This window comes from Mesorhizobium kowhaii (assembly GCF_042431665.1).
GTDB lineage: Bacteria > Pseudomonadota > Alphaproteobacteria > Rhizobiales > Rhizobiaceae > Mesorhizobium > Mesorhizobium kowhaii.
In genome coordinates, this window is sequence record NZ_JBHLYT010000001.1 from 55,104 (window position 1) to 111,822 (window position 56,719).

A 56,719-nucleotide genomic window follows, 5' to 3' on the forward strand; every position below is an offset into this window, starting at 1 on the left:
TCCGGCCCGAACGCGCCCGATCCGACGGCGTGGGGGCTGCACGGCGCCATCCATCGCAATGTCCGCCACGCGCGCTGCGTCATGCATGTCCATTCGATCCATGCCACGGTACTGGCATCGCTCGCCGATTCGACCTTGCCGCCGATCGACCAGAATTCGGCGATGTTCTTCAACCGCCATGTCGTCGACGCCCATTATGGCGGGCTGGCCTTCGAGGAAGAGGGCGAACGCTGCTCGCAGCTTCTCGTCGATCCCAAGGTCAAGGTGATGGTGATGGGCAATCATGGCGTGCTGGTCATCGGCGATACGGTCGCCGATGCGTTCAACCGCATGTTCTATTTCGAGCGTGCCGCCGAGACCTACATCAAGGCGCTGTGGACCGGGCGCCCGCTGCGCACGCTGTCCGACGCGATCGCCGAGAAGGCGGCGAGCGAAATGGACGACTATCCCGGCCAGGCCGAACGCCATCTCAGCGAGCTGAAGGCGATCCTCGACGAGCAGGAACCGGTCTACCGGAATTGATTGCCTGAAAGCTAAAGCCCGAGTTGGACGCGCAATTCCTCGGCGCTGTTAATGACGATAGCACCGGGCGGGCCAGCCATCGGCACTTCCGGCCAGAAGATCGTTGTCATGCCCGCCGCCAGCCCTGCCATGGCGCCCGGCCAGCTGTCGTCGATGGCCACGGCTTGCGTGGGATTGACGCCAGCGAGATACGCGGCGCGCAGGAACGGTTCGGCGTGCGGCTTGCCTTCGCGCACGTCGTTGCGGCTGATCGTCTTCATGCCGGGATAAGTGAGGCCGACCATGCGCAGATTGGCGTCGACGATCATCCGGTCCGAATTCGACACCACGGCCTGCGCCACGCCCTTTGCCCGCAGCTCGTTGAAGATCTCGATCGCGCCGGGACGTGGCTGCAAGCGCTCGACCAGCGGCAGATAGTGCTCGTATTTGCGCATGATCCAGTCGTCGAACGGCAGGTCCAGGCCGAACTCGTCGCGCATCATCTCATAGACCGGCCAGGCAGCAACGCCGAGCACCCGCTCATGCAGGTTGGCCGGCGGGACGAGGCCGACATTGCGCATCGCCGCCACCAGGGCGGCCTCGTGCAGCGGTTCGCTGTCGACCAGCGTGCCGTCCATATCCCAGAAAACCGCTTTCAGCGTCATGCAAGGCTCCTTTTTGCGATCCCTTAAAGGGTTTACGCAGGGAGATAAACCTTCGGGATCGCAGAACGTGCCACCTGTTAGAACTGAAACCGCTTGTCTTTCTCAGGCGCATTCATTCTCGGAGAAGGAAATCCGTGCAGCATGCGGGCCAGTGCGTGCAAGCAATTGCCCTCGAAGATTGACAATTGCGCAGCGGGCCGTTCCCTGCAAGAGTAGAAGCGGACCGCGCTCATGACCGGCGGTTTCGGGAGGCAGGACGTGAATACCCGGCAGGATGGCGGCAGCAACAGGCTGGACGACGCGGCGCGCGCCGGCTGGCTTTATTATGTTGCCGGCAACACGCAGGACCAGATCGCCACCACGCTCGGCATCTCGCGGCAGACGGCGCAGCGGCTGGTGTCTCTGGCGGTGTCGGAAGGCTTGATCAAGGTGCGTGTCGACCATCCGATCGCCAACTGCCTCGATCTGGCGGCACGGTTGAGATCGCGCTTCGCGCTCGATCTGGTCGAGGTGGTGCCGAGCGATCCCAATTCATCCTCCACCACGATCGGCATCGCCGAGGCGGCCGCCGCCGAGATCGAGCGGCGGCTGCGCTCGCCGACCCCAATCGTCATGGCGATCGGCACCGGGCGTACGCTGAAAGCGGCGATCGAACAGCTGCCGCCGATGGAATGCCCGCAGCACAAGGTGGTGTCCTTGACCGGCAACATCTCGCCGGACGGCTCGGCCGCCTTCTACAACGTCATCTTCACCATGGCCGACAGGGTCAAGGCGCGATCCTTCCCGATGCCGCTGCCGGTCATCGCCTCTTCGCCGGAGGAGCGCGAGATGCTGCTCAACCAGCCGATGATCCAGCCGACGCTGGCGCTGGCCGCGGAGGCAGACGTCACCTTCATCGGCATTGGCGACCTCGGTCCCAAGGCGCCGCTCTATGAGGACGGTTTCATTTCGGAGAGCGAATTGAAGGCGCTGCAGAAGGCCGGCGGCATCGCCGAAATCGTCGGCTGGGTGTTCGATCGCGAAGGCCGCATGATCGAGGGCATCACCAACGACCGGGTGTCGTCGGCATCGCTGCCGTCGCGCGAAAAGTCACTGGTAATTGCACTGGCGATGGGCGAACGCAAACTGCCGGGCATCCTGGCGGCCGCCAACCGGCGGCTGATCAACGGCCTCATCACCGATGAGCGGACGGCCGCTGCCCTGCTGGCCAGCATCTGATCCGAACCCCTGTTGCTTGCTGGATGTAGCGGCGTCGCCACCAATTTTTGATAGAAAGTCAGCCGGGTTATTTTCCCCGCCCGAAAGGGTCGTTGCCATCGAGGAAGCCGAGATCGCGCTGCAGATGCGGCGACAGGTCCCTGATGTCGAGATGCGCCTTCCTTTTTATCGCGAACCAGCCAAATCCATCCGTGAGCCACGAAATCCAGCGATGATCTGGAGCGGGAGTGCACTTTTGCTGCGCCATGGTCATGATCGTCAACCTTCGCTATCCTGAACCCCAATGACGGGTTGACACTGAATGTCGGTCTTGCCGGCCGGCTTTGCCAATCGAACATCGATCATGGCCCATAAGGAGGCCTTATGCCTGACCTCAGCTCGCGACAGCTTTCCCAACTCCCGCCGCTGCAAGCGATCAGGGTGTTCGACGCGGTGGCGCGGCATCTTTCCTTCACCAAGGCCGCCGAGGAACTCGGCATGACACAAGCGGCGGTGAGCTATCAAATCAAGGTGCTGGAGGAGCGTGTCGGTGCCGCGCTGTTCCTGCGGCGGCCGCGACAGATCGCACTGACCGAGGCTGGACAGCGCCTGGCGCCTGCTGTCGGCGAGGCCTTCGCCATTCTTGGCCAGGCCTATGCCGCGGCGCGCGCCGGTGCCGACGGGTTGCTGTGCGTCACCACCGTGCTGACTTTTGCCTCGAACTGGCTGGCGCATCGGCTGGGCTCGTTCCAGATCGCTCATCCCGCACTTGCCGTTCGGCTCGAGACGTCGAGCCGCCTGACCGACTTCGCCCGCGAGGATGTCGATATCGCCATCCGTTCGGGCGGCGGCAAATGGCCGGGCCTGGAGGCGCACAAGCTGCTCGATGCAGATTTCACGCCGATGATGAGCCCGAAGCTCGCGGCAAGCATCGGCGGCGTCAACGAGCCGGCCGACCTGTTGCGGCTGCCGATCCTCGATCCCGGCGACATCTGGTGGACGGAGTGGTTTTCGGCTGCCGGCGTCAACTCGCACGACCTCGCCAGACGACCCGGCAGCAGCATGGGCGCGCAGGCCTATGAGGCCAATGCGGCCATCGCCGGTCATGGCGTGGCGATCCTGACCCGGGCGCTGTTCAAGGCGGAGCTCGCCGACGGCCGCCTGATCCAGCCTTTCGAGCTGGTTGGCGACGATGGCCACGCCTATTGGCTGGTCTATCCGGAAGCGCGCCGCAACGTGCCGAAAATCCGCGCCTTCCGCGACTGGCTGCTGACTGAGATCGCCTGCTGACAGGCAAGCCCTCCGGCAAGCCGATCCTGCCGACCTTCTGTCCTGTCGCCTGAATACAAGGCGGCCGGCGAAGTTGGCTTGGCAATTTTCTCGCACCCCCATTGTCCATCGGCATCACCCAGTGCTGCGCTGCAGCATCGAATCCGGCTTGACATAATTGACGCCAGGTGAGTAATTGCTCAAAGCCAAGGCAAATGCTCATCTTGGTTTATGGGAGGAATTTGATGAAACTTCGCACGCTCACCCTGGGCTTGTTGTCGGCCAGCGCTCTTGCGTTCGCCGCACATGCCGAATCCATCACCATCGCCACCGTCAACAATGGCGATATGGTCCGCATGCAGAAGCTGACCGACGACTTCACCAAGGCCAATCCGGACATCAAGCTCAACTGGGTCACGCTCGAAGAAAACGTGTTGCGCGAGCGCGTCACCACCGACATCGCCACCAAGGGCGGCCAGTATGACGTGATGACCATCGGCACCTATGAAGTTCCGATCTGGGCCAAGCAGAGCTGGCTTCTGCCGCTCGACAAGCTCGGCGACGACTATGACGCCAAGGACATCATCCCGGCCATCGCCGGCGGTCTTTCGGTTGACGGCAAGCTCTATGCCGCGCCCTTCTACGGCGAAAGCTCCTTCGTCATGTACCGCAAGGACCTGATGGACAAGGCCGGGCTGAAGATGCCCGACGCGCCGACCTGGGACTTCATCAAGCAGGCCGCCGACAAGATGACCGACCGCGCCAATGGCGTGAACGGCGTCTGCCTGCGCGGCAAGGCCGGCTGGGGCGAGAACATGGCCTTCCTGACTGCCATGTCGAACTCCTTCGGCGCACGCTGGTTCGACGAGAACTGGAAGCCGCAATTCGATCAGCCCGAATGGAAGAACACGCTGCAGTTTTATGTTGACCTGATGAAGGCCGACGGCCCCGAGGGCGCGTCCTCCAACGGCTTCAACGAAAACCTGGCGCTGTTCCAGCAGGGCAAGTGCGGCATGTGGATCGACGCCACCGTCGCCGCATCATTCGTTTCAGACCCGAAGAACTCCACTGTCGCCGACAAGGTCGGTTATGCGCTGGCGCCCGACACTGGCCTGGGCAAGCGCGGCAACTGGCTGTGGGCCTGGTCGCTGGCCATTCCCGCCGGCACGCAGAAGGCAGATGCCGCCGAGAAGTTCGTCTCCTGGGCAACCAGCAAGCACTATGCCGAACTGGTCGCCTCGAAGGAAGGCTGGGCCAATGCTCCTCCCGGCACGCGCTCCTCGCTCTACGCCAATGCCGAGTACCAGAAGGCGGCTCCGTTCGCCAAGATGACGCTGGACTCGATCAATGCCGCCGACCCGACGCATCCGACCGTCAAGCCGGTGCCCTATGTCGGCGTCCAGTTCGTCGCCATCCCTGAGTTCCAGGGCCTTGGCACCACTGTCGGCCAGCTCTTCTCGGCGGCTCTTGCCGGCCAGTCGAGCGTCGACGATGCCTTGAAGCAGGCTCAGGACGCCGCCACCGCGACAATGACCGAAGGCGGGTATATCAAGTAGGCTCCTCCCGGTGCCGAATGCCGGTCGACTCCTTGACCGGCAACGGCCGCCCGAGTCCCAGTTCGGGCGGCCGCCTTTGAAGGCTCTTGAAAATTCAGTCTGACCATTGAAGGGTGACCGTCATGGCTACTCAGCAGACCCGTTCGCTTGCCCGTTTCATGATGGCGCCATCTGTCGTCCTGCTGCTGGTCTGGATGGTTATTCCACTGGCGCTCACGCTGTGGTTCTCCTTCCAGCAGTACAACCCGCTCAATCCGATCCGCGACGGGTTCGTCGGCTTCTCGAACTACGCGCTGTTCTATTCAAACCCGGCCTTCCTGCAATCGATCCTCAACACGCTTACGCTGGTGATCAGCGTGCTGTTGATCACGGTGATCGGCGGCATCCTGCTGGCCCTGCTGATCGATCAGCCGATGTGGGGACAAGGCATTGTCCGAATCCTCGTCATCTCGCCGTTCTTCGTCATGCCGCCGGTGGCCGCATTGGTCTGGAAGAACATGATCATGCACCCGCAATACGGGGTCTTTGCCGACATCGCGCGCTTCTTCGGCGGCCAGCCGATCGACTGGTTCGGGCAGCATCCGATGACGGCGATCATCATCATCGTCGCCTGGCAGTGGCTGCCCTTCGCGACGCTGATCCTCTTGACCGCGCTGCAGTCGCTCGACGGCGAGCAGAAAGAGGCCGCCGAGATGGACGGCGCCGGCTTCATCAGCCGCTTCATCTATCTGACGCTGCCGCACATGTCGCGCGCCATCACCGTCGTCATCCTGATCCAGACGATCTTCCTTTTGTCGGTCTATGCCGAGATCCTCGTCACCACCAATGGTGGCCCTGGATACGCCTCCACCAACCTGCCCTTCCTCGTCTACCAGAAGGCCTTGCTGGAGTTCAAAATCGGCCAGGCATCCGCCGGCGGCATCATCGCTGTCATTCTCGCCAACATCGTTGCCTTCTTCGCCATGCGCGCCGTCGGCAAGAACCTGGACAAGTAAGGGAGGATACGATGGCACGCTCAGTCACCACCCAGCACAAGACAATCGCGACCGTTGCCGCCTGGATCGTCGCGCTGCTGATCTTCTTCCCGATCCTCTATACGATCATCACCTCGTTCAAGTCGGAGCAGGAAGCCATCCTGGGCTTCAACCTGATCCCGTCGGGGACGTTTGAGAGTTACACCGAGGTTCAGGCGCAGAGCGGCTACTTCAAGTTCTTCCTGAACTCGGTGTTCCTGTCGGTGGGCTCGACCATCCTGGCCTTGCTGGTCGCCATACCGGCCGCATGGTCGATGGCTTTCTCGCCGGGCAAGTGGACCAAGGACATCCTGATGTGGATGCTATCCACCAAGATGATGCCGGCGGTCGCCGTGCTGTTCCCGATCTACCTGATCTTCCGCAACCTCGGACTGCTCGACAGCCGCATCGGCCTGATGGTCATGCTGATGCTGATCAACCTGCCGATCGTGGTGTGGATGCTCTACACCTACTTCCGCGAAATCCCGGGCGAGATCCTCGAAGCGGCGCGCATGGACGGCGCTTCGCTGTGGAACGAGATCATCTATGTGCTGACACCGATGGCGGTACCGGGCATCGCCTCGACGATGCTCTTGAACATCATCCTGGCCTGGAACGAAGCGTTCTGGACGATCCGGCTGACCACCACGGAAGCCGCTCCGCTGACCGCCTTCATCAGCTCCTTCTCGAGTCCTCAAGGGTTGTTCTGGGCCAAGCTTTCGGCCGCCTCCACGCTGGCCATCGCGCCGATCCTGATCATGGGCTGGTTCAGCCAGAAGCAGCTGGTGCGCGGCCTGACATTTGGTGCGGTGAAGTAACAGAAATTGCCCGAAGCAATCGGCAGAAATAACCCCTCGGGGAGGAAACCATGGGAAACATCACGCTCAAGAACGTCTCCAAATCCTTTGGATCGACGTCCATCATCCCCGGCCTCGACCTGGTGATCGAAAATGGCGAGTTCGTCGTCTTCGTCGGTCCGTCGGGTTGCGGCAAGTCAACGCTGCTGCGGCTGATCGCCGGGCTGGAGGACACCAGCGGCGGCACCATCAACATCGATGGCCGCGACGTCACCGGTGAAGCGCCGGCCAAGCGCAAGCTGGCCATGGTGTTCCAGTCCTACGCGCTCTACCCGCATATGACGGTGGGAAAGAACATCGCCTTCCCGCTGAAGATGGCGGGCGAGGACCAGGCGACCATCGACAGGAAGGTCAAGGACGCGGCGCGCATCCTTAATCTCACCAACTATCTCGAACGCAAGCCAGGACAGCTCTCGGGCGGCCAGCGCCAGCGCGTCGCCATCGGTCGCGCCATCGTGCGCCAGCCCTCGGCCTTCCTGTTCGACGAACCGCTGTCCAACCTCGACGCCGCCCTGCGCGGCACGATGCGGCTGGAGATCAGCGAGTTGCATCATCAGCTCAAGACGACGATGGTCTACGTCACCCATGACCAGGTCGAAGCCATGACCATGGCCGACAAGATCGTCGTGCTGAACGCCGGCAACATCGAGCAGGTCGGCTCGCCGATGGAACTCTACAAGACGCCGAAGAACCTGTTCGTCGCCGGCTTCATCGGCTCGCCGAAGATGAACCTGATCGAAGGGGCGCCGTCGGCCAAATACAGCGCCAAGACCATCGGCATCCGTCCCGAGCATATGGAGATTTCGACCACGGCGGGCGAATGGAAAGCCATCGTCGGCGTTGCCGAGCATCTCGGCTCCGACACCTTCCTGCATGTCCAGGCCGATGGCGTCGGTCCGCTGACGGTGCGCGCCGACGGCGAACTCGCCGTCCGTCACGGCGACACCATCTATCTGACGCCCGACAAGGCCAAGCTGCATCGCTTCGGTGCCGACGGGAAGGCTATGTGAGCATGCGCCTGGCCGGCAAATCCGCGCTGATCACGGGTTCGGCCCGTGGCATCGGCAGAGCCTTCGCCGAAGCCTATGCCGGCGAAGGCGCCACCGTTGCCATTGCCGACATCAATCTCGAGGCTGCGCAGAAGACGGCCGCCGAGATCGGCGGCAAGGCCTATGCGGTCAAGCTCGACGTCACCGACCTCGCCTCCATCGAGGCGGCGGTGAAAGCCGTCGAGACGAAGACCGGTGGCCTCGACATCCTGATCAACAACGCCGCCCTGTTCGACCTGGCACCGATCGTCGAGATCACCAAGGCAAGCTACGACAAATTGTTTTCCGTCAATGTCGCCGGCACGCTGTTCATGCTGCAGGCCGCCGCTCGCTCGATGATCGCGCGGGGCAAGGGCGGCAGGATCATCAACATGGCGAGCCAGGCGGGGCGGCGCGGCGAGGCGCTCGTCGGCGTCTATTGCGCCACCAAGGCCGCCGTCATCTCGCTGACCCAGTCGGCGGGGCTCGACCTGATCAAGCATCGCATCAACGTCAACGCGATTGCCCCTGGTGTCGTCGACGGCGAGCACTGGGATCACGTCGATTCGCTGTTTGCCAAGTATGAAAACCGGCCGAAGGGCGAGAAGAAGAAACTGGTCGGCGAGGCGGTGCCGTATGGCCGCATGGGCACGGCGCAGGATCTTACCGGCATGGCGGTCTTTCTCGCCAGCAGCGACGCCGAATACATCGTCGCCCAGACCTACAATGTTGATGGCGGCCAGTGGATGAGTTGAGGCGGGGACGGCCTCTGCTCCTCGTCCCTCCGCGGGGAGCAGAGGCCGACATCAAAGGGCGCATCGATCTCGGAAGGGTGTGCCACCCCTAACCCTCTCCCCGTGAAAAACCGGGAGAGAGGGGAGTAACGAAGGCCGAAGCCCGGCCAAAGGGTAAATCAGATGACCGTGAAACTCTCGTCTTCAAACCTCGCCAAGCTGCCCGCCAAGGTCGCCGGTCCGAAATATGACCGCGCGGCGCTCAAGGCCGGCATCGTGCATTTCGGCGTCGGCAATTTCCACCGCTCGCACCAGGCCGTCTATCTCGACGACCTGTTCAATTCGGGCATCGGCCATGACTGGGCGCTGGTCGGCGCCGGGGTGTTCGAGGGCGAGAAGATCGGCCGCGGCAAACTGCAAGAGCAGGACTGGCTGACCACTGTGGTCGAACAGGACAGCGGCCATATGAGCGCCCGCGTCACCGGCGTCATGATCGACTTCCTGATGCCGGGCGATGCGGCCGGCATCATCGAGCGGCTCGCCGACCCGGCCATCAAGATCGTTTCGCTGACCATCACCGAAGGCGGTTACTTCATCGATCCGGCCTCCGGTGTCTTCAACCCGACCCATCCCGATATCGTCGCCGACGCGCAAGCGGGCGCGACGCCGAAGACGGTGTTCGGCATCATCCTCGCCGGGTTGGTCCGCCGGCGCGATGACGGCATCGTGCCGTTCACCGTCATGTCCTGCGACAACATTCCTCACAACGGCCATGTCACCTCCGACGGCGTCATCGGCCTTGCCCGGCTGATCGACGAGGATCTGGCAAATTGGGTCAGCGAGCATGTCGCCTTTCCAAATGGCATGGTCGATCGCATCACGCCGGCCACCACGGACCGCGAACGCGGCATTCTGGCCACCGAGTTCGGGCTGGAGGACAACTGGCCGGTGTTCTGCGAGCCGTTCCGGCAATGGGTGCTGGAAGACCATTTCACCGACGGTCGCCCGCCGCTGGAAAAGGTCGGCGTGCAGTTCGTCAAGGACGTCGCGCCCTACGAATTGATGAAGATCCGCATCCTCAATGGTGGCCATGCGACGATCGCCTATCCGGCCGGTCTGATGGACATCCACTTCGTCCATGAGGCGATGCACGAGCCGCTGGTGCGCGGCTTTCTCGACAAGCTCGAGCATGACGAAATCATTCCGACCGTGCCGCCGGTGCCGGACACGGTTCTGGAGGATTACTACCAGCTCATCGAGAGCCGCTTCTCCAATCCCAAGATCGGCGACACGGTGCGCCGGCTTTGCCTCGATGGCTCCAACCGCCAGCCCAAATTCATCATCCCGACCATCGCCGACAGGCTGAAGGCCGGAAAAGGCGTCGCCGGCCTGGCGCTGGAATCAGCCCTTTGGTGCCGCTACTGCTTCGGCACGACGGACAGCGGCGCCGTCATCGAGCCCAACGACCCGAGCTGGGACCGGCTGCAGGCGACAGCAAAGGCGGCAAAGGACGCCCCCGCCGCCTGGCTTGCCATGGAGGACATCTATGGCGATGTCGGCCGCGCCACGGCGTTTGTCGAGGCCTTCGCCCATGCGCTCAACGTGCTGTGGGCGAATGGCACGCGCGCGACGCTGACGCGCTACCTCGCCGGCGAGCTCTGAGACCATTCGACGCCATGACGCCTGAACTGGTCATCTTCGACTGCGATGGCGTGCTGGTCGACAGCGAGGCGCTCTCCGTCTCGGCGCTGCTTGGCATGATCCGGCTTGCCGGCGGCAGCATTGGCGAGGATGCCGCCTACGAGCATTTCCTCGGCAAGAGCATGAAAAGCGTGCGCGAGATCCTTGGCCGCGACTTCGGACTTCATATCACCGACAGCCATCTGACCGACATGCGCGTCGAGCTGATGCGCAGGTTTCGCGAAGAGCTGAAGCCGATCCCTGGCGTCAAGGAGATGCTGCCGAGGCTCGGGCTGCCGTTCTGTGTCGCGTCCTCGGGCACGCTCGACCGCATCCGCTACGCGCTCGACGTCACCGGATTGCTTGGGCTGATGGAGCCGCATCTGTTCAGCGCCGGGATGGTGACCAGGGGAAAGCCCGCACCGGACCTGTTCCTCCATGCCGCCGCCAGCATGCGAGCCCATCCGCGCAAATGCCTCGTCGTCGAGGACAGCCCGGCAGGCATCACTGCTGCGCGGGCGGCGGGCATGCGCGTCTTTGCCTTCACCGGCGGCTCGCATGCCGGCAACCCGACCTTGAAAGCGCTGCTTGCGTCGAGTGAACCGGACTTTATATTCGCTGACATGCTGCAATTGCCCGATCTGATTGCAGGCCTGGGAGCGAGAGTAAGAGCATCTTGACGAAACAGTTCGTTTGCGCGGTCGATGTCGGCACCGGGAGCGCTCGTGCGGGCATTCTCGACACCACGGGCACATTGCTCGGCCGCGCCGAGCGGCCGATCGCCATGAACCAGCCGAATCCCGATCACGCCGAGCATGATTCGCGCGATATCTGGTCGGCTGTCTGCACCGCCGTGCGTGCGGCGCGGGAAAAAGCCGGCGTCGCCGCCGAGGATGTCGTCGGCATCTCCTTCGACGCCACCTGTTCGCTGGTCGTGCGCGACCGGCAAGGCGGCCAGCTCAGCGTCTCGGTCACCGGCGACAGGCGCTGGGACACCATCGTCTGGCTCGACCACCGCGCCATTGCCGAGGCCGACGAATGCACGGCAAGTAGCCATGCCGTGCTCGACTATGTCGGCGGCGTCATGTCACCGGAAATGGCGACGCCGAAGCTGATGTGGCTGAAGCGGAACCTTCCTGAAACGTGGAATGAAGCCGGCTATTTATTCGACCTGACCGATTTCCTGGCTTGGCAAGCGACCGGATCGCTGGCTCGTTCGCAATGCACGCTGACCGCCAAATGGACCTATCTGGCGCATGAAGAGACTGGCTGGCGCCGCGATTTCTTCGAGATCGTCGGCCTCGACGATCTTTTCGCGCATGGGAACCTGCCCGAGAGGGCCAGTCCGGTCGGCACCGATATCGGTCCGCTGACGGCGCAGGCGGCCGCGGATCTCGGCCTGACTGAAAAGTGCCGGGTCGGCGCCGGCGTCATCGATGCCTATGCCGGCGCGCTTGGTGTGCTCGGCGGCTTTGCCGGCGACCAACAGGACATTGGCCGGCATCTGGCGCTGATCGCCGGCACGTCGAGCTGCGTCATGGCGATGTCGCCCGATCCACAGCCCTTCGCCGGGGTCTGGGGCCCCTACTATGGCGCGGCACTGCCAAAGCTGTGGCTCTCGGAAGGTGGCCAGTCCGCCACCGGCGCCCTGCTCGACCACATCATCCGCTGGCACGGCGCCGGCGGCGAGCCGGATGCCGCCATGCATGCCAAGATCGCCAGGCGTGTCGCCGAACTGCGCGCCGCCGAAGGCGAGGCGCTCGCAGCAAGGCTGCATGTGCTGCCCGACTTCCACGGCAACCGTTCGCCGCTCGCCGATCCGCACGCCGTCGGCGTGGTCAGCGGGCTGACGCTGGACTCCTCCTTCGACAGCCTGTGCAAGCTTTACTGGCGTACCGCCGTCGGCATCGCGCTCGGCGTGCGGCATGTGCTGGAGGCGCTGAACGAGAATGGCTACCTGATCGACACGCTGCATGTCACCGGCGGCCACACCAAGAACCCGCTCTTGATGGAGCTCTATGCCGACGCCACCGGCTGCACGGTGATCGAGCCGCTGGCCGACGAGGCGGTGTTGCTCGGCACCGGCATGGTCGCGGCAACCGCGGCCGGGCTTTTCCCCGACCTCAACGCCGCCTGTCTTGCCATGCAACAGGGCGGTAGGACGCGCGCGTCAAACCCGAAATCGGCCGGCCGTTTCGACCGCGATTACAAGGTTTTCCTCGAGATGCACCGGCAGCGGCAGATGCTGGACGCGATCAGGTAGGACGCTGAGGTCTATCCGCTGGCTCAATCTGTTCCGGCCCCTCCTCCCTTGCCTTCATGTCGCGTTTCGTCCAAAAGCTGGCGCAAACGCCGCGAAACCGAAGGTTTTGCCGTTTGAAATGCGGCTTCCGGCTCGATCCCGACGTGCCGCACTTGGAAAGAGCGGAACAATGTCTGCGATCGAAGCCGGCGCTCGCGCGCCGGAAAATCTTTGGCGTCAGGAAATCAGGGCGACACTGGCGCTCGCCTGGCCGATGGTGCTGACCAATCTCGGCCAGACCGCGATGACGACCACCGACGTCATGATGATGGGTCGTCTGGGGTCGGATACGCTGGCCAGCGGCGCGCTTGGCGCCAACCTCTATTTCATGCCGCTGATCTTCGGGCTCGGGCTGATGCTGGCAACCTCGCCGATGATGGCCACCGAGCTTGGCCGCCGCCGCCATTCGGTGCGCGACCTGCGCCGCACCGTGCGCCAGGGCCTGTGGCTGGCGATCTTGATCTCAATCCCGATCTGGCTGGTGCTTTGGCATGGCGAGGCCATCCTGCTGGCGATGGGCCAGGAACCCGCGCTTGCACATCAGGCCGGGATCTATCTGCGCTGGCTCGAATGGGCGGTGCTGCCGTTCTATGGCTATATCGTGCTGCGCTCGTTCATCTCGGCGCTGGAGCGGCCGGGCTGGGCGCTGGTCATCGTCTTCGTCGCCGTCGCCTGCAACGTCTTCTTCAACTGGGTGTTCATGTTCGGCAATCTCGGCGTGCCGGCGATGGGCATTGCCGGCTCGGGCCTTGCCACCTCGCTGTCCAGCACGCTGATGTTCGGCGGCATGGCGGTTGTGGTGATGCTGGAGAAGAAGTTCCGACGCTACCATCTGTTCGGGCGCTTCTGGCGCGCCGACTGGCCACGCTTCAAGGGCCTGCTGCGGCTCGGCTTGCCGATTGCCGGCATCCTGGCCTTCGAGGTGACCATCTTCAACGCCGCGGCGCTGCTGATGGGCCTGATCGATGCGGATTCATTAGCCGCGCATGCAATCGCCATCCAGATCGCCTCGATCAGCTTCATGGTGCCGCTCGGCCTCAACCAGGCGGTGACGGTCCGCGTCGGCCTGGCGCACGGCGCCGGCAATCCGGAAGGCGTTTCCCGCGCCGGCTGGACCGCCTTTGTCATCGGCGTTTCGTTCATGGCGCTGATGGGGCTGGTGATGATCCTGTGGCCGCATCTCCTGATCAGCGCCTTCATCGATCTCGCCAACCCGGCCAATGCCAGGGTGATCGCGCTTGCCGTGTCGTTCCTGGTCTTCGCAGCCCTGTTTCAGATCTTCGACGGCGCGCAGGCGGTGGCCGCCGGCATGTTGCGCGGCCTGCACGACACCAAGGTGCCTATGATCTACGCCGCGATCGGCTATTGGGGCGTCGGCCTGCCGCTCGGCGTGCTGCTCGCCTTCCATTTCGGCTTCCATGGCGTCGGCATCTGGATCGGCCTGTCGTCGGGGCTGGCCGTGGTGGCGGCGCTGCTGCTGGCGCGCTGGCTGCGCCGGGATCGCCTGGCGCCGCCGCTCGCCTTCGGCCATTGAAAGCAAGACGACCGCTGGTTCGGCGGCCGTTATGTCCCAACATTGTGGCTCAATAAACGGCGCCTTCAGAACTGCCGCGAACGTCCGCTAAGCGTCCCATTAGTCCCAAACACGGGTTCGCGCCCATTCCCCCCCTTGTTCGATCCCCAAGACCATGACGGTCTGTTTACGTCGCTCATGGCCACCCCTCCACTTGATTTGCCAAGGGGATGGTTTCTCACTCTGCCGCCACTGGCTTGGCAATTTCGGATCTGTGCACTGACAGCGACAGCAAGATGATTGCTCCAAGTACGATCGCAGCCCCGAGCGCCCCGACCGACGACAGCCGCTCATCTAGAAACATGGCCGAGCCAATCGCTCCGAACACGCTCTCTGCGCTGACGATCACGGCGGCGTGGCTGGCGGACGTGAACCGTTGGGCGATCGTCTGTATGCCGAAGGCGCCCGCGGTCGAGAAGATGCCGAGCACCGCGAGTTCTGGAGCCGCGTCGCTGATCGCTGCCATCGATAGATTGCCGTGAAGGGCGCCAAGCGGCAGGGTGATGACGGCAGCGCCGAGGAATTGAGCGGCGGCAGTGACTGGAGCGCCGTGGGTCTGCATATGGCGCCCGAGTTCGACCATCCAAAGCGCGTAGCATGCGGCCGATAGTATCGCTGCGAGATCGCCCTGACTGAAGCTGGCGGTCAATCCGCCGGACAAAAGTAGCACGCCGACCGACGTCACCCACGCCGCAAGTCCGACGGCCGCGGTCGGTCGTTCGCCGATCAGGAGCCACGCCGCAAGAGGGGTCATCACCGTTGCCGTGCTCACCAGGAAACTCGCATTGGTGACCGAAGTGCCGAGATAGGAGACCTGCTGGATGGCAATGGAAATTGAAAACAGCGCGCTGACTTTGATAAGACTCATCCAGTAGCCCGGCTCAAGCTTCCTCCCCCGTTCGAGCATCATCAGCGGCGCGGCCAAGAGTCCCGCGATCAGGCAGCGCATGCCTACGGCGCTGAACGGATCGAGATGATCCAGCACAGTCTTCTGCGCGACGTTGCCGAACCCCCAAAAGGCGGCGGCAAGCAGCAGCAGACAGTTGGCCTGCACCTTCGACATATCGATGTCCTGGCAAAGCTTGCGCCGCAAAGGGGCGGATCGGTGATCTAGCTAACCGCCGGCCAGCTTGTTCAACTGGTTGCAATATGGGCGAGCGCCGACGGGGACGATCTCATAACCGGCTTCGATCAATTGGAGGCTCATCTCCTCGAAGTGCCGCTTTGAGCCGCTGACGATCGATTCAGGCGTGTAGTTCCAGCCCTTGCGGGCAGCATTGGCCAGGATGTCGGCATATAGGCGCATGCTGGCGATTTTCACGTTTGATTCCAGCAACTGTCGGCACCCGCTTGCGAACGAAGGCGACGGTGGGGCGGAAAAACCCAAGACCGTGCATGCCAGCACTATGGATACAGAACGCATGGAATCCCCCTTGCCTGATGCTTGTTGCCGTTAGGGAAGCTTGCACCGTGTGAGCCTGCGGCGGCATCGGGCAGATGCGGTATTCGGCCTACTGCATTTGTAGTATTCTTCCGCCAGGGAAGGAGGTCTCTTCCAGAGACGGGGTCCACCATGCTGCCCAGCGATGCTTCGAAAGCTCAGGCTCTCGATGCCCTGTCGGCTCGCGAGCGGGCGGTCGCGGAAAAATTTGCAGCCGGCCTGACCTATCGGGAGATCGGCAAGGCGCTTTTCATTGCCCCGACCACTGTTCGCACCCACCTTGCGACCATCTACGAAAAACTTGGGGTGCGTAACAAGATCGGGCTCGCGGCGCACTTTACCGATGCCTCCGGCGCGCCGTCGGAGGCACGTCTGTCCGACGCCGCGCCGATGCTCGCCATATTCCCGATCGAATGCCTGAATTCCGAAGAGCGCTGGCGCCGCTTTGCCGACGGCCTGTCGTCTGACATCACCATCGACCTGGCACGATACGCGGGTTTGCCCGTCATCGCTTTCCACACGATGAAATCGCTGGGCAGCAAGCCCGCCGATTTCGCGGCCGACGGCAAGGCGCTCGGCGTCGCCTATATCGTGTCGGGTCAATTGCGCGCGGACGACCAGAGGGTTCGATTGACGATAGAGCTTGCCGACGCACGCAACGGCGTCAGCCTGTGGAGGGAGCGTTACGACCGCCCGGTCGAGGATATTTTCGCGCTCCAGGACAGCCTGACCGAAAGCATCATCAACGAACTCGTCGGTAGTTACGGAACGCTGGCCACGGTCGGCCGCAATGCGGTTCGCCGCAAGCCGCCGACCAGCCTGCGGGCCTATGACTGCTATCTGCTTGCCATCGAACAGCACACCACGGTCAGCCGCTCCGGCACTGCAGAGGCAATCCGACTGTTTTCACGCGCGCTGGAGCTCGACCCTACATTCGCCAACGCTTGGGCCGAACTCGCTTATGCCTATTCGATCGAGGCCTGCAACGGCTTCGGAGACGATCTGCCAACATCGATCGAGAACTGGCGGACCGCGGCCGAAACGGCGCTGCGGCTCGACCCGAGCGACAGCTGCGCCCATGCTTGCCTTGTCAATCTCAGGGCATGCGTCGGCGACCTCGATGGGGCGGAGCGTGCGTATCGGTGCGCTTTCGAATACGGCTCCCACCATGCCGGCATACTGCCGCTGCTGGCCGGATGCAGAGCTCTTGTCGTCGGCGATCCGTCCGAGGCGATCCCGCTCATCGAGCGTGCGATGCGCCTCAACCCACTGGCCCCGCCCTGGTATTTCGGCATGCAGGGCCGCGTCCTGTTCGCCGCCGACCGGCATGAGGAGGCCATTGCGGCGCTGCGCAGAAGCTTGCCCGAGTCGCCGGACGTGCTGATGTTCCTGGCGCTTGCGCATGCGGCCATGGGCGAGACCGGCGAGGCGGCCAGGATCGCAGCCCGCCTGAAAGCTGACTTTCCAAGCTTTTCGGTCGAACGCTTCATCGCAGGCTACCCCGTGAAGAACCCGGACGCGTTGCTTGCCATCCGCCACGGCGCCGAACTGGCAAGACTCCCCTAGGGTTCTGCCCAATTCCGAAAACCCGAGACGATCGCTGACTATGCGGTGCTGATCCAGAACGCGGTGAAAGAGATTGGAGGCGTCATCGATATCAACATCACGGAAGCGGCCTTTGGTGACGGCAGTACGTTTGTCCAAGCGTCTCGAAATGGCGCACCCGCGGTCTCCAGAGCGGTCGCCGGTAATATCCGCTTTAAGGCAGTGGCACAGGTAACTTTAATGACTGACATAGGCGCTAGTTGCCCGTTCCGGCGGCCGGCTCAAACGGCAAAACCTGACCCTAGTCGGACATTCCAGGCCCAAATTTTCTCCCAAATAGCGGATCTTCAGCGGAACTCACCGCTTTGACCCAAACTGGAAACTGGAGTGACTAGTCCATCGCCCCGCGCCGAGCCGGCATGCCGGAGCCTTCGCCAGCGACACAATGATCGCCTCAGCCGTCGACATTGTCCTCGCTTCGTGAACGACTGCACCCTTACGATCGAGCACGCAGACAGCAGACATATGTCTCTTCCATTGAGATATCCAAACCTGCACGCCGGAACCACTGGACCTCAGGCCAAACTCGCCCGCTTTGCGCCTTCCCGGATCGCGGTGATGGCCACAGGATTTGTGACCGGATATCCCACAATGAACCCCTCTGGAGTGAACTCGGGGAACTCGGTGCGCAGTCGCCCTGCGATCTTGCTCGCTCCGGCCTCATCCCCAATCAGCGCGCAGGCCATCGCCTGGAACAGCAGGGTGGCAGGCGAGTGGGCCGGAGCCTGGTGGAAGGCCGTCAGGCACTCCTTGTACTGGCCAGAGACAAAACAGCATCGGCCAAGCATTCCGTGATACCAGGAGACTTGGGAATTGTAGCGGATCGCCCGGCTCGCAAGTTCGCAGCCCTTCTGTGGGTCGCCAGCAACGAACGCCAGATTTCCCGCGAGCATGGCCAGGTTATCGGCGCAGTGGGGCGCGGCCGAGAGGATTCGGTCCTGCTCATCGAGAGCGGCGTCGAAATTTCCCTGCAAAGCCCAAAGTGACGCAATGCAAAGGCGCGCATCGGTATCGCCCGGATCAAGCTCCAGCGCCCTTTCCATGCACTGCGCAAATCGCTGCATTGCAGCGGCCCTGTCGCCGATAAAGCCATTGAACGCCCCGACGCTGTAGGCGAGTCCGAGCAAGGTCCATGCTCGCGAGAGCCCGGGATCGAGTTCCACCGCCTTGGATAGAAGACGGATTGCTTCCGCGTTGGAGAGCCGGGTGTAGAGGTCGTGCTGCTCGGCGCCGAGCAGATAGCAATCATATGCCTGCAAATTCGCCGGAGGCTTGCGCCGCACGACATCCCGCCGGAACTTCACCAGTCTCCCGCCGCAACTGGCCAGAACGTTGACGACGTTTTCGGTGACCATATCCTGCATCGCGAACAGGTCGTCGCCCGACTGATCGTACCGTGCCGACCAAAGGTCGGCTCCGCTGCCGGCATCGGCAAGCTGCACGGAGACGCGGATCTGACCTCCGGCGGCCTGCAGGGTTCCCTCAAGGACATAGTCTGCGTTCAGTTCGCGCCCGATGGACCGGATGTCGCCGCCCCTCCCCCGGTATGAAAGCATGGTCTGGCGGGAGATGACGGCAAGGTCAGGATAGCGCGCGAGATCGGCAATGATGTCCGCCGACAAGCCGTCCGCCAAGCGGTTCCAACGCTCGTCCGAGCCAAGGTTGTCGAACGGTAGGACGGCCATGACCGATGGCCCGGATCGAGCATGGGCAAGAGATTGTTCGGATTTATTACGGTGATCCGCAAAGAGGGCGGCCAGCGCCGTTTTGCTGGAAACGCCAAGCTTCCGATAGATCGTGGACAAGTGCGTTCTGACCGTGGCGGGCGATATGAACAATGTCCTGCCAATTTCCCGATAGGACATACCCTCGGCGAACTTGGCGGCAACGACCCACTCACGCTCGGAAAGCGCTTGCAGCAGCTTTGTTGGATCCACATGTTGGAGCATTATTTCACGTATCGGATCAGCAGAATTCCGGGAAACTTTAGCACAGTTTTCTTGGCTGCATGATCGAAATGCTGCATTTGCACTCCGAACTGAACGGCAGCTTTCCGCCAATGCGACCGTTCATTTATCGCCACAGGAACGTCAACGGGTCGCGGATCGCCGTATGGCTGCGCGCCAGCCGTTTGATCTTCCGACGGAAGGCAATCTTTCCGTCGGCGTCGAAACCGACGATATGAAAGACCTCCTTGCCGATGTCGATGCCGATCGTCGTCGGCGCTGCGATCTCTGCTCGGGTTTCTATGGACTGCTTCTCCTTCCCTTCGCGGGCAACAGTCTTTGCAGACTAACCCGCCGGCGAAGCAGCCGGTTCATCCCATTAGCGGAAGTTCGCTTCCGCTCAGCCGAACTCACGCCCATGACCCAAGGCTGCCGTTCAGTCTCGCGATCTTGAAGGTCCGGAAAAGCGGTGCGAGCCGACATTCGCCTAGGCCACCTTGGGTGTGTGTTTGCTCCGAAAGCGAAGATATGAATTGTAGAGTGTTGCTGTCCGGCGCGCGACGGTCGTGATAGATTTCCGGCCAGCGAGGTTAGCATCATGCCGGAGATCGCCTCTTGGCTGGCCCGCCTTGGGCTCGACAAGTACATTGAGGCGTTCAGCGCGAACGAAGTTGATTTCGATGCACTTCGGCATCTCACGGAAGACGACCTGAGGGAGCTGGGCCTACCCGTCGGCCCGCGTCGCAAGGTTCTGGCGGCGATTTCCGCATTGGACGACGACACCATGTCGCCCGCGAGTTCCGTGTCCGCTCCGGGATCAGCGGCGCCTGTACGCGAGGCCGAGCGGCGGCAGCTGACCGTGGTGTTCATCGACCTCGTGGGGTCGACCGAGCTGTCACAGCGGCTCGATCCGGAGGAAATGCGCGACGTCATCCGTGCCTACCAGAGTGCGGTGTCGGCGGAGATTGCACGCTACGAGGGTTTTGTTGCCAAGCTCATGGGCGATGGCGTGCTCGCCTATTTCGGCTGGCCCAGGGCGCATGAAGACGATGCTGAACGGGCAGTGCGCGCAAGCCTGGCGGCAACAGCGGCGACCGCTAGCCAGACGACGCCATCGGGCGAACCTCTTGCAGCCCGCATTGGCATCGCCACCGGCCTTGTCGTGGTCGGCGACCTGGTTGGCGAAGGGTCAGCGCAGGAAGAAGCGGTCGTCGGTGAAACGCCCAACCTTGCGGCACGCATGCAGGCCCTGGCCGAACCGAACACCGTCGTGATTGCCGGCGGCACGCACAGGCTGGTCGTCGGGTTGTTCGACATGATCGATCTCGGCCACCGCCAGCTCAAGGGCTTCGCAACTCCCATCCGCGCCTGGCGTATTATCGGCGAGGCCGACACGGAGGGGCGCTTTGATGCGCTGCATGGAGTTGCGACGCCTCTGGTGGGGCGATCCGAGGAACTCGAGCTTCTGCTTCAACGCTGGCAGCAGGCTCGGGCAGGAAACGGCCAGGCGGTATTGCTGTCTGGTGAACCGGGCATCGGCAAATCGCGACTGATAGCCGCGCTGGAAGAGCGATTGAGCGCCGAGCCGCACGCCCGGTTGCGCTATTTCTGTTCGCCCTACCACCTGAACAGCGCGCTCTACCCGGTGATCAAGCAGCTCGAGCGTGCTGCGGGACTGGTGCGCAGCGACAGTTCGGAGACGAAGCTCGACAAGCTCCAGACTCTGTTGGGACAGGCTGTCCCCGACATTGCCGAAACGGCACCATTGTTGGCGGAGTTGCTGTCGATCGATACCCTTGGCCGCTATGCGCCCCTGAAGCTGACACCGCAGGCGTGTAAATCACGTACGCTGACAACCCTGCTCCAACTACTCGAAGGATTCGCGGCGCGACAGCCGGTTCTGATGATTATCGAGGATGCCCATTGGATCGACCCGACGACCAGCGAATGGCTCGACATGCTGATCGACGGCCTACAAAGCGTGCCGGTTCTTCTCATCATCACCTTCCGCCCTGAGTTCAAGCCACGGTGGACGCCGCTATCGTACGTCACCGCGGTATCGCTTAGACGCCTTGATCACGATCAGGGATCAGCGATCGTCGACCGGGTGGCTGGTGGCAAGATGCTGCCCACCGACGTTAGAAACCAAATTCTGGCCAAGACCGAGGGCGTGCCCCTATTCGTCGAAGAACTGACGAAGACTGTTCTCGAGTCCGGCCTCCTTACCGATGAAGGCGACCACTATATCCTGTCGCGGACGTTGCCCTTCCTTGCGATCCCGTCGACGCTGCACGATTCGTTGATGGCCCGCCTCGACCGGCTCGCTCCGGTCAAGGAGGTGGCACAGATCGGCGCCTGCATCGGCCGTGTCTTCCAGCATCGTCTGCTGGCTGCTGTGACCGGCTACGATAATGCCCGGCTCGAGGGCATCCTGCAGCAACTTGAAAAGTCCGAACTCGTTTTTCGGCGCGGCGTCCCGCCCGAGGCGACCTACACGTTCAAGCATGCATTGGTCCAGGACACTGCCTATCAGAGCCTGCTGAAAAGCCGGCGGCAACACATCCACGCCAGCATCGCGTCAGAGCTGGAGGCGCAGTTCCGCGAGATCGTCGAGGCCGAACCTGAGACGCTGGCGTACCACTACGCTGCCGGCGGCCTTCCTCAGCAAGCCGTCGACTTTTGGCTGAAGGCTGGCCAACAAGCCCTGAAGCGATCGGCCCATCCTGAGGCGATTGCCAACTTAGGCAAGGGACTCGAACTGGTTGCGTCCTTGCCGGACGCAGAGAGTCGCCTGCGACAGGAGATTCATCTCCAGACGGCATTGGGCGTGACCATGATGGCAACCAGGGGCTTTGCAGCGCCGGAGGTCCTGCAGGCCTTCTCCGAAGCCCGTACGCTTTCCGAGAAACTGGGTGACACGGACCAGTTGTTCGTCGCGCTCTGTGGTGAAGCCTCGTACCACATGATTTCCGGCAATTTGCCCGCCGCTGACGAACTCGGCCTTCAGTGCCTGGATCTCGCGCGGGCATCCGGCGACCAGGCCCTACTCCTCGAGGCACATCATCGGCAATGGGCCACCAAATACTACATCGGAGACTACACTGCCGCCGAACACCATTTAGATTATGGTATCGCGACCTACGATCCCGATCGGGATCATCGCTTGACTTACATTTATACCGGACACGACCCAGGCGTCTGCTGCAGGAACTTTTCTGCGCTGATGCTTTGGCTTCGCGGTTATCCTGACCAAGCCCTTGTCCGTTGCCAAGAAGCCGTAACCTTGGCCGAACGAGTATCTCATCCCTTTACGATGGCGATGGCGCAGTCGATCTTGACCGACCTTCATCTCTTGCGGCGCGAACCCGCCGAAGGGCGCCGCTATCTAGACAAATCAATCGCGCTGTCAAAGGAATTCGGCCTGCGGCGCGAGATGTCCGAGGGCAGATTCCAACTCGGCTGGGCGCTCGCTGAAGAGGGGTATTTGGTGGATGGCATCCGGGAGATGCGCGAGGGACTTGCAGCTATCACAGCGATGGGTGCGGGAGCTGGCTTGCAACACAACCTCTGTGTTCTGGCGCGGGCCTGCGGCGAGTGTGGTGGGGCAAGCGAAGGGCTGCCTCTATTGGATAGGGCGTTGAATATCGTCGCAGAGTTCGGTTCGAAACATCTTGTGCCTGAGCTGTTCCGCACCAAGGGTGAACTCCTGCTCCAGCAAAATCCCCAAGATGATACCGCCGAAAGCTGGTTCCGAAAGGCCCTGATCCTAGCCTGTGACCAAGGCACGAAATCGCTGGAGTTGCGGGCGGCTCTTAGCCTCGCGCGGCTGTGCCACGCTCGGGACCGAGACGAAGAGGCTCGCGACCTGCTGACTCCTGTATATGCTTGGTTTACCGAAGGTCGCGATACGCGCGACCTCGTCGAAGCAAAGGAACTACTCGATCAATTTAGATAGATGCACTTTCAGAAGCACCAAGATCAAACCGAGCACGCCGAGCATCAGCGACTGACCCTGGCCACTAACGTTGAGGTCTACTTTTGCGACCCTCGGTCGCCATGGCAGCGCGGCTCCAACGAAAACACCAACCGATTGCTGCGCCAATATCTACCGCGTGGCACCGACCTGTTCTTGCATAGCCAGGCTAAGCTCAGCGCCATCGCGCGGCAGCTCAACGAACGCCCCAGAAAGACCTTGCTCTATAAGACCCCAGCGGAGAAGTTCGCTGAGTGTGTTGCAGCGATCGGTTGAACCCGCCACCCAAAGGAGGCATTCGAGCGCTAACCGCGGGACAGCTTACTGGCTTGTAGCCGCCGTCGATGGCGGTCAACACAACATGCCTTCGGCTCAGCGGACCGCGGCGCGTCGCTCGAGCGTACGCGGCGTATTGCGTCAGCGGAAAGCACATGACGAAAAAGAGCAGCGCCACCAGCCCGTAGACCTTGAAGGGCTCGAAGGTCGCATTGTTGATGGCGTTGGAGGTCCGCACCAGCTCCTCGAAGCCGATGATCGAGGTGAGCGCCGTCGACTTGATAAGCTGCATCAGGAAGCCGACGGTCGACGCGCGGGCACCCCAAAACCAGGGCAGGATTCAGTGCCGCGTTGCGACGGGCGCCCGACCTGTACCCAGCGTCTTGGCGAGCGTGATCGAGGGCAGTTCACCGAACTGCCGACTGTACTCGCCGGAGAAGTGGCCGAAATGCCAGAAGCCAAACCGTGACGCCACATCTGTCACCGTCCGCTCGGAGGAAGGGTGGGTGAGAGCCCGGCGCACGGCGTTGAGGCGCAGTTCGAGCAGCATGGCTTTGGGGGGACGGCCAAAGGCCTCCACGCAGGCCACGAAGAGCGTGCGTTCTTTCACTCCCAATGCCTCGCACATTGCGCTGATGTTCACGGGCGCCTCGACATGGCCCAGCAGCATGTCCCTCAGCTTCATAGCAACAAGCGCGCGCCGGTGCAGCGGTTCCGCGACATCGGTTGACGGCACCATGCCGAGGACAACATCGACGATCTGGTCTTCGATAGCTGTCAAGGCGTCCGGTAGGATGGCGCCGTCGGCGCCGTTGAGCAGCGACCGCAGAAGTCTTGCCAGGGCGGTCCCACGCTTGACGATCTCCTGCTCGGCCATCTTGAACGGTCGGTCCAGATACTTCCTGTCGAGGCCAGGTGCGCCTCGGCGAATCTGCATCCAGTGCTCGATCTGGTCGACCGGAATGACCGCCTGAGCCAGGTCGGTATGGCCATTTGCGATGAAAGCAATGTCGTCACAAGGCCCGGCCAGCACCGGTTGACCGCTCGCAATTTGCCGCCCGCGCACATGCAGCGATCCTTCCGCGACGATCGGAAGGCCGACGAACCAGCAACGTGCCGGCGCGCTGCCGCGCTGCATGATCCCCGGTTTCCAGCGTTCTCGTCCGATCTGCAGCGTGTTGAGGACGACCATGCTCAAGCTGCCTTCGAAGCGGCCGCGGCCGATATGGTCGTATTTCTGATCCCAGCCGACCGCACTCGCGGCCATCATGTCGAAGTCCGTGTAGCGGGCCTTGACGGAAGCCAGGATCTCTATCCGACGATTGTCACCACCGACCGGCCACCCCATTGGCATTCCCTCTGCGGGCTCATCCAAGTCTCTATTATCAGACCTCACCTCGATCGGCTACCGCAACGGCATCTGCGGCTGCTCGCCGCTGCAGGATTCGGATAGCGGCCCGCCTTGGTGGCGCGTACCGTCAAGTCAGATCCTGGCCCTGCGTGGATCGAGAGAGCCAGCATCGAACCTTTTAATCATGGCAATCGGGAGCCGTTTCAAACGGAGGTTGGCTTGGGATTCCTATCGCGCGACTCTCATCTTGGAACCATCGCGGCCCTGCTCCCGGCCATGCTCTTCGGCACCGGTGCCTGGGCCGAGGACAATACCCAGGATCTCGCCAAGAAGCTGTCCAACCCGATCGCGTCGCTGATCAGCGTGCCGTTCCAGTCCAACTACGATAGTGGCTATGGGCCGAACGATGGCCAAAAGGCCTATGTCAATGTCCAGCCGGTTATCCCGTTCACGCTGAACGACGATTGGAACCTGATATCGCGCACCATCGTGCCGATCGCCTGGCAGCATGACATTGCAGGACCATCTGGCGACCAGTTCGGCCTCGGCGACATATCCGAAAGCCTGTTCTTCGCGCCGTCCAAGCCCACCGCAAGCGGCATCATCTGGGGCGTCGGCCCGGTGTTCCTGTTGCCCACCGCGACCGACGAATTGCTTGGCGGCCGAAAATGGGGAGCGGGACCGACAGCCGTGGTCCTGAAGCAATTCGATGGCTGGACGGTCGGCATGCTGGCCAACCACATCTGGTCGTTTGCCGGCGACAGCGATCGCAGCGACATCAACTCCAGCTTCCTGCAGCCCTTCGTCTCCTACACGACCAAGGACGCCTGGACCTTCACGCTGAACACCGAGAGCACCTACAATTGGGAGGCGCACCAATGGTCGGTCCCAGTCAACTTCCAGGTCTCGAAGCTGGTCGTCATCGACAAGCAGCCGATCAGCCTTACCGCGGGTGTGCGCTACTGGGCGGAGAGCCCGGACGGCGGACCCGACGGTTTCGGTTTCCGCACCGCGATCACACTCCTGTTTCCGAAAAAATGATTGGGGCGAATACGACAAACGATCCACGGAGGAGCACCACAATGACGATATTCTACACACGGGGTCTCACCGCAGCCGCAGTCTTCGGTGCGCTGAGCTTCACGGGCGCGTACGCGCAGACGCCAGGCAGTGTGGACACGCGCATCGGCAAGCTGAATTTCGAGCAGGGGTTTCCAACCGAGGAGACGACGCGCAAGGTCTTCGACGAGATCGACTACCAGCGGGCCGTGCAAGCCTACTTGTGGGCCTATCCGGCGGTTTCGTTCGAGTCCATCCGCATCGGGGCCAAACGCGACCTCGGCGCTGATCTCAACGACTTCGTCATCGCCGACAACTATGCCGACCCGAAGGCCGTCTGGCTCACCGCCAACGACACCACCATTTACGGCTTGACCAACGTCGACCTTGGAAAGTCGGGACCGGTCGTCGTCGAGATCCCGCCCGGCGCGATCGTCGGAATCATCGACGACTTCTGGCAGAGATCGCTCACCGACGTCGGCCTGCCCGGGCCCGACCGCGGGAAAGGCGGGAAGTTTCTCCTGCTCCCGCCCGGCTACAAGGGCGACACTCCGCAGGCCGGCTATTTCGTCGTTCAGGCAACGACGAACAACCACAACATCATGATTCGCGGCATCGTTCAGAACGACGACAAGGACGCCGCCGTCGCGAACGTCAAGCAGGTCAAGGTCTATCCGCTGAGCGAGAGCAGCAATCCCAAGGCGAACAAATTCTTCTCCATGTCGGGGAGGGATTCCGACACGATTCCGCCCGAGGGGATGGCATTCTGGGAGCGGCTTTCGGGATACATCAACAACAACCCTGTCCAGGAACGGGACCTGTTTTACCTGGCCATGCTCAAGCCGCTGGGCATCGAGAAGGGCAAGGAGTTCAAGCCCGACGAACGGCAAAAGGCCATCCTCGAGGAGGCTGCACGGATGGGCGATGCCATGGGCCGCGTGATGCTGTTCGAAGGACCCGACCGGTTCCACCAGGTCGGGGAAGGTCTCGGAGTCGAGCCGTTTCCCGGAACGAGGTGGCACTGGGTGTTCCAGGTGAATCCCATCCAGAAGACCGATACGTATGGGCAAATCGATGAACGGCTGCACTACACCTATGGTGCGATCTATACCACGCCCGCGCTAGGCGTGATGAAGGCCGGTCCTGGCGGAAACTACATCCAGGCGTTCAAGGACAAGGACGGTAACCGCCTCGACGGCGGAAAGTCTTATCGCCTGCGCGTGCCCGCCAACGCACCGGCCGAGCAGTTCTGGTCGTTGACGCTCTATGACACCGCGACCCGTGCCATGATCAAGAACTCCCCGAACGACTCTGCCCGCTCGTCGCTCGACAAGCTCAAGACCAACGCCGATGGCTCCATTGACCTTTATTTCGGACCCGCCGGAACCTCGCCCGCGGGTTTGGAAGCCAATTGGATCGAGACGGTCCCCGGCAAAGGCTTCTACCCGATGATGCGGTTCTACAGCCCCAAGGAAGGATTATACGACGGGACCTGGAAGCTGGCGGACATTGAGTTGGTGAAATGACGCAAGAGATTGTGAGGAGCTTCAGATGAAAACCACGCAGCCCAAAGTGCTGGTCACCGCTGCAGCCGTACTGGCGCTTATCGTCACCACAATGGCAGCCAGCGCCGAAACGGACATACCCAAGTCCATTGTTACACCCGATTCCGTCGAGACACGGCTCGGCACGCTGGATTTCAAGGACGGCATGCCGAGCAAGGCTACGCTCGACAAGGTTTACGAAAACCTCGACTTCGTGCACGCGTTTGACGCATTCATGAATACCTACCAGGGCGTCAACATATTCGACATGCGCAAAGGATTGCTCGAAGCGGGAGTCAAGGACAACGAAATCATCCTCTTCTCCGAGCTGATGGACGCGAAGTCGCTGTACCTGACGGCCAATGCGGACACGATCTATTTCCACGGCTTCATCGACCTGAGCAAAGGCCCAATGGTGTTCGAAGCGCCGCCCGGATCGCTTGGGTTGATTGACGACATGTGGTTTCGTTGGGTGGTCGATTTCGGCGGTCCTGGACCGGACCGCGGCGAAGGCGGGAGGTATCTGATCCTTCCGCCCGGCTACGACGGACCGGTGCCCGAAGGTGGATTCTATATCGCACGTTCCAGAACCAGCCGCGTGCTCGCGTTCGGCCGCAGCTTCATGCAGAACAGCGACCCCAAACCCGTGGTCGACCTCATCAGGCGGACGGCCAAGAAAAATCTGATGTTTTGATGCTGCTCGGCTTGTGGGAGGTAGCTTCCGGGAATGTCGCGGGAGCGCGCGAAACCGTTCGCAAAATTCAAGACTTGTATCCTGGCATCCAGCTTCCGGGGCCACTCGATGCGCTTTCGAGGATGCCCTGATGGAAGCTAGTGCAGCCTCGAAATATGCGCTTGCCCACGTAACTTGCCTTCTGTCTCTGGGCTCTCACGCAATATACAAGCCCTTTGAGGGCCTCACGACGTACAGTCCGCGAAGGGAAAAGACCCATTCTGGGAAGGCAGCGCGGACATTCATGAGCAGAGAACGGCAAACAAAGGAAAGGCAATACCATGTGCCTCAAGCATTGACCGCCGCCGGGAGATGGAAGTTCTAGAACTGGCGCAACTACCAACTGCAGCATAGTTATCCGCGATGTCTGCTTCTGGGTGGAGACGAAATTTGCCTCTATGGCCGACATTGAGGCGCAAAGTGGTCATGCGCGCCTTCACCTGTGAGAGTCTGCTTCGGGTCAAAAGCTGACGAATCCTGAAGTCGTCAACGACCAAAAGGGGGAGTCGGGCGCTGGACTAGCCGCCGGGACAGCTCCCCGAAAGCAAAAAACGGCCGCCGGTGCCCGGCGGCCGTTTTTCATTCTCGGTTAGTTGCCCTCGGACGACATCGCGCCGAGCAGCCTGCGGATGTCGCCGAACCTGGCGATCGACCCGAACACCAGCGCTGCCACCGCGACGAAGAACACCGACACCGAAGCCATGGTCGGCGTGTAGCCGTAGCGCAGCGCGTTGAAGATCTTGATCGGCAGCGTCTCGGTGGTGAAACCGATCGTCATGTAGGCGACGATGTATTCGTTGAGCGACAGCACGAAGGCAAACGCGTAGCCGGAGACGAGATAGGGCAGGATCAGCGGCAGCACCACCGTCTTCAGCACGGCGCGGTCGTTGGCGCCCATGGTCGCGGCGGCCTCGACCAGCGAGCGGTCGATCGAGGCGAAGCCGAGCGACAGCGTCACCAGCGGCAGCGTCACGAAGAAGATGGCGTGGCTGATGATGGCGGTGAAGAACTGGCCAAACAGCCCGACCGTCGCCCAGAAGGTGAGGAAGCCGAGCGCGGTGATCACCGGCGGCAGGATGAAAGGGGCGAGCCCCAGCACCTGGAAGATGTTCGCCCAGGGCGCGATGCGCCGCCACAGGAACCAGGCGAGCGGCAGCGCGATGGCGACCGCGATCGCCGCCGAGCAGACGGCGAGCGTCACCGAATGGATCAGCGCCAGCCGCCATTCCGGATCGGCAAATATCTGACCATACCAGGCGAGCGAGAAGCCTTTCGGCGGGAAGGTCAATTCCTGCCGCGCGTTGACCGAGACGCCAGCGACAACGATCAGCGGCGCGGCCAGGAACAAAGCCACGACGGTGAAATAGAGCCGGCGAAGGAAGGTAGCGGTCATAGTGCGTTCTCCTTGCGCCCGACAAGCAGCATCAGCCCGACCAGCGCCAGCGAGATCAGCACCAGGAAGACCGCCATGGCCGCCCCGAACGGCATGTTGGACTGGTAGATCGCCTGGTCGGTAATCAGCACCGACAGCGTCCAGTGGCGCGGACGGCCGAGGATCTGCGGCAGCAGATAGGAGCCGAGCGCGAAGACGAAGACCATGATCAGCGTCGCCACGATGGTGTTGCGCAGCGCCGGGGTAACGACGTTGAAGAAGGCCTTGACCGGCGAGGCGCCGAGCGTGCGGGCGGCTTCGAGCAGCGTCGGGTCGAGACGCACCAGGGCCGGATAGAGCACCAGGATGGTGTAGGGCAGTGCCTGGTAAACCATGCCGGCCAGCACCGCGCCGAAGGTCGGCAGCAGCGCCACCGGCTTGTCCATCAGCCCGAGCGCGACGAAGAGATTGGTGATGCCGGCCGTCTGCGAAAACAGCGTCGACCAGGCAAAGCCGATGATGACTTCCGACAGCGACAGCACCGACAACAGGCCGACCAGCCACAGCGTCTGCACCCGGCGCGAGCGCTTGGTCAGCAGATAGGTGAACGGAAAGGCGATGCAGACGCAGCAGACGGCGACCAGCACCGCCAGCATCAGCGAAAAGCCGAGCACGCCGGCGAAGAAGGTGGTCAGGAACCGGGCATAATTGTCGATGACGAAATCGGGCGTGTAAAAACCGGCCGGATTGCGCTTGAAGAAGCTGACCGCGATCATCGTCGAGAACGGCACGACGAAGAACACCACGAGCATCAGCCCGGGGAACAAGAGCGGCGTATAGTCGGCGAATGATTTCGGGACTTCGCGTCTCATGAGCCGAGCACCACGCAGCTCTCGGGGGGCAGGATGACGCCGACCTTTGCGCCGACAGAGACGTTGGGTCTTTCGCGCGGCGTCGCCACCGCGATGATGCTGGTGCCGCCGACCTCGACGAAGGTTTCGATGGTGCCGCCGAGGTCACGCACGAAGGTCACCTGGCCGGTGATGGCGCGGCTGCCGGGTTCGCCCAGATGCACGTCTTCGGGACGGATCGACACCGAGGCCTTGGTGACGCCGGCCGGCATGGCGAGGCCCGGAATGGCGGTGCCGAGGATGGTGGTGCGCCCGGCGCTGTCGACCTCGGCCGGTAGAAGGTTGGTGATGCCGATGAAATCGGCGACGAAGGCGTCGGCCGGCTTGCGGTAGATCTCGATCGGCGGCGCTGCCTGCAGGATCCTGCCGTTGCCCATGACCACCACCAGGTCGGCCATGGTCATCGCCTCGCGTTGGTCGTGGGTGACGACGATGGTGGTGATGCCCAGCCGCTGCTGCAGCTGGCGCAATTCCACCTGCATGGCCTCGCGCAATTTGGCGTCGAGCGCCGAAAGCGGCTCGTCGAGCAGGAACAGCTTCGGCGACAGCGCCAAGGCACGGGCGATCGCCACGCGCTGGCGCTGGCCGCCAGACAGTTTCGCCACCGGCCGGTCGGCAAAACCGGGCAGATGGATCAGCGTCAGCAACTCGTCGACGCGCTTCTTCTGCTCTTCCTTCGAGGCGCCGCGGATGCGCAGCGCATAGGCGATGTTGTCGCCGACCGAAAGATGCGGAAACAGCGCCAGCGACTGGAACACCATGCCGAGATTGCGCTTGTGGGTCGGCAGCGGCGTGATGTCCTCGCCGTCGAGCACGATGGCGCCGCTGGTCGGCTCCTCCAGCCCGGCGATCATGCGCAGCAGCGTGGTCTTGCCGCAGCCGGATGGTCCAAGCAGGCAGACGAAGGTGCCATGCGGCACATTGAGCCGCACATTGTCGACCGCGATGAAATTGCCGAAGGCCTTGGTGATGGCGTTGATATCAAGTCCGGACATGGTCACCTCTCTCGGGCATTGCGCTGCAAGGGCCGCCGGATACTGCCCGGCGGCCGGCTAATGCATGTCGCCCAAAAGTGGCTCCCGGTTTTGGGGCAACGACATGCATGAAACAAAGACCTAGAGCGCGGCGCCTGAATCCGATCAAACGCGACGCGCTTTAGGCTGCATGCGGTTTGGCTCAGCCGACGATCAGTTCCGTCCACTTCTGGTTGATCCAGTCGGCCTTCGACGTATAGAGGTCGTAGCGCGGAATGATCGGCTCGATCTCCGACGACACCGATGCGAACTCGGCCGGCGTCAGGTCGAGCACCTCCTTCTTCAGCGTCGGCGTGGTGCCGACCTTGCGCGACATCACGCCCTGCATCGACGGCTGGCTCATATAGTCGATGAAGACATGCGCCTCGTCGACCTTGGTCGAAGCGCGCGACAGGACCCAGTTGCCGGAGTCCTGGATACCGCCCTCCTTCGGGAAGGTGGTGCGGACATGGAAGCCGTCGGCGATCGCGAGGCCGGTGACGTCGTGATAATACTGGCCCATCGGTATTTCGCCCGACTTCAGCGCCTGTTCGAACTGCGCCTCGTCGCGATACCAGAGGCGCACATTGGGCTTGACCTCGGCAAGTTTCTCGAACGCCTTGTTCAACCCTTCCTCGGTGTCGAGGGCATTGGTGCCGCCCATGAAGGTTTTGGCCGTCACTTCGAGCAGGAACGAGTTGGAGGCGAGCGCCAGCAGGCCGAGCTTGTCCTCGTTCGCCTTGTCCCAGAACGCCGCCCAGGAGGTTGGCGCTTCCTTGTAGACATCGGTGTTGGAGACCAGCGTGATCCACCAGGCCACCGCGCCGATGCCGGCGACGCGGCCATCCGGATATTTGTTGATGAAGCGGGGCAAGAGGTCGCCGTAATGCTTGAACCTGGAGGTGTCGAGCGGCGTCCACAGTTCGGTCGACTGGCCCTTCAGCGTCGAGGTCTGCGACATCATCGAAAGATCGGCCGGCGCCTGGCCGGCCTTGGCCGCCTGTTCGAGCTGCACCAGCCACGCCTCGCCTGTCGGCTCGGCGACCGATTCCACCGCGATGCCGGTGGCCTTGGTGAAGTCGGGGAAGACGTGCTCGTCGAAGGATTTCTTGAAGTAGCCGCCGTAGACGCCGACCTTGAGCGACTTGTCCTGCGCCCGCAGGATCGACGGCATGGCGAGCACGCCGGCCGTCGCCAGGCCGGCGCCAAGCACGCTGCGCCGGCTGACGGGTGTTGCGATCAATCTGTTCATCTGGTCTCTCCTCTGTTTATGCCGGATCCCCGGCTGGTTCCCTTAATTCCGTTGCTCGCCGCTTTTTTGCGGCTCAGTGAGCGGCCGCGCGTCGTTCGAGCGTACGCGCGTATTGCGTCAGCGGAAAACACATGACGAAAAAGATCAGCGCCACCAGCCCGTAGACCTTGAAGGGCTCGAAGGTCGCATTGTTGATGGCGTTGGAGGTCCGCACCAGTTCCTCGAAGCCGATGATCGAGGTGAGCGCCGTCGACTTGATAAGCTGCACCAGGAACCCGACGGTCGGCGCGCGGGTGATCGAGAACGCCTGCGGCAGGATGATCAGCCTCAGCTCCTGCAGATAGTGCAGGCCGAGGCTGGCGCCGGCATCCCACTGGCCACGCGGCAGCGCGTCGACGCCGCCGCGCCAGATCTCGGCGAGATAGGCACTGGCGAAGAAGGTGAGGCCGAGCACCGCCGCCGTCCATGGCTCGATGCGCAGCCCGAGCATCGGCAGGCCGAAGAACATCAGGAACAGCTGCATCAGCAGCGGCGTCCCCTGGAACAGCGCGATATAGCCTGACGCAAGGCGCTGGCTCCATTTATTCTTGGCGATCCTGAAGAACAGCACGACCATGCCGACCACGCCGCCGCCAACGAAAGCGGCCAGCGACAGCAGCACCGTCCAGCGGGCGGCGAGCAGCAGGTTGCGTACGATGTCCCAGAAGGTGAATTCGATCATGACACGCCAGCCCCCAGGACGCGGCGTCCGCCCGTGACCAACAGCCGGCGCAACGCCATCGACAGGGCGAGATAGACCATCGTCACGACAAGATAGGTCTCGAAGGAACGGAACGTGCGTGCCTGCAGCATATCGGCCTCGTAGGTAAGCTCGCGTACCGCGATCTGCGACACCACGGCGGACTCCAGCATCATGATGACGATCTGGCTGGTCAGCGCCGGAAAGATCACCTTGAGCGCCTGCGGCAGCACGATCTTGATGAAGACCTGGCGTGGCCTCAAGCCCAGCGCCAGGGCTGCTTCCGTCTGTCCGCCGGGCACCGCGTCAAGCCCGGCGCCGACGATCTCGATGGTGTAGGCCGCCATGTTGAGCGTCATGGCCAGGATGGCGGCCAGCACCGGATCGAGCCTGATGCCGAGGCTGGGCAGTCCGAAGAAGATGAAGAACAGCTGCACCAGGAACGGCGTGTTGCGGATCACCTCGACATACCAGGCGATCGCCCGTTTGAGCAGCACGGGGCCGTTTCGCCGTCCCGCGGCACCCAGGATGCTGAGAAACGTTCCCGCCAGCGTGGTCACGGCGATCAACAGGATCGTCGTGACCGCTCCGCGCGCTATGTGGCTCGCAGCACCTGGAAGCCAGGCAAAGGCCACCGGAGCTCAATCCTTGAGGTTGTCGGGGTTGAGCGGCGTCTTCAGCCAGGCCTGCGAGCTTGCGTCCAGCTTGCCGTCCGCCAGCATCTTGGCGATGGCGTCGTTGACCGCCTTCTTCAGGCTGTCTTCATTCTTGTTGAGACCGATATGCGAAGGCGAGGTCAAAAGCTGGAACTTCTGCTCCGGCTTCAGCACGTCCTGCTTGGCCAGCACCTGCGCGCCGACATCGTTGCCGACGACCATCAACTGCGTCTGGCCGGAGATGAAGGCCTGGATCACCGAATTGTAGTTGTCGAAACGCTTGATGTCGGCCGACGCGGGTGCTGCTTCGGTCAGCGAGGTGTCTTCGAGCGTGCCGCGGTTGACGGCGATCGACTTGTCGGCAAGGTCTTCCTTGCCTTTGACCGCCAGCGCCGCCGGACCGATCACGGCGATGTAGTAGGGCGCGTAGGCAGCAGCGAAGTCGATCACCTGCTCACGCTCCTTCGAATAGCCGACGCTCATCAAGAGGTCGACGCGATGGTCGTTCAGGTACGGGATGCGGTTCTGGCCGGTGACGGCGACGGGGTTGAGCTTCACCTTGAGTGTGTCGGCAATGTATTGCGCGACATCCATGTCATAGCCCTTGAGGCTCATGTCGGCGCTGGCCGAGGAGAAGGGCGGGAAATCGGCGAAGACGCCGACATTGATGGTGCCGGCCTTGGTGATGTCTGCCAGCGCGTCGGCATTGGCAGCCTGTGTGGTGAAGCCGAGGCCAGCGGTTCCCAGCATCAGAACGGCGGCGATGGATGATTTGAGTGTGATACGGATCGTCATTTTTATTCCCCTCTGGAGGCTTTGTTTGTTTGGGTCGGCCGCTGGCTCCAGCACGGCGGCCGCCTTTGCTTTTCTAAAGATCAGGCTCCCTTGCCGGATATCGTCGGGCTGAACACCATCAGGCTCAGGATCTCGAACAGCACCTGTGCCGCGGCGTGCGCCGTGTTTGTGGTCGCGTCGTATTGCGGCGCCACCTCGACGACGTCGCCGCCGACGATGTTGAGGCCCTTCAGGCCGCGCAGCAGTTCGAGCACTTCGCGCGTCGTCAACCCGCCGACCTCAGGCGTGCCGGTGCCGGGCGCGAAGGCCGGATCGACGCTGTCGATGTCGAAGGAGACATAGGTCGGCCCGTCGCCAACGATCTTGCGTGCCTTCTCGATGATGGCGGGAATGCCGAGGCCCGTCACCTCCTCGGCATGGACAACGGTCATGCCGGACTCGTAGGTGAACTCCCACAGATATTCGGCCGAACCGCGGATGCCGATCTGGATCGTGCGCGTCGGATCGAGCACGCCGTCGAGCACCGCGTTGCGGAACGGCCCGCCGTGGTGGAACTTGGTCATGTCGAACAGGCCACTGGTGTCGCAATGGGCGTCGATGTGGATCAGGCCAACCGGGGCTTTCTTGCCGACGGCCTTCAGGATCGGGTGGCTGATCGAATGGTCGCCGCCGATCGACAGCGGGATGACGCCGGCATCGACGATCTGGTTGGTGCGGCGCTCGATATCCTCATGGCTGATCTCGAGCCGGTAGCGGCTGCGGAACGGCGTGTCGCCGATGTCGGCGACCCGAAGTTCATGCGTCGGGGCGCATTCCAGCACGTGATTGTAGGGGCCGATGCGCTCGATGGCGCGCAGCGCCCTTGGCCCGAAGCGCGAGCCCGGCCGGTTGGTGACGCCGAGGTCCATCGGCACGCCGATCATCGCCACCTGCAGGTCGCCGAAATCCGGATTGTCGGCTGCTATTTCGCGGTAGGGCGCGGCAAGGAAGGTCGGGATGCCGGAATAGGGCGCCAGCCGCGTGCCGGTCTTGGAAAAGATCTTGTCGGCGACGCGCCGGAACTTCGGGTCGAACATCTCGCCGCCATGGCTCTCGCCATATTTGCGACGCAACGCGTCGAGCTTGCCGCGATCGTAACCCATGTCCGCTCCTCCTGCCGGGTTGATGCAGTGCGGCCGCCGGTGACCTTGGCGAACCGACCGTCATCCGGCCGGGTCGTTGTCCCGCTGGCTGCCTGCAGATTTCACGTCTTGATGCTGTTCCGGACCAAAGTGTCTGGCAGCCGCTTTGAAAAATCAATTGATATTGTTACGGTGTTGGCTGTGAGAAAATCTCACAATCAACTCCGAGCACGATCTCATCCGAAAACCGGCCTCCACTTTTCGGGATCGTGCTTCAATGGATGCCCATGGCCAAGCGCCTGCCACCGCTGAATCCGCTGCGCGCCTTCGAGGCCACGGCCCGCCATGGCTCGCTGACCAAGGCGGCGAGTGAGCTGAATGTCACGCATGGCGCCATCAGCCACCAGATCAAGGCGCTCGAGCAGTCGCTTGGCGTCAAGCTTTTCGAACGCGCCGGCCAGCGGGTCAAACTGACGCCACATGGTGCCGAGCTGCTGCCGGCGGTCTCGAGCGCCTTCGACGGCATCGCCGCCGCCACGCAGCGCATGACAAGGCCCGCGAGCAGCGGCACACTCTCCGTCTCCTGCGTGCCGGCATTGCTCTTGCTGTGGATGACACCGCGACTCGGCAGTTTCATGGCGCAATATCCTGACATCAGGCTGACGCTGATCCCTTCCAACGACGCCAAGGATATCCGTGCGCCGCAGATCGATGTCTGCGTGCATTACGGCGACGGCAGCTGGACCGATTGCTGGATGCGCAAATGGTCGGGGCTCGAACTGTTTCCCGTGGTCAGCCCGACATTGATCAACAACCGTCCGATCCGCAGCGTGCGGGATCTCGCCGACCATGTCTTCCTGCATGGCGACGACGGCCGCGAATGGCATACCTGGCTGGCGGCCGCCGATGCGCTGGACCTGGAGCGCGGCCGCCGCCATCATCTCGGCGACGCACGCATGGCGGTTGAAGCCGCGGTCCACGGCCACGGCGTGGCGCTGGGCGATTCGGTGACGGCGAGCTCGCTGCTGGCCAGGGGCATGCTGGTGGCGCCGTTCAGCCTGTCGGTGCCGGCGGTCGACGATTTCTACGTCGTCTGCCGCAACGAGATGAAGTCGACGCCGATCGTGCAGCTGTTCATCGACTGGCTGTTTGCCGAGAAGGCGCAGGATGACGGCCGCGCCGATGCGCCGGTGGCGGGCCGCGTCGTCACCCGCCGCAAGCGTCCGGCGCTCAGGGTCATCGGCGGCAGAACCGGGAGCTGACACCGGCCTGTCGTTGGCGGCGACGGCCGAGGCATGCAGGGTTTTCTTTTTGTCGGGCCAGCCTGAAACCGGGCAGCGTTTTGGCCAATTCGATGCTATGAGGCCTGTCGCGGTTGTGAGTAGCAGGCAGCGAAGGCGGTGTTGAAACATGGCTAAGACCGATATTGCGCGGCGTGTCTACAACCACACCTGGAAGCTCGACCCGATCGTGCGCAGCCTGCTCGATACCGATTTCTACAAACTTTTGATGCTGCAGATGATCTGGGGCATGTACCCCAAGGTCGACACGACTTTCTCGCTGATCAACCGCACCACCTCTGTGCGGCTGGCCGATGAGATCGATGAGGGCGAACTGCGCGAACAGCTCGACCATGCCCGCACCTTGCGCTTCAGCAAGAAGGAGATGATCTGGCTCGGCGGCAACAATTTCTACGGCCGCAAGCAGATCTTCGAACCGGAATTCCTCGCCTGGCTGGAGAATTTCAGGCTACCGGAATACGAACTGTCGAAGCGTGACGGCCAGTATGAGCTCACCTTCAGCGGGCCGTGGATGTACACCACGCTTTGGGAAATTCCGGCGCTCGCCATCATCAACGAGTTGCGCTCGCGCGCCGCCATGCGAGCGTTCGGCCCCTTCGCGCTCGATGTGCTCTATGCCCGCGCCAAGGCCAAGATGTGGGCCAAGACCGAACGGCTGAAGGCGCTGCCCGGCATCCGCATTTCGGACTTCGGCACCCGCCGGCGCCATTCCTTCCTGTGGCAGCGCTGGTGTGTCGAGGCGTTGAAGGAAGGCATCGGCGAGGCCTTCACCGGCACCTCCAACGTGCTTTTGGCCATGGACAACGACCTCGAAGCACTCGGCACCAACGCGCATGAACTGCCGATGGTGTTCGCGGCGCTTGCCAACTCGGAAAAAGAGCTGAAGCAGTCGCCCTACAAGGTGCTGCAGGACTGGCAGCGCTATTATGGCGGCAATCTGCTGATCGTGCTCCCCGATGCTTTCGGCACGGCCTCGTTCCTGCGCGACGCGCCGGACTGGGTGGCCGACTGGACCGGTTTTCGTCCCGACAGTGCGCCGCCGATCGAGGGCGGCGAGAAAATCCTGTCCTGGTGGCGCGACAAGGGCAAGGACCCCCGGCAGAAATTGCTGATCTTCTCCGATGGGCTCGAGGTCGAGACGATCGAGGAGACCTACCGCCATTTCAGGGGCAAGGTGCGCATGTCGTTCGGCTGGGGCACCAACCTCACCAATGATTTCGAGGGCTGCGCGCCAACCGAAACCAACAGCCTGGACGCCATATCGCTGGTCTGCAAGGTCACCGAGGCCAATGGAAGGCCAGCGGTCAAGCTTTCCGACAATCCGGCCAAGGCAACCGGCGACGAGAAAGAGATCGAGCGCTATTTGCGCATCTTCGGTCAAAAGGACCGCGTGGAGCAATTGGTCAAGGTGTGAGGGGTGATGGAACTCCTCCATAGTTCGAGTTCCTTCGCGCCCCCCTCTGTCCTGCCGGACATCTCCCCCTCGAGGGGGGAGATCGGCAGTTCTACCGACCGCGCTTCCTCTGCAACCCTGACAGTTGGCGAAAGCCAAAATGACCGCGCAATCTCTCCCTTTGAGGGGGAGATGTCCGGCAGGACAGAGGGGGGTGCCGTAGAGCGCCTTTCTTCGAGAACTCCGCCCGCATGCCTCATCGCTCTGCTGGCCCTCCTGTCGCCTACCCCAGCCTTCGCCCACGCCTCCGACCGTGGCCACGTCCTGCTCCTGCCGACCGGCTACTATCTGGTCGGCGGGGCTTTCGCGGTGGCCGTCAGTTTCCTCGTGCTGGCGCTGCTGCCGGGGGATTGGCTCGATCGTTTCTGGCGCCGACGCCTGCCGCTGTTCAGCTTTGGTAACAACGCCCGCACCGCCGTCAGCCTGATCTCCTTTGCCGGCTTTGCACTCCTCATCGCTGCCGGCCTTTTCGGCAGCCGCGACCCGCTCTCCAACCCGCTGCCGCTGATGATCTGGACGCTGCTGTGGGCAGGCGTCACGCTGCTGCAAGGTGTCTTCGGCGATCTCTGGTCATGGCTCAACCCGTGGTATGGGCCGTGGCGTCTTGCCTCTCGCCTGTTCGGCGCGGGGGATGAAGGGAGATGGCGGCTTCCCCGGTGGCTCGGCTGCTGGCCGGCAGTCCTGTTGTTCTTCGCCTTTGCCTGGTTCGAACTCATCGATCCGGCGCCCGACGATCCGGCGCGGCTGGCATGTACTGCCGGCCTTTACTGGCTGCTGACCTTCCTTGCCATGCTGGCGTTCGGCTACCGCGACTGGAGCCGCAGTGGCGAGTTCCTGTCGGTCTTCTTCTCTATGGTGGCGCGTTTCGCCGTCGTCGAGCGCAACGAAAACGGCCAGTTGGCACTGTGCTGGTCGGGCGCCAAGCTGCTCGCCGCCGAGCCGTTGCCGGCCAGCGGCATTGCCTTCCTGCTTCTTGCCCTGTCGTCGGTCTCCTTCGACGGCCTGTCGAAAACTTTCTTCTGGCTCGGCCTGTTCGGCATCAATCCACTCGAATTCCCGGGCCGCACGGCGGTGATCGGCAGCGGCAGCCTCGGGCTTGTTCTGACGTTCGTGCTGCTGGCAGCGGTGTTCATGCTCGCCGTCTGGCTCGGCCTGCGTCTTGCCGGCAGCACTCAGGCCTTTGGCGAGGCAGCCGGCTTACTTGTCTGGTCGATCGTGCCAATCGCGCTTGCCTATCATGTCGCGCATTACCTGACGTCGCTGCTCGTCGACGGCCAGTATGCGCTTGCGGCGCTGTCCGACCCGTTCGCGCTGGGCTGGAACCTGTTCGGCACCGCCGACATGCAGATCGAGGCCGGCATCGTTGCCGGTGCGTATTCCGCCTGGTGGCTGTGGAATGTCCAGGCCGGTGCCATCATCCTTGGCCATGTGCTCGCCGTCCTCGTCGCCCACGGCTTCGCCTGGCGCCTGCACCCACAGCCCTCCCGCGCAGCCCCCAGCCAGTTCCCGCTCACCGTGCTGATGATCGCCTATACGGTCTTCGGCCTCTGGCTGCTCGCCACGCCGACGGTTGGCTGAGCCGTTTGCGCGGGAAAATAAACCGGGATTCTCCTAGGCAACCGGCATTGCCGTGTCCGGACTTTGGTGATTTAGTTTGTACACATGCAATTTTTCGACTTCCGGAAATGAGCGGACTTGACGCTCGGAACGCTGAACAAGGGGAACGGCATCATGGACAAGAGCAAGACCTTCGACCTCTCGAAAACCGGTCTCACCCGCCGCACGGCGCTGAAGGGGCTGGCCGCCACCGCCGGCCTGGTCACCGCGCCAGGCTTCGTCCGCTATTCCCAGGCGCAGAGTTCGGCGCCGATCAAGATCGGCTTCCAGTCGCACCGCACCGGCATCGGCGCCGCCTATGGCCGCTGGTACGAGAAGACCACGGCTGCGGCGGTCAAGGCGATCAATGCCGCCGGCGGCATCAATGGCCGTCAGGTCGAGGTGATCATCGAGGATGACGGCACCGATCCCGGCCGTGGCGCCGAGGTGGTCGGCAAGTTCGCCACCCAGCATAAGACCGACATCGTCTTCGGCACGCTGTTCTCGCATGTTGTCATCGGCTCGGCGCCCGCCGCCGGCGAGGCCAAGATCCCCTACTTCGTCGTCAGCGAAGGCCACCATGTCGCCTCGACCAAGCTGAACCGCTATGTCTTCCAGCCCGGCATCACCGACGTGAAAAGCCAGATCCAGTCGATGGCGCCGTGGATCGCGGCCAATGCCGGCAAGAAGGTGACGCAGATTTTCCCGGATTTCGCCTTCGGCTACGACCACCGCGACTACCTGCCGCCGGCGCTGAAGGCGCAAGGCGCCGACGTCATCGCGCAGATCGCCATCCCGCCGACGGAATCGTCCTTCACCAAATACTTCCCGCAGATCCCGGCCGAGACCGAGGTGATCTACCACGTCATGGTCGGTCCGGCCGTGCTCACCTTCGTCAAGGAGCTCGGCGAGTTCTACGGCTCCAACCGGCCGCAATTGTTCGGCTTCATGGATTCGCTGGAGGCCACCGACATCAACAGCCCCGGTCTCGAATTTTTGGACGGCAGCCATTTCTGGGAGGGTTCGCCGCGCTATGCGCAGGCCGATGACAGCGCCGCGCAGAAAGCATATCGCTCCGCCGTCGGCATCGACGACAATGGCGCCGCCGTCGGCGATCCAAAGGACGTCTCCACCGCGTCGCACATGTTCGGCTGCTGGGAAACGCTCTATGTCGTCAAGAAGGCGATGGAGGACGCCGGCTACAAGGGGCCTGAAGACCGCGCCAAGCTGGTCGAGGCGACCGAGGCGCTGACCGCATTCGCCGAAGGACCCGAGCATCCGCAGGGCGCAAAAACCTTCAACGGCAAGATCCACCAGTGCTTTGGCATCCAGAACATCTCCAAGGTCGAGGGCGGCAAGCTCAAGGTCGTCCACAAGACCAAGATCGAGGATGGGCTTTACGAGGCTGAAGGGGATTATACGACGCAGGCGCTGTGAGCCGAGTTCTTTAAGCGCAGTGCCCTTCGGCCCACCCCCCTCTGTCCTGCCGGACCCGGCCCTTCGCTGTCGCTCCGGGCGTTCGTCGTTCGGAAAGCCAAGCTATTGGCTTTCCGTCCGCTGCGCGGACCACTTCTCACCCCCCTCAAGGGGTGTGCGTCTCGCACCTGCCTTGGGCATATAGCCGATGCACTTTGGTCCCCACCTCCTCCTCGCTGCCCTCGAAGGCCTCGTCACCTCCGCCGTGCTGGCGCTGACGGCGCTTGGCCTGTCGCTGGTGTTTGGCGTCATGCGGGTGGTCAATGTCGCCCATGGCGAGTTCTTCATGCTCGGCGCGGTGCTGGCCTGGGCGATCACCACGGCGATCGGCGGCCATCCGGCGCTCGGTTTCCTGGCGGCATTGGTGATCGCGCCGCTGATCGTCGGCGCCATCGCGCTGGTCGCCGAACGGCTGGTGCTACGCCGGCTCAACTACAATCCGGAAGCCACCATCGTCGCCACCATCGGCATGCTCTACATCATCCAGCAGCTGGCGCTGACCTTCTACGGTCCCGAGGCGCGGCCGGTGGAGCCGCCGTTCAGCTATCGCATCCTTTTGCCGTGGTTCGGCTATTCCGGCTACAAACTGTCGATCATCGCCGCCTCCGCGCTTCTGCTGGTGGCGACATGGCTGGTGCTGACGCGCACGAAGATCGGCCTCATCATGCGCGCCACGCAGTATGACAGCGAAACGGCGCAGGCCTTCGGCATCCCGGTCGGCCGCGTATATGGCGGCGTCTTCGCGCTCGGCGCCATGCTGGCGGCCATCGCCGCGGTGCTGATCGTGCCGATCAGCCAGGCGCATTACCTGATGGGCCAGGACCCGCTGCTGCTCTCCTTCATCGTCGTCATCATCGGCGGCCTCGGCTCGCTGCGCGGCACGGTCGTCGCCGCCGTGCTGATCGGCCTGTCGGACGGCATCATCTCGATGTTCTTCTCGCCGACGCTGGCCAAGATCATCGCCACTCTGCTGGTTGCCATGGTGCTGGTGTTCCGGCCGCAAGGCCTGTTCGGGACGGCATCGCGATGAGCGAAGCTTCGCCGGCAAAGGCCTACGCTTCACATCTCGGCGTCATCGCGCTGCTGTTCGTGCTGAGCTTCCTTTTGCCGGAGTATTATCACGGCCTGCTCGCCCGCATCATGGTGCTGGCGGTCTTTGCCATGGGCTACAACATGCTGTTCGGCTATGTCGGCCTGCTCAGCCTCGGCCATGCCATGTTCTTCGCCGCCGGGCTCTACGGTGCCGGCCTTGCCGTCATCCAGCTCGGCTGGAGCGTGCCGGCGGCATTCGCCGCAGGCCTCGGCTGTGGTGTCGTTCTTTCACTGGTCATCGGCCTGCTGGCACTGCGCACGACGGGCGTCGCCTTCATGATCGTCACCATGATGTTCGCGCAGGTGTTTTACCTGATCATCCTCTACTTCGCGTCATGGACCGGCGGCGACCAGGGCATGGTCGTGCCGCAGCCGGCACGTGTCCTCACCTTCGGCGCGACAGCGCTCGACCTCACCAACCCGACCGTGCGCTACATGAGCGCGCTCGGGTTGTTCTCGCTCGTGCTGCTGATCACGCTTGCCATTGTCCGCTCCAGATATGGCCGCGTGCTGGTCGCCATCCGCGAGAACGAGGAGCGGACGAAGATGCTGGGTTACGACACCTTCTCCAACAAGCTCGCCGCCGTCGTCATCTCCGGCATCATCTGCGCTGCCTCGGGCGCCGCCTATGCGCTGCTGTTCGGCTATGTCGGCTCGAGCTTCGCGTCGGTGCAGTATTCGATCCTGCCGCTGCTCTGGGTGCTGCTCGGCGGCGGCGCCACGACGCTCGGGCCGCTGATCGGCACGCTGTTCATGTATTATGTCATCGACATCACCAGCGGCTACACCTCGGCCTATCTGCTGATCGTCGGCGTGGCCCTCATCCTGCTGGTGCTGTTTTTCCCGAAAGGCATTCTCGGCAGCATCCGGCAGCGTTGGCTCGGGTGGCTGCCATGACGCCGCTTTTGACCACCAAGGGCCTGTCGCGCAACTTCGGTGGCCTGCGCGCTGTCGACAGTGTCGATTTCACCTTGATGCCCAGCGAAATCCGCGCCGTCATCGGCCCGAACGGGGCTGGGAAGACCACCTTCGTCAGCCTGGTCAGTGGCCGCATCCAGCCATCCTCGGGCATGATCGTCTTCGATGGCGCCGACATCACCGGCCTGCCGGCCTATGTCCGCGTCCGCCAGGGCATCGCCTACACGTTCCAGATCACCAGCGTCTTCGCCAACCTCACCGCCTACGACAATGTTGCATTGCCGGTGCAGCGGACGCTGAGCGATGGCCGCTCGAAGGGCGCGGTGCGAGCCGGCGTCATGGCGGCGCTTGAACGCACCGGCCTTGCCGACCGTGCCCATATGCCGGCTGGGCAATTGTCCTATGGCCACCAGCGCCTGCTGGAAGTGGCGATGGGCCTGGCGTTGAAGCCGCGCCTGCTGATCCTCGACGAGCCGACGCAAGGCCTGGCCGACAGCGAGATAGACAATTTCATCACCCTGGTGCGCGAGATCGCTGGCAGTGCGACCGTGCTCCTGATCGAGCACAACATGCCGGTCGTCATGCAACTGGCCGACCGCATCACCGTCTTCAATGCCGGCAAGATCCTCGCCGAAGGCACGCCCGAGGCGATCCGCGAGAACGTAGCTGTTCAGGAAGCCTATCTGGGGACCGCCCCATGACCGAGACGAACAAAGCGCAGACAAAGTCCGAGGCGTTGGTGATCTCGGGGCTGGACTGCTTCTATGGCGAGGTCCAGGTGCTCTATGGCCTCGACCTCGTGCTGAACAAGGGTGAGGTGCTTTGCCTGTTCGGCCGCAATGGCGCCGGCAAGACGACGGCGCTCAAATCCATCATGGGACTGGTTCCCTCAAGTGCCGGCTCGATCAGGCTCGATGGCAAGGAGTTGACCGGCCTGCCGGCGCATGAGGTGCCGAAGGCTGGTGTCGCCTATGTGCCGCAGGGAAGGCGGCTGTTCGCCGAGATGACGGTGGCCGAAAACATCGAGATCGGGCTGATGGCGCGCGGCAAGGGCAAGGCGACACGCGAAAGCGTGCTCGATCTCTTCCCGCTGCTGCGCCAGCGGCTGAGGCAACGCTCAGGTACCTTGTCCGGCGGCGAGCAGCAGATGCTGGCGATGGCGCGCGCGCTTTGCCTGGAGCCGCAGGTGCTGCTGCTCGACGAGCCGACCGAAGGGCTGATGCCGTCGATGATCGCCAAGATCCGCGAGACGGTGTCGACGCTGCGCGACATGGGTGTCTCGACCATCCTGGTCGAGCAACGGGTCGATGCGGTGTTGTCCGTAGCAGATCGCGTCTCGTTCATCGAGAACGGCCGCAACCGCGAGACGGTCGATGTCGAGGAATTGCGCGCCGACCCGTCGGCAGTGCGTCGCTATGTCGGCGTCGGATGACTTGGCCCTACGCGGATCCGTCAAGGGGCCTTCACACGGAACTCTAAGCATTCAGCGCGCCGCTCGCTTTCGTGCGCACAAATGCCAGGCCGGCAATTGCGAGATCGCCAACCGCCATGCCGCGGAACGCGAATGCTGTTCGCTCATTTGCGCTCTGACGACCCGGCACGTCGCCGGCGACCAAACCTGTCAGGTCGCCGACGACGAGTTCGGGCCTCACCATCGGCTTGCTCATATGCGCCTCTTGCGCCAAATCGTCTATGACGATGCGATCGAAGACAGCCATGGTCTCGGGCAACCAAGGCAGGGCCAGATCGGTCATGGTCGCGAAGGCCCCGGTCTTCAGCCAACGCGCATCCAAAAATGGAACCGGCTCAGGCACCAAAGTGACTGTCGTCACCACGATGTCAGCAGATTCGACCGCCGCTTTGGCGGTATCACTCGGTACCGCGATTAGACCACGCCTCTCAGCTATCCGACACAGTGCGTCACGACTGCCTTTGCCCCGACCAAAGGCCCGAATCTCTTGCAACGGAAAAAGATCGGCCAGAACCTCGAGGTGACCGCGCGCCTGAACGCCGCATCCGATGAACGCGACGCACGCCGAGCCGGCCCGGGCCAGACGCTTGGCCGCCACGGCGCTTAGACCGGCCGTGCGCTTCGAAGTCACCCAATTGCCATCTATCACAGCAAGCGGCAGTCCTGTCTCACCGTCGAGAAGGGTGACCAGCGAGTTCAGGGTTGCAAGTCCCCGCTCGGGGTTACGGGGGTTGACCACCAGTGATTTGGTCGCCAGCACCGGGGGCTCGGTCGCGACACCGAGAGTTGCCATGATGTAGCGGTCGTCGCCTGGCAGCACCACCGCCTTCGGCGCACACCATACCTCGCCCCGCCTCAGACCGATGATCTGTCGCTCGATTTCGTCGACCACATCGGACGTCGAAATCGTTAGGCTATCCAGGAATTCGGCTGACAGGTAGGGCAGGCTCTCGGTTTTGATGGTCATTGTCGCCCCAAGAGTAGCTTGCTCTCGATAAGCATTCCTCAGGTTCAATCGAACCTGGTCCCGCACCTCTCTTCGCTAATAGCAGAAATTGCTGACCGCGCATACGCAAGCGCTATCTCCCACTGGTAGCTCTATGCCGGCGGCCGCTGGCCGATCCCAGCTTCGAAAGCGATGCGCTGATCACGCGATCTGACAACCGCCCGACCACTCCGCGTGATCACCTTAAAGGGGGGCAGAACGAACCGGTTATGGTTTTTCGGTTCACCCGAAAAACAGGAAGCCGGCGATCAGGAAAGTAGGGATCAGCACCAGGCCGGACCACACCATGTAGCCGAAGAAGCCAGGCATCTTGAAGCCGCGATGCCTGGCGATGGCAAAGACCATGAAGTTGGGCGCATTGCCAATATAGGTGTTGGCGCCCATGAACACCGCGCCCGTCGAAATCGCCGCCAGGGTCGAGGCGAACTCCGTCATCAGGTGCTGAGGGTCGCCGCCGGCGAGTTCGAAAAACACCAGATAGGTCGGCGCATTGTCGAGGAAGGACGACAGCGCCCCGGTCAGCCAGAAATAAGCGAGATCGTTGGGCTGGCCGGACGGAGAACTGACGAGTGCCACCAGCGGCGCCAATGCCCCCTCATGGCTTGCCCTGAGGATGGCGATGACCGGCACGATGCAGATGAAGATGCCGGCAAACAGTTTCGCCACCTCTGATATCGGGCCCCAGTTGAACCCGTTCGCTTCGCGGTGGCTCTTGTATGAGAGGGGAAGCGACAGCAAGGCCAGCGCCAGGACGATTGCGTCGCGCACCAGATTCTGCAGCTCGAGACTCACGCCCAGCACGGAAAAGCTCACTCCCGGCTTCCAGGCCGCCGACAGCAGGATCGCACCGATCACACCCGCCAGCAGCGGAAGGTTGGCCAGGCCGCGCAGGCGCACCTTCGTATCCGGTGTCGGATCCTTGATCTTCGGTGCTCCGCTTTCGCGCCGATGCAGGATGATGTCGATGCCTAAGAAGACGGCCAGCACGACGCCGCCGACGAACAGCGTCTCGCGCCAGAGGTTGGCGCTGGTCCAGAAAAAATCGACGCCGCGCAGGAAACCGACGAACAGCGGCGGGTCGCCGAGCGGCGTCAGCGAGCCGCCGATGTTGGAAACCAGGAAGATGAAGAAGATGACGACATGGGCGTTGAACGGCCGGTTGTCATTGGCGCGCAGGATCGGCCGGATCAGGACCATCGAGGCGCCGGTCGTGCCAATCACCGAGGCCAGGATCGCGCCGGCGAGCAGCAGCCCGGCATTGACCAGCGGCGTCCCGTGGATGTTGCCGGCAAGCAGGATGCCGCCCGAAATTGTGTAGAGCGCAAACAGCAGGATGATGAAGGACATGTATTCGGTGAGCAGCGCGTGCAGCACCGCCTCGGTCGCACTGGGAATGCCAAAGGCCAATGCCAGCGGCACGATCACCAGCGCCGCCCACAGCGCGGTGATCTTGCCATAGTGATGCTCCCATATGTGATGGAACAGCAGCGGCCCGGTGGCGATCGACAAAAGCAGGCCGGCAAAGGGCAGCGCCCACCACAGCGACATCGCAGCGCCGGGCAGAGCGTGTTCCTCCGCTGCCAAGGCTTGTTCCGGAAACAGCATTGCGACGGCGATCGCAGCGCCAGCCCCTGTCGCAATCCGCGAAAAGCCCCTGTTGCACCCCACGGTCCGTTCAATCCAGGACGTGGTCTTCGAGCGTCACGCCGGCATCGCGCATGCGCTTCAGCATGGCATCGAGCGAACCGTTGAGATCGATGCCACGGCAGGCATCGAGCCGTACGGTGGTTTTGAAACCTTGGCTGATGGCGTCCAGCGCCGAAAACGCAACACAGAAATCGGTCGCCAGCCCGACCAGCGTCAGCGTGTCGATGCCGCGCTCCCTGAGATAGCCGGCAAGGCCGGTCGGCGTCGTCCGGTCGTTCTCGAAGAAGGCCGAGTAGCTGTCGATGGCAGGCCGAAACCCCTTACGAATGACGAGCTCCGCCTTGGTCCAGGCGAGGCCGGAGTGGAAATCCGAGCCCAGGCTACCCTGGATGCAGTGGTCCGGCCACAAGGTCTGCTGGCCGTAGGGCATGTCGATCATCGTGAAAGGCTGCGAGCCTGGACGGCTGGAGGCAAAACTCGAATGGCCGGCCGGGTGCCAGTCCTGTGTCAGCACGACATGATCGGCGTGCCGGATCAGGTCATTGACCAGCGGAACGATCTCGTCGCCGCCGGCAACCGCCAGCGCGCCGCCCGGACAAAAGTCGTTCTGCAGGTCGATGACAACAAGCGCTTCGTCGGCCATAGGGCCTCCCTCTTTGTCTCGGGCTCCGGTGAAAAATGCGACTGTCGCGACCGGAGGCAGAAACTCGACCAGATGGCCGGCTGCGTCAACCTCTGGCGGCATAACAAATGCGTGCCGACCGAGCTGCCGCAAACTCCGGCTTTGACAATTCCCGCCGTCTTGATATCATTTGCATACGAACGAATTTCGCCCAGCGCCGATGCTGGCAGGGTCTTTCGAAATACCGGTTTCTGGAAGGCCCCATTTGGGAAGGCAAAGCGTGATCCGTTACGCGAAACCCACCTCGGTCGACGAAGCGCTCGCTTTGCTTAGCGAGAGCGCCTGGCGCATTCTTGCCGGCGGTACCGATTTCTATCCGGCACAAGGCAGCAAGCCGTTCCGCGACAATGTTCTCGACATCAATGGCCTGGCGGCGCTGCGCGGCATTGCCGAGACGGATGACCACTTCGTCATCGGTGCGCGCACGACCTGGACTGACATCATCCGCCATCCCTTGCCGGCGGCCTTCGATGCGCTGAAACAGGCGGCGCGTGAGGTCGGCTCGGCGCAGATCCAGAACGTCGCCTCGGTCGCCGGCAATCTCTGCAACGCCTCGCCGGCCGCCGACGGTGTGCCGGCCCTGCTCGTCCTCGATGCCGAGGTCGAACTGCGCTCAGTGGCGGCGACGCGTCATCTGCCGCTGCAGGGCTTCATTCTCGGCAACCGCCGAACCGCCTTGCAGCCCGGCGAAATGGTTACGGCCATCCGCGTGCCGAAGCCTGCTGCCGGCACGTCGGCTTTCGTCAAGCTCGGCGCGCGGCGCTATCTCGTCATTTCCATCGCCATGGTGGCGGCGCGTCTGGTCGTCGAGAAAGACATCATTGTGGAATCGGCGGTCGCCGCCGGCTCCTGCTCGGTGGTGGCCAAGCGCCTTGCCGGCGTCGAAGCCGCCTTGCGCGGCTTGCCCGCCGGCCAAGCGCTCGCCAATGCGGTCCTGGCCGCGCCGATGGCTGAACTGTCGCCGATCGCCGATGTGCGCGGCAGCGCCGAATACCGGCTCGATGCGGTGCGCGAGATCGTTGCCCGCGCCGTGCTCAATGCCTGCGGGCTGATGAATGATCCCGAGGTGGTGGCGGCATGAGCCAGGTCTCGCCTGACGTGCGTGAAGCTCTGCCCGATCTGGGCGGCGTTCAGCCTCGCCCCGGCCCCGAGCGAGCCGACATCGCCTTCGAGGTGAATGGCGCCGCCATCTCGGTCAACGTGCCGCCGCTGCGCCGGCTGTCCTCGGTGCTGCGCGACGAATTGCTGCTGACCGGCACCAAGGTCGGCTGCGACGCCGGCGACTGCGGCGCCTGCACGGTGCTGGTCGACGGCGATCCTGTTTGCGCCTGCCTGATGTCGGCGGCTTCCGCCGCGGGAACGGCGGTTACAACAGTCGAGGGGCTCGCCAATGGCCGGCTGTCGGCGCTGCAGGCCTCGTTCCTCGACCATGGCGCGGCGCAGTGCGGCATCTGCACGCCGGCGCTGCTGGTCGCGGCAACGGCATTGCTGGACAAGAAACCCAACCCGACCGAGACCGAGGTACAGGACGCGCTGGGCGGCATTCTGTGCCGCTGCACCGGTTACCGGAAGATCATCGCGGCGGTGATGGATGCCTCCCTGCAGGCCGGAAGCCTCGATTTCCGCTTGCCTCGATCGGGCCATGCGATCGGGTCGTCGCCAGTCAGGCTCGATGGCGTGCCGAAGGTCACCGGTGGTGAAAAATTCGGCGGCGATTCCTTCCCCGCTGAAGCACTGGCCGTGCTGGTGGTGCGCTCGCCGCATTATCATGCCAGCTTCGCCTTCGGCGACCTCGATGGCTGGGTGAAGGCGCATCCCGGCATCGCCGGTATCTTCACAGCAGCCGACATTCCGGGCAAGAACTGTTTCGGCGTTATCGGCCCATTCGCCGACCAGCCGGCGCTGGCCGAGGGTTTTGCTCGCCTTCGCGGCGAGGCGGTGGCGCTGGTCTCCGGCGAGCGCGAGGCCATCCTCGATCTCGACCTGTCGGATTTCCCGGTCCGCTGGAGCGAACTGCCGCATGTGCTGCAGCCTTGCGAAGCGCAGGCCAGCGGCGCCAGGCTGATCCATGAAAACCGCCCGGCGAACCTGCTCACCTCCGGCTTTGTCGAGCATGGCGATCCCGAGGCGGCGCTCGCCGGCGCTGCCTTCACCGTGTCCGGCGCCATCGATACCTCCTATGTCGAGCACGCCTATATCGAGCCGGAAGCCGGCTATGCATATCTGGATGGCGACACGCTGGTCGTCGTCGCTTGCACCCAGGCGCCCTATATGGACCGCGAAGAGACCGCGAAGGTGCTCGGCCTTGCCGTCGACAAGGTGCGCATCGTGCCGACCGCAACCGGTGGCGGCTTCGGCTCGAAACTCGACGTCTCGCTGCAGCCGCTGATCGGCCTTGTGGCGCTGAAGACCGGCCGACCGGCGGCGCTCGCCTATACCCGCAACGAATCGATGATGTCGACCACCAAGCGCCATCCAGCGGAGATGACGGCGACCATCGGCGCCGATGCCGATGGCCTTATCACCGGCATGATCTTTGCCGGCGACTTCAACACCGGCGCCTATGCCAGCTGGGGGCCGACCGTCGCCAATCGCGTGCCGGTGCATGCGTCCGGCCCCTACGCGACGCCTAACTATCGCGCCGAGGGCCGCGCCATCCACACCCATGGGCCGATCTCCGGTGCCTTCCGTGGCTTCGGCGTGCCGCAGGCGACGATCATGCAGGAAACGCTCTATGACGAGCTGGCTGGGAAGCTGGGCATCGACCGGCTCGAGTTTCGCCTGAAAAACTGCCTTCGGAACGGTTCCGAAACGGTTACCGGACAGCGGCTGGACTCCGGCGTCGGCATTGCCGAGTGCCTCGAGTCGTTGCGGCCGCATTGGGCGCGCGCGAAGACCGATGCGGATGCATTCAACGATACCAACAGGGATAGAAAGCGCGGCGTTGGCGTGGCCTCCTGCTGGTATGGCTGCGGCAACACCTCGCTGCCCAACCCGTCGACCATCCGCGTTGGCATAGCGGCCAACGGCACGATCATCCTGCACCAGGGCGCGGTCGACATCGGCCAGGGCTCGAACACGGTCATCACCCAGATCTGCGCCGATGCGCTTGGCCTGCCGCTGGAGAAATTCCGGCTGAAGAGCGCCGATACGGCCATCAGCCCCGATGCCGGCAAGACATCGGCCTCGCGCCAGACTTTTGTCACCGGCAAGGCGGCCGAAAAGGCGGGCCGCGCCTTGCGCGAAAAGATCCTGCGCTTTGCCAACGTCTCGGAGAAGGCATCCCTGCGACTGGACGGCCCGGCGATCGTCATCCGAGAGGGTGAGGCCACGCGCCACATCGATCTGGCGACCATCCAGGCGGATGCCGACGGCTTCGTCTTCCGCGCCGAGGAGACCTACGATCCGCCGACTCTGCCGCTCGATGCCAAGGGCCAGGGCAAGCCCTATGCGGTCTATGGCTACGGCGCGCAGATCGCCGAGCTCGAAGTCGATCTCAAGCTCGGCACGGTCAAGCTGATCAAGATCACCGCGGCGCACGATGTCGGCAAGGCGATCAACCCGCTGCTGGTCGAGGGCCAGATCGAGGGCGGCATCGCGCAAGGCATCGGCATGGCGCTGATGGAAGAGTATATCCCCGGCCGCACCGAGAATCTGCACGACTACCTCATTCCGACCATTGGCGACGTGCCGCCGATCGAGACGATCCTGATCGAGGTTCCCGATCCAGAAGGACCGTTCGGCGCCAAGGGTCTGGGCGAGCATGTGCTGATCCCGACGGCGCCGGCGATCCTCAACGCCATCCGCCATGCGACCGGCGTCCTGGTCACCAAGGTTCCGGCGACGCCGACGCGTATCCGCGCCGCCATTCGCGAAAAGGAGGCGCGCCCATGAGCGAGCTTGCCGAACGCTTCGAAACGCACGATCCCGGCGAGAAGCTGATGGCGGAAAAGATCCGCTGCGATGCCTGCCCGGTCATGTGCTACATCGCCGATGGCCGCACCGGCGCCTGCGACCGTTACGGCAATGTCGGCGGCAAGATCGTGCGCATGGACCCGCTGACCATCCTCGACCACGCGGCCGAGGCCGGCGCCGCCATGGTGCCGTTCGTCGCCGAGGGCGAGGCATGGGACGGCGAACTCGTCAACACCGGCCGCCGCTTCGTCACCGCCATCGGTGCGGGCACCACCTATCCCGATTACAAGCCGGCCCCGTTCATCGTCAGCCAGCAAGTCGAGGGCGTCGATCTCGTCACCGTCGTCACCGAGGGCATTTTCTCCTACTGCGGCGTCAAGGTGAAGATCGACACCGACCGTCATATCGGACCCGAAACGGCAACCGTGCGATCGCAAGGCGAAGCGATCGGCCATGTCACGACGGGCGAATACGGCTCGCAGATGCTGTCGCTGGGCGGCGTGCATCACCTCACCGGCGGCTCGAAGGCCGAAGGCCGCGCCACCTGCGACGCGCTGCTCAATCTGTGCAACCGCAAGCCGGTGGAACTGGCCATCGACGGCGGCGCGACCATCATCGTCGAAGCCGGCAAACCACCTGTTATCGACGGCAAGCAGGAACACCGCATGCGCGTCGGCTGCGGTTCGGCCACCATCGGCATGTTCGCCACGCAATGGCGCGGGCTGGTCGACGAGGTGGTGGTGGTCGACGACCATATCACCGGCGTCGTTTCCGAACATCAGGCCGGCAAGGTGCTGGGCTGGCAGGATACCGGGATCAAGATTGTCGGCCGCCGCTCGACGCCGGGCCGCTACTTCAAGGTGTCCGAGCCCGGCCTCGGCTGGGGCGGCACCAGCATATCCGACCCGCTGTCGATCCTTGGCGAGTGGAACGCCAAGAAGGGCGCGCGGCCGGGCCTGTCGCTGCTGATGGTTTCGACCACCGGCGAGCAGTTTGCCTATTACGAACTCGATGACGAATTGAAGCCGGTGCAGAAGCCGTTTCCGGAGCGGCTGCAGAAGTCCGTCGGCCTGATCGAGGACAATTGCGAGCCGGCGCTGTGCACCGTCCTGTTCATTGGCGGCGCCGGCGGCTCGCTGCGCGCTGGCGTTACCGAGAACCCGGTCAATCTCACCCGTTCCGTGCAGGGCCTGAAGACTTATGTGACGGTCGGCGGCGCGCCGGTCTATGTCTGGCCGGGCGGCGGCATCACGCTGATGGTCGATGTCACGCGGGTGCCGGAAGGCGCCTTCGGCTATGTGCCGACCCCGGCGCTGGTGGCGCCGATCGAATTCACCCTGCGCCGCGATGACTACATCCGGCTTGGCGGCTACGAGGCCGAGATCCGCAGCGTCGAGGATATCGTTGCCAAAGGCGGCGAATATCACAATCCGCGCCGTGGCACAGGTGCCGCGGCCGGCAATCCATGGCCGCCGCTGGCTCAATTGCACCGTGTGCCCCCGAACGGGGCCGGGTGATGTCTGACCCGCAAGCGCATTGGCTGCAGGACGGCAAGCGGCTGCATCTCAACCACGGGCCGATCGACCTGATCGTCGAGGCCTTTGGCGAGGCGCACGAATGCCGCCAGGCCTATGAGCAGGCGGTGGCGCGTTTCCAGACCGTCCTACCCGAGCTGGTGGAGGAATTGCCTGAATTGCGCCAGCCGGCCGCGCTTCGGCCGCGCGCTTTCGCTGGTTCGACAGCGCAGCGCATGGAAGCGGCTGTCGTGCCGTTGGCGAAAGATTTCATCACGCCGATGGCCGCCGTCGCCGGCTCGGTAGCCGACGAAATGCTCGCGGCCATGCTTGCCGGCCGGAAGCTTGAGCGCGCCTATGTCAACAATGGCGGCGACAGCGCGATCCATCTCGGCGCGGGCCAGTCGATGACGCTTGCCATCGCCGGCACCGGCCACGGCTTGGCCGACCGCATCGTCATCCGCGCCGAGGATGGCGTGCGCGGCGTCGCCACCAGTGGCTGGCGCGGGCGCTCGTTTTCGCTTGGCATTGCCGATGCCGTCACCGTGCTGGCACGAACCGGGGCCGAGGCCGATGCCGCCGCGACGCTGATTGCCAATGCCGTCGACCTGCCAGGGCATCCGGCCATCCGGCGTGTGCCGGCGCGCGATCTGGCGCCGGACAGCGACCTTGGCGACCGGCTGGTAACGCAAGAGGTCGGCCGGCTTTCTTCAGCGGAAATCGCCACAGCGCTGGACAGCGGACTTGCCGTCGCCGAAGATTTCCGCCGCAGAGGATTGATTGCCGCATCGGCGCTGTTTCTTGCCGGCCAGACCCGCATCAGTGGTTCCATGGCGCTTGCCGCGCCCAACAAAAGCCCAGGGAAGGAAGTTGCCCATGCCTGAGTTTCCGATCCGCAAGATCGCGGTTCTGACCGAAGAGATCTTTCACGAGGGCGGGCCGGTGGCCAAGGTGCCGCGCCGACGCGCCGCCGCTATGGCGCTGGTCAAGAACCCGTTTGCCGGGCGCTACGTGGAAGACTTGCAGAGCGCCATGGACGATCTGAAGCCGCTCGGCCTGCTGCTGGCCGACCGGCTGATCGCGGCACTCGGCGGCGACGTGAAACAGATCGACGGCTATGGCAAAGGCGCCATTGTCGGCTCCGCCGGCGAGCTTGAGCACGGCGCGCTCTGGCATGTGCCCGGTGGCTATGCCATGCGCGAACGGCTCGGCGACGCCAAGGCGATCGTGCCGTCGGCAAAGAAGGTCGGTGCCTTCGGCTCCAGGCTCGACGTGCCGCTCGGCCATATCAACGCCGCCTATGTGCGCAGCCATTTCGACGCCATGGAAGTCGGCATCAGCGACGGCCCGCGCCCCGAAGAGATCCTGTTCTGCCTCGCCATGACCTGCGGCCCGCGCGTCCACGACCGCATGGGCGGCCTGGCGGCCGGGGATATCAAGGCCTGGGACGGGCTGCGGTGAGCGCCGAGGACAATCTGCTCAAACTGGTCGAGGCCGAAGAGCCTGACGAAAACGACTATCGCTTGCAGGAGCAGGTCGGTTTCATCCTGCGCAAGGCGCATCAGCGCCATGTCTCGATCTTTGCCGCGCATATCGCCGATCTGACGCCGCCGCAATTCGCGGCACTCGCCAAACTGCGCGACGTCGGCGAGACCTCGCAGAACCAGCTCGGCACGCTGATCGCCATGGACGCGGCAACGGTGAAGGGCGTCATCGACCGGTTGAGGGCTCGCGGCCTTGTCGATCTCTCCAAACATGAAGTCGACAAAAGGCGCCTGCTGGTCAACCTGACGGCTGAAGGCCGCGACGCGGTCGAGCGCCTGATCCCGCTTGCCCGCGAGATCACCCAGGAGACGCTGGCCCCGCTCTCGGCCAAGGAAATCGTCACATTTATGAAGCTGCTGGCGAAATTGGCCTGAATGCCGTCACAGCCAGGTGTCTCCGTGCAGAAAGCGTTCAGAGCTTGAACACTTCAGAACAAAGCTCCCGCAGTTTCGGAAAGACGCCCCTGCCGCCAGTAATCACCAGCGTTCCGTCCTGCAGCACCGTCTTCGGATCAGGTTTCACCACCATGCCACCGGCTTCTTCGACCAGAAGCATGCCGGCCAGGCAATCCCAGGCGTTCATGTGCTCCTCGACATAGCCGAGCAGCCGGCCGGAGGCGACATAGGCGAGCATCAAGGCGCCGGATGCGTTGCGGAAGAAGACACCGCCTTCGGCCAGCAGCATGCGGACCAGCACGGCGACATTTTCGGTGTCGGCGCGGTTTGAAAATCCGGTCCCGACGGAGCCTTCTTCCAGGCTGGTGACCGCACTGGTCTTGATCGGTCTGCCGTTGACGAAGGCGCCGCCGCCGAGCCTGCCGTGAAACGTCTCGCCGGTCGACGGTTCGTGGATCACGCCAACCACGGTTTCCCCGTCCCTGGCGCAAGCGATCACCACGCACCAGGCCGGGATGCCGCGCACGAAATTGGCGGTGCCGTCGA

At 63.2% G+C, this 56,719-nt stretch carries 50 protein-coding genes and 3 pseudogenes (2 of these 53 only partly in view); 33 read left to right on the forward strand and 20 right to left on the reverse strand.

Going from position 1 to position 56,719, the window contains the following annotated elements:
- Window positions 1-522, forward strand: the 3' portion of a protein-coding gene (locus tag ACFFNA_RS00295) for a class II aldolase and adducin N-terminal domain-containing protein (RefSeq protein ID WP_183446301.1). It extends 246 nt beyond the left edge of the window; 522 of the gene's 768 nt are visible here — the last part of the coding sequence; its start codon lies beyond the left edge, outside the window; the stop codon is at window positions 520-522.
- An 11-nt stretch (window positions 523-533) separates the two neighbouring features.
- Here ACFFNA_RS00295 and ACFFNA_RS00300 read toward each other — a convergent pair whose 3' ends face one another.
- The gene (locus ACFFNA_RS00300) at window positions 534-1,166 is read right to left on the reverse strand and encodes an HAD family hydrolase (protein ID WP_378914701.1); all 633 of its coding nucleotides are present in this window, start codon (window positions 1,164-1,166) and stop codon (window positions 534-536) included.
- Between the two features lie 258 nt (window positions 1,167-1,424).
- On the opposite strand from ACFFNA_RS00300, the gene ACFFNA_RS00305 reads away from it, so the two are divergent.
- Window positions 1,425-2,384, forward strand: a complete 960-nt coding sequence (locus ACFFNA_RS00305; protein WP_111545444.1) for a sugar-binding transcriptional regulator — start codon at window positions 1,425-1,427, stop codon at window positions 2,382-2,384.
- Window positions 2,385-2,451: 67 nt separating this feature from the next.
- On the opposite strand, the gene ACFFNA_RS00310 is transcribed toward ACFFNA_RS00305, so the two are convergent.
- Window positions 2,452-2,637: a hypothetical protein gene (locus ACFFNA_RS00310; protein WP_378914837.1), complete on the reverse strand. Its 186-nt coding sequence runs from the start codon at window positions 2,635-2,637 to the stop codon at window positions 2,452-2,454.
- A gap of 110 nt (window positions 2,638-2,747) precedes the next feature.
- On the opposite strand from ACFFNA_RS00310, the gene gcvA (ACFFNA_RS00315) reads away from it, so the two are divergent.
- From gcvA (ACFFNA_RS00315) to ACFFNA_RS00360, 10 genes are all read left to right on the forward strand, one after another.
- Window positions 2,748-3,653 carry a transcriptional regulator GcvA gene (gcvA, locus tag ACFFNA_RS00315; RefSeq protein WP_378914703.1) on the forward strand — a complete coding sequence of 302 codons (906 nt, stop codon included), beginning with the start codon at window positions 2,748-2,750 and terminating at the stop codon, window positions 3,651-3,653.
- A gap of 224 nt (window positions 3,654-3,877) precedes the next feature.
- Window positions 3,878-5,188: an ABC transporter substrate-binding protein gene (locus ACFFNA_RS00320; protein WP_378914705.1), complete on the forward strand. Its 1,311-nt coding sequence runs from the start codon at window positions 3,878-3,880 to the stop codon at window positions 5,186-5,188.
- Between the two features lie 122 nt (window positions 5,189-5,310).
- Entirely contained in the window at window positions 5,311-6,183 is an 873-nt protein-coding gene (locus ACFFNA_RS00325) for a carbohydrate ABC transporter permease (protein WP_378914707.1), read from the forward strand.
- Between the two features lie 11 nt (window positions 6,184-6,194).
- Window positions 6,195-7,019: a carbohydrate ABC transporter permease gene (locus ACFFNA_RS00330; RefSeq protein ID WP_378914709.1), complete on the forward strand. Its 825-nt coding sequence runs from the start codon at window positions 6,195-6,197 to the stop codon at window positions 7,017-7,019.
- Between the two features lie 50 nt (window positions 7,020-7,069).
- Window positions 7,070-8,068, forward strand: a complete 999-nt coding sequence (locus tag ACFFNA_RS00335) for an ABC transporter ATP-binding protein (RefSeq protein WP_378914711.1) — start codon at window positions 7,070-7,072, stop codon at window positions 8,066-8,068.
- 2 nt (window positions 8,069-8,070) lie between these two features.
- Window positions 8,071-8,841 carry an L-iditol 2-dehydrogenase gene (locus tag ACFFNA_RS00340; protein WP_378914839.1) on the forward strand — a complete coding sequence of 257 codons (771 nt, stop codon included), beginning with the start codon at window positions 8,071-8,073 and terminating at the stop codon, window positions 8,839-8,841.
- Between the two features lie 162 nt (window positions 8,842-9,003).
- Window positions 9,004-10,482 (forward strand): mannitol dehydrogenase family protein, encoded by a 1,479-nt coding sequence (locus ACFFNA_RS00345; RefSeq protein ID WP_378914713.1) that lies wholly within the window; start codon window positions 9,004-9,006, stop codon window positions 10,480-10,482.
- 14 nt (window positions 10,483-10,496) lie between these two features.
- On the forward strand, window positions 10,497-11,180 hold the full coding sequence (locus ACFFNA_RS00350) for an HAD family hydrolase (RefSeq protein WP_378914715.1): 684 nt from the start codon (window positions 10,497-10,499) through the stop codon (window positions 11,178-11,180).
- Window positions 11,177-12,763: an FGGY-family carbohydrate kinase gene (locus ACFFNA_RS00355; protein ID WP_378914717.1), complete on the forward strand. Its 1,587-nt coding sequence runs from the start codon at window positions 11,177-11,179 to the stop codon at window positions 12,761-12,763. Before ACFFNA_RS00350 ends, ACFFNA_RS00355 begins: the two co-directional genes overlap by 4 nt.
- Before the next feature lie 169 nt (window positions 12,764-12,932).
- Entirely contained in the window at window positions 12,933-14,336 is a 1,404-nt protein-coding gene (locus ACFFNA_RS00360; protein ID WP_111545164.1) for an MATE family efflux transporter, read from the forward strand.
- A 217-nt stretch (window positions 14,337-14,553) separates the two neighbouring features.
- Here ACFFNA_RS00360 and ACFFNA_RS00365 read toward each other — a convergent pair whose 3' ends face one another.
- A complete protein-coding gene (locus ACFFNA_RS00365) occupies window positions 14,554-15,438 on the reverse strand; it encodes a DMT family transporter (protein ID WP_378914719.1) in 885 nt (294 codons plus the stop codon).
- A 51-nt stretch (window positions 15,439-15,489) separates the two neighbouring features.
- Window positions 15,490-15,696, reverse strand: coding sequence for a hypothetical protein (locus ACFFNA_RS00370; protein ID WP_378914721.1), 207 nt, complete (start codon window positions 15,694-15,696; stop codon window positions 15,490-15,492).
- 252 nt (window positions 15,697-15,948) lie between these two features.
- On the opposite strand from ACFFNA_RS00370, the gene ACFFNA_RS00375 reads away from it, so the two are divergent.
- Entirely contained in the window at window positions 15,949-17,382 is a 1,434-nt protein-coding gene (locus ACFFNA_RS00375) for a LuxR C-terminal-related transcriptional regulator (RefSeq protein ID WP_378914723.1), read from the forward strand.
- A gap of 393 nt (window positions 17,383-17,775) precedes the next feature.
- Here ACFFNA_RS00375 and ACFFNA_RS00380 read toward each other — a convergent pair.
- Both ACFFNA_RS00380 and ACFFNA_RS00385 read right to left on the reverse strand, forming a co-directional pair.
- Window positions 17,776-17,899, reverse strand: a pseudogene (locus tag ACFFNA_RS00380) (IS110 family transposase); the annotation flags it as partial.
- A 37-nt stretch (window positions 17,900-17,936) separates the two neighbouring features.
- Complete coding sequence (locus ACFFNA_RS00385) at window positions 17,937-19,370, reverse strand: LuxR C-terminal-related transcriptional regulator (protein ID WP_378914725.1); 1,434 nt, start codon at window positions 19,368-19,370, stop codon at window positions 17,937-17,939.
- Between the two features lie 163 nt (window positions 19,371-19,533).
- On the opposite strand from ACFFNA_RS00385, the gene ACFFNA_RS00390 reads away from it, so the two are divergent.
- From ACFFNA_RS00390 to ACFFNA_RS00400, 3 genes and pseudogenes are all read left to right on the forward strand, one after another.
- Entirely contained in the window at window positions 19,534-19,821 is a 288-nt protein-coding gene (locus tag ACFFNA_RS00390; protein WP_378914727.1) for a hypothetical protein, read from the forward strand.
- Between the two features lie 144 nt (window positions 19,822-19,965).
- Window positions 19,966-23,322, forward strand: a complete 3,357-nt coding sequence (locus tag ACFFNA_RS00395) for an adenylate/guanylate cyclase domain-containing protein (protein ID WP_378914729.1) — start codon at window positions 19,966-19,968, stop codon at window positions 23,320-23,322.
- A 30-nt stretch (window positions 23,323-23,352) separates the two neighbouring features.
- Window positions 23,353-23,616, forward strand: a pseudogene (locus ACFFNA_RS00400) (IS30 family transposase); the annotation flags it as partial.
- Between the two features lie 96 nt (window positions 23,617-23,712).
- Here ACFFNA_RS00400 and ACFFNA_RS00405 read toward each other — a convergent pair.
- Window positions 23,713-23,932 (reverse strand): annotated as a pseudogene (locus tag ACFFNA_RS00405) (amino acid ABC transporter permease); the annotation flags it as partial.
- Between the two features lie 24 nt (window positions 23,933-23,956).
- Window positions 23,957-24,964 carry a helix-turn-helix domain-containing protein gene (locus ACFFNA_RS00410; RefSeq protein ID WP_378914731.1) on the reverse strand — a complete coding sequence of 336 codons (1,008 nt, stop codon included), beginning with the start codon at window positions 24,962-24,964 and terminating at the stop codon, window positions 23,957-23,959.
- Between the two features lie 279 nt (window positions 24,965-25,243).
- On the opposite strand from ACFFNA_RS00410, the gene ACFFNA_RS00415 reads away from it, so the two are divergent.
- The 3 genes from ACFFNA_RS00415 to ACFFNA_RS00425 are packed head-to-tail and all read left to right on the forward strand — an operon-like array spanning window position 25,244 to window position 28,264.
- Complete coding sequence (locus ACFFNA_RS00415; RefSeq protein ID WP_378914841.1) at window positions 25,244-26,008, forward strand: transporter; 765 nt, start codon at window positions 25,244-25,246, stop codon at window positions 26,006-26,008.
- Window positions 26,009-26,049: 41 nt separating this feature from the next.
- Entirely contained in the window at window positions 26,050-27,552 is a 1,503-nt protein-coding gene (locus ACFFNA_RS00420; protein ID WP_378914733.1) for a DUF1254 domain-containing protein, read from the forward strand.
- A gap of 25 nt (window positions 27,553-27,577) precedes the next feature.
- Window positions 27,578-28,264 (forward strand): DUF1254 domain-containing protein, encoded by a 687-nt coding sequence (locus ACFFNA_RS00425; RefSeq protein ID WP_378914735.1) that lies wholly within the window; start codon window positions 27,578-27,580, stop codon window positions 28,262-28,264.
- A gap of 628 nt (window positions 28,265-28,892) precedes the next feature.
- On the opposite strand, the gene ACFFNA_RS00430 is transcribed toward ACFFNA_RS00425, so the two are convergent.
- The 8 genes from ACFFNA_RS00430 to speB all read right to left on the reverse strand — a co-directional run bounded on the left by ACFFNA_RS00430 (window position 28,893) and on the right by speB (window position 36,183).
- Entirely contained in the window at window positions 28,893-29,696 is an 804-nt protein-coding gene (locus tag ACFFNA_RS00430) for an ABC transporter permease (RefSeq protein WP_378914737.1), read from the reverse strand.
- Complete coding sequence (locus tag ACFFNA_RS00435; RefSeq protein WP_378914739.1) at window positions 29,693-30,547, reverse strand: ABC transporter permease; 855 nt, start codon at window positions 30,545-30,547, stop codon at window positions 29,693-29,695. The genes ACFFNA_RS00430 and ACFFNA_RS00435 overlap by 4 nt, the downstream gene beginning before the upstream one ends.
- Window positions 30,544-31,581 (reverse strand): ABC transporter ATP-binding protein, encoded by a 1,038-nt coding sequence (locus ACFFNA_RS00440; RefSeq protein WP_378914741.1) that lies wholly within the window; start codon window positions 31,579-31,581, stop codon window positions 30,544-30,546. The genes ACFFNA_RS00435 and ACFFNA_RS00440 overlap by 4 nt, the downstream gene beginning before the upstream one ends.
- Window positions 31,582-31,762: 181 nt before the next feature.
- Window positions 31,763-32,851, reverse strand: coding sequence for an ABC transporter substrate-binding protein (locus ACFFNA_RS00445; RefSeq protein WP_378914743.1), 1,089 nt, complete (start codon window positions 32,849-32,851; stop codon window positions 31,763-31,765).
- A 73-nt stretch (window positions 32,852-32,924) separates the two neighbouring features.
- Window positions 32,925-33,572, reverse strand: coding sequence for an amino acid ABC transporter permease (locus ACFFNA_RS00450; protein ID WP_378914745.1), 648 nt, complete (start codon window positions 33,570-33,572; stop codon window positions 32,925-32,927).
- Complete coding sequence (locus ACFFNA_RS00455) at window positions 33,569-34,225, reverse strand: amino acid ABC transporter permease (RefSeq protein WP_378914747.1); 657 nt, start codon at window positions 34,223-34,225, stop codon at window positions 33,569-33,571. Before ACFFNA_RS00455 ends, ACFFNA_RS00450 begins: the two co-directional genes overlap by 4 nt.
- Before the next feature lie 6 nt (window positions 34,226-34,231).
- Window positions 34,232-35,041 (reverse strand): transporter substrate-binding domain-containing protein, encoded by an 810-nt coding sequence (locus ACFFNA_RS00460; RefSeq protein WP_111545178.1) that lies wholly within the window; start codon window positions 35,039-35,041, stop codon window positions 34,232-34,234.
- Window positions 35,042-35,121: 80 nt separating this feature from the next.
- On the reverse strand, window positions 35,122-36,183 hold the full coding sequence (gene speB / locus ACFFNA_RS00465; protein WP_378914750.1) for an agmatinase: 1,062 nt from the start codon (window positions 36,181-36,183) through the stop codon (window positions 35,122-35,124).
- 266 nt (window positions 36,184-36,449) lie between these two features.
- Here speB and gcvA (ACFFNA_RS00470) point away from each other — a divergent pair, with 266 nt between their 5' ends.
- The 8 genes from gcvA (ACFFNA_RS00470) (at window position 36,450) to ACFFNA_RS00505 (ending at window position 45,430) form a co-directional block, all read left to right on the forward strand.
- Window positions 36,450-37,424 (forward strand): transcriptional regulator GcvA, encoded by a 975-nt coding sequence (gene gcvA, locus ACFFNA_RS00470; RefSeq protein ID WP_378914752.1) that lies wholly within the window; start codon window positions 36,450-36,452, stop codon window positions 37,422-37,424.
- Between the two features lie 148 nt (window positions 37,425-37,572).
- Window positions 37,573-38,877, forward strand: a complete 1,305-nt coding sequence (pncB, locus tag ACFFNA_RS00475) for a nicotinate phosphoribosyltransferase (protein WP_378914754.1) — start codon at window positions 37,573-37,575, stop codon at window positions 38,875-38,877.
- Between the two features lie 171 nt (window positions 38,878-39,048).
- Window positions 39,049-40,494: a hypothetical protein gene (locus ACFFNA_RS00480; RefSeq protein ID WP_378914756.1), complete on the forward strand. Its 1,446-nt coding sequence runs from the start codon at window positions 39,049-39,051 to the stop codon at window positions 40,492-40,494.
- 153 nt (window positions 40,495-40,647) lie between these two features.
- Window positions 40,648-41,949 (forward strand): ABC transporter substrate-binding protein, encoded by a 1,302-nt coding sequence (locus ACFFNA_RS00485; protein WP_378914843.1) that lies wholly within the window; start codon window positions 40,648-40,650, stop codon window positions 41,947-41,949.
- A 187-nt stretch (window positions 41,950-42,136) separates the two neighbouring features.
- Window positions 42,137-43,018: a branched-chain amino acid ABC transporter permease gene (locus tag ACFFNA_RS00490; RefSeq protein WP_111545183.1), complete on the forward strand. Its 882-nt coding sequence runs from the start codon at window positions 42,137-42,139 to the stop codon at window positions 43,016-43,018.
- The gene (locus ACFFNA_RS00495; RefSeq protein WP_378914758.1) at window positions 43,015-43,977 is read left to right on the forward strand and encodes a branched-chain amino acid ABC transporter permease; all 963 of its coding nucleotides are present in this window, start codon (window positions 43,015-43,017) and stop codon (window positions 43,975-43,977) included. The genes ACFFNA_RS00490 and ACFFNA_RS00495 overlap by 4 nt, the downstream gene beginning before the upstream one ends.
- A complete protein-coding gene (locus ACFFNA_RS00500) occupies window positions 43,974-44,699 on the forward strand; it encodes an ABC transporter ATP-binding protein (protein ID WP_378914760.1) in 726 nt (241 codons plus the stop codon). The genes ACFFNA_RS00495 and ACFFNA_RS00500 overlap by 4 nt, the downstream gene beginning before the upstream one ends.
- On the forward strand, window positions 44,696-45,430 hold the full coding sequence (locus ACFFNA_RS00505; protein ID WP_378914762.1) for an ABC transporter ATP-binding protein: 735 nt from the start codon (window positions 44,696-44,698) through the stop codon (window positions 45,428-45,430). Before ACFFNA_RS00500 ends, ACFFNA_RS00505 begins: the two co-directional genes overlap by 4 nt.
- Window positions 45,431-45,473: 43 nt before the next feature.
- On the opposite strand, the gene ACFFNA_RS00510 is transcribed toward ACFFNA_RS00505, so the two are convergent.
- The 3 genes from ACFFNA_RS00510 to pncA form a co-directional block, all read right to left on the reverse strand.
- Window positions 45,474-46,436: an ornithine cyclodeaminase family protein gene (locus tag ACFFNA_RS00510; protein WP_378914764.1), complete on the reverse strand. Its 963-nt coding sequence runs from the start codon at window positions 46,434-46,436 to the stop codon at window positions 45,474-45,476.
- A 261-nt stretch (window positions 46,437-46,697) separates the two neighbouring features.
- On the reverse strand, window positions 46,698-48,080 hold the full coding sequence (locus tag ACFFNA_RS00515) for a sodium:proton antiporter (RefSeq protein WP_378914766.1): 1,383 nt from the start codon (window positions 48,078-48,080) through the stop codon (window positions 46,698-46,700).
- 70 nt (window positions 48,081-48,150) lie between these two features.
- On the reverse strand, window positions 48,151-48,765 hold the full coding sequence (pncA, locus tag ACFFNA_RS00520; RefSeq protein ID WP_378914768.1) for a bifunctional nicotinamidase/pyrazinamidase: 615 nt from the start codon (window positions 48,763-48,765) through the stop codon (window positions 48,151-48,153).
- 259 nt (window positions 48,766-49,024) lie between these two features.
- Between pncA and ACFFNA_RS00525 the strand changes: the two genes are divergently transcribed.
- The 6 genes from ACFFNA_RS00525 to ACFFNA_RS00550 are packed head-to-tail and all read left to right on the forward strand — an operon-like array spanning window position 49,025 to window position 56,152.
- Window positions 49,025-49,885 carry an FAD binding domain-containing protein gene (locus ACFFNA_RS00525; RefSeq protein WP_378914770.1) on the forward strand — a complete coding sequence of 287 codons (861 nt, stop codon included), beginning with the start codon at window positions 49,025-49,027 and terminating at the stop codon, window positions 49,883-49,885.
- Window positions 49,882-52,698: a molybdopterin-dependent oxidoreductase gene (locus tag ACFFNA_RS00530; RefSeq protein ID WP_378914772.1), complete on the forward strand. Its 2,817-nt coding sequence runs from the start codon at window positions 49,882-49,884 to the stop codon at window positions 52,696-52,698. Before ACFFNA_RS00525 ends, ACFFNA_RS00530 begins: the two co-directional genes overlap by 4 nt.
- On the forward strand, window positions 52,695-54,236 hold the full coding sequence (locus ACFFNA_RS00535; protein WP_378914774.1) for a 6-hydroxynicotinate reductase: 1,542 nt from the start codon (window positions 52,695-52,697) through the stop codon (window positions 54,234-54,236). The genes ACFFNA_RS00530 and ACFFNA_RS00535 overlap by 4 nt, the downstream gene beginning before the upstream one ends.
- Window positions 54,236-55,117, forward strand: a complete 882-nt coding sequence (locus ACFFNA_RS00540) for a UPF0280 family protein (RefSeq protein ID WP_111545190.1) — start codon at window positions 54,236-54,238, stop codon at window positions 55,115-55,117. The genes ACFFNA_RS00535 and ACFFNA_RS00540 overlap by 1 nt, the downstream gene beginning before the upstream one ends.
- Complete coding sequence (locus ACFFNA_RS00545) at window positions 55,110-55,694, forward strand: amino acid synthesis family protein (RefSeq protein ID WP_111545191.1); 585 nt, start codon at window positions 55,110-55,112, stop codon at window positions 55,692-55,694. Before ACFFNA_RS00540 ends, ACFFNA_RS00545 begins: the two co-directional genes overlap by 8 nt.
- The gene (locus ACFFNA_RS00550) at window positions 55,691-56,152 is read left to right on the forward strand and encodes a MarR family winged helix-turn-helix transcriptional regulator (protein WP_378914776.1); all 462 of its coding nucleotides are present in this window, start codon (window positions 55,691-55,693) and stop codon (window positions 56,150-56,152) included. The genes ACFFNA_RS00545 and ACFFNA_RS00550 overlap by 4 nt, the downstream gene beginning before the upstream one ends.
- Window positions 56,153-56,189: 37 nt before the next feature.
- On the opposite strand, the gene ACFFNA_RS00555 is transcribed toward ACFFNA_RS00550, so the two are convergent.
- A protein-coding gene (locus ACFFNA_RS00555; RefSeq protein WP_378914778.1) for an inositol monophosphatase family protein crosses the window boundary here: on the reverse strand, window positions 56,190-56,719 show its 3' portion. Its footprint extends 241 nt past the window's final position; the window shows 530 of its 771 coding nt (coding positions 242-771); its start codon lies beyond the right edge, outside the window; the stop codon is at window positions 56,190-56,192.

Excerpts from the sequence above, each read along its gene's own strand:
- ACFFNA_RS00300 (WP_378914701.1), bottom strand. The coding sequence starts at position 1,166 with ATGACGCTGAAAGCGGTTTTCTGGGATATGGACGGCACGCTGGTCGAC.
- ACFFNA_RS00310 (WP_378914837.1), bottom strand. The coding sequence starts at position 2,637 with ATGACCATGGCGCAGCAAAAGTGCACTCCCGCTCCAGATCATCGCTGG.
- gcvA (WP_378914703.1), top strand. The coding sequence starts at position 2,748 with ATGCCTGACCTCAGCTCGCGACAGCTTTCCCAACTCCCGCCGCTGCAA.
- ACFFNA_RS00320 (WP_378914705.1), top strand. The coding sequence starts at position 3,878 with ATGAAACTTCGCACGCTCACCCTGGGCTTGTTGTCGGCCAGCGCTCTT.
- ACFFNA_RS00325 (WP_378914707.1), top strand. The coding sequence starts at position 5,311 with ATGGCTACTCAGCAGACCCGTTCGCTTGCCCGTTTCATGATGGCGCCA.
- ACFFNA_RS00330 (WP_378914709.1), top strand. The coding sequence starts at position 6,195 with ATGGCACGCTCAGTCACCACCCAGCACAAGACAATCGCGACCGTTGCC.
- ACFFNA_RS00335 (WP_378914711.1), top strand. The coding sequence starts at position 7,070 with ATGGGAAACATCACGCTCAAGAACGTCTCCAAATCCTTTGGATCGACG.
- ACFFNA_RS00340 (WP_378914839.1), top strand. The coding sequence starts at position 8,071 with ATGCGCCTGGCCGGCAAATCCGCGCTGATCACGGGTTCGGCCCGTGGC.
- ACFFNA_RS00345 (WP_378914713.1), top strand. The coding sequence starts at position 9,004 with ATGACCGTGAAACTCTCGTCTTCAAACCTCGCCAAGCTGCCCGCCAAG.
- ACFFNA_RS00350 (WP_378914715.1), top strand. The coding sequence starts at position 10,497 with ATGACGCCTGAACTGGTCATCTTCGACTGCGATGGCGTGCTGGTCGAC.
- ACFFNA_RS00360 (WP_111545164.1), top strand. The coding sequence starts at position 12,933 with ATGTCTGCGATCGAAGCCGGCGCTCGCGCGCCGGAAAATCTTTGGCGT.
- ACFFNA_RS00365 (WP_378914719.1), bottom strand. The coding sequence starts at position 15,438 with ATGTCGAAGGTGCAGGCCAACTGTCTGCTGCTGCTTGCCGCCGCCTTT.
- ACFFNA_RS00375 (WP_378914723.1), top strand. The coding sequence starts at position 15,949 with ATGCTGCCCAGCGATGCTTCGAAAGCTCAGGCTCTCGATGCCCTGTCG.
- ACFFNA_RS00385 (WP_378914725.1), bottom strand. The coding sequence starts at position 19,370 with ATGCTCCAACATGTGGATCCAACAAAGCTGCTGCAAGCGCTTTCCGAG.
- ACFFNA_RS00390 (WP_378914727.1), top strand. The coding sequence starts at position 19,534 with ATGGCTGCGCGCCAGCCGTTTGATCTTCCGACGGAAGGCAATCTTTCC.
- ACFFNA_RS00395 (WP_378914729.1), top strand. The coding sequence starts at position 19,966 with ATGCCGGAGATCGCCTCTTGGCTGGCCCGCCTTGGGCTCGACAAGTAC.
- ACFFNA_RS00410 (WP_378914731.1), bottom strand. The coding sequence starts at position 24,964 with ATGGGGTGGCCGGTCGGTGGTGACAATCGTCGGATAGAGATCCTGGCT.
- ACFFNA_RS00415 (WP_378914841.1), top strand. The coding sequence starts at position 25,244 with ATGCTCTTCGGCACCGGTGCCTGGGCCGAGGACAATACCCAGGATCTC.
- ACFFNA_RS00420 (WP_378914733.1), top strand. The coding sequence starts at position 26,050 with ATGACGATATTCTACACACGGGGTCTCACCGCAGCCGCAGTCTTCGGT.
- ACFFNA_RS00425 (WP_378914735.1), top strand. The coding sequence starts at position 27,578 with ATGAAAACCACGCAGCCCAAAGTGCTGGTCACCGCTGCAGCCGTACTG.
- ACFFNA_RS00430 (WP_378914737.1), bottom strand. The coding sequence starts at position 29,696 with ATGACCGCTACCTTCCTTCGCCGGCTCTATTTCACCGTCGTGGCTTTG.
- ACFFNA_RS00435 (WP_378914739.1), bottom strand. The coding sequence starts at position 30,547 with ATGAGACGCGAAGTCCCGAAATCATTCGCCGACTATACGCCGCTCTTG.
- ACFFNA_RS00440 (WP_378914741.1), bottom strand. The coding sequence starts at position 31,581 with ATGTCCGGACTTGATATCAACGCCATCACCAAGGCCTTCGGCAATTTC.
- ACFFNA_RS00445 (WP_378914743.1), bottom strand. The coding sequence starts at position 32,851 with ATGAACAGATTGATCGCAACACCCGTCAGCCGGCGCAGCGTGCTTGGC.
- ACFFNA_RS00450 (WP_378914745.1), bottom strand. The coding sequence starts at position 33,572 with ATGATCGAATTCACCTTCTGGGACATCGTACGCAACCTGCTGCTCGCC.
- ACFFNA_RS00460 (WP_111545178.1), bottom strand. The coding sequence starts at position 35,041 with ATGACGATCCGTATCACACTCAAATCATCCATCGCCGCCGTTCTGATG.
- speB (WP_378914750.1), bottom strand. The coding sequence starts at position 36,183 with ATGGGTTACGATCGCGGCAAGCTCGACGCGTTGCGTCGCAAATATGGC.
- gcvA (WP_378914752.1), top strand. The coding sequence starts at position 36,450 with ATGGCCAAGCGCCTGCCACCGCTGAATCCGCTGCGCGCCTTCGAGGCC.
- pncB (WP_378914754.1), top strand. The coding sequence starts at position 37,573 with ATGGCTAAGACCGATATTGCGCGGCGTGTCTACAACCACACCTGGAAG.
- ACFFNA_RS00480 (WP_378914756.1), top strand. The coding sequence starts at position 39,049 with ATGTCCGGCAGGACAGAGGGGGGTGCCGTAGAGCGCCTTTCTTCGAGA.
- ACFFNA_RS00485 (WP_378914843.1), top strand. The coding sequence starts at position 40,648 with ATGGACAAGAGCAAGACCTTCGACCTCTCGAAAACCGGTCTCACCCGC.
- ACFFNA_RS00490 (WP_111545183.1), top strand. The coding sequence starts at position 42,137 with ATGCACTTTGGTCCCCACCTCCTCCTCGCTGCCCTCGAAGGCCTCGTC.
- ACFFNA_RS00495 (WP_378914758.1), top strand. The coding sequence starts at position 43,015 with ATGAGCGAAGCTTCGCCGGCAAAGGCCTACGCTTCACATCTCGGCGTC.
- ACFFNA_RS00500 (WP_378914760.1), top strand. The coding sequence starts at position 43,974 with ATGACGCCGCTTTTGACCACCAAGGGCCTGTCGCGCAACTTCGGTGGC.
- ACFFNA_RS00505 (WP_378914762.1), top strand. The coding sequence starts at position 44,696 with ATGACCGAGACGAACAAAGCGCAGACAAAGTCCGAGGCGTTGGTGATC.
- ACFFNA_RS00510 (WP_378914764.1), bottom strand. The coding sequence starts at position 46,436 with ATGACCATCAAAACCGAGAGCCTGCCCTACCTGTCAGCCGAATTCCTG.
- ACFFNA_RS00515 (WP_378914766.1), bottom strand. The coding sequence starts at position 48,080 with ATGCTGTTTCCGGAACAAGCCTTGGCAGCGGAGGAACACGCTCTGCCC.
- pncA (WP_378914768.1), bottom strand. The coding sequence starts at position 48,765 with ATGGCCGACGAAGCGCTTGTTGTCATCGACCTGCAGAACGACTTTTGT.
- ACFFNA_RS00530 (WP_378914772.1), top strand. The coding sequence starts at position 49,882 with ATGAGCCAGGTCTCGCCTGACGTGCGTGAAGCTCTGCCCGATCTGGGC.
- ACFFNA_RS00535 (WP_378914774.1), top strand. The coding sequence starts at position 52,695 with ATGAGCGAGCTTGCCGAACGCTTCGAAACGCACGATCCCGGCGAGAAG.
- ACFFNA_RS00540 (WP_111545190.1), top strand. The coding sequence starts at position 54,236 with ATGTCTGACCCGCAAGCGCATTGGCTGCAGGACGGCAAGCGGCTGCAT.
- ACFFNA_RS00545 (WP_111545191.1), top strand. The coding sequence starts at position 55,110 with ATGCCTGAGTTTCCGATCCGCAAGATCGCGGTTCTGACCGAAGAGATC.